Below are 48,860 nucleotides of genomic sequence, written 5' to 3' on the forward strand. Positions count from 1 at the left end.
GCCAACGCATCGACGTATGCGCCATTTTTGTCTAAACCTGCGGCAAGCCCGACACGATTGGGGAAATTTAAACCCATGACAGTGCAGGGATCGGAAATGGGGGCTTTAAATAATAATTTATTTAAACCTAAGCTTTGTCCAATATTTATTCGTGCTATATCTTTTTCATCAACTTCTAATTCCAATTCAAATTGTTTACTTAAACCTATTACAGCAATAGCAGTTTGTGGTGTAATTAATTCGCCTTCGTCTTTTAATATGTCGTATACGGTACCATTCAATACTATAGTCTGATTTTTGTTTTTGTGTGAGTGTGTAGTTATTTGAGGCGCGTTTTGTATCATTTAACAACTGTCTTTTAGTTTGTAAAAATCGACTGTTTGTAATTTCGTAATTTGATTTTGATGTTTTATAGGTAAGTTCTCGTTGTTCAAATTCTATTTCCGTACCTATCTTTTGAGCCCACAAATTTTTCTGCTTAAAGTAAAGACTTGAATCGAGCTGAAGTTTTTGAAAGGCGATGTTTTTATTTAATTCTAGTTCTTGCAACTTGTCTGAATTTACTTTGCTATTCTCTTGGCTTAATTCAAGAGTAAGCATCGCATTATTTTGCGCCAACTCTGAACTAACATCATCTAAAAGAAAAAGTGTTTGACCAGCTTTAACCGTATCACCAGGTTTTACAAGTATTTTTTTTAATATTCCATTTACAGTTGAGTAAACAGCATACTGTTCTTTCGCTTTAGTTTTTCCAGAAGCATAAACCGATTCTGTTACATCTTTAACCTCAGGTTGTATGGATTCCTGTTTTTTTTTTACAAGCAAGTGTCAATGTAAAACAAAGCAAAAAAATAGTTGAATGTAAAAGTGGAATGCACATGATTGATCTATTTTAAAGGTAAATCAAGTTACCCATTTAAAGAGTACGAATCAATTGATAAGAATCACATTTAAAATACAAATGAGTCACATGAATTCAAAAAATGCATTAGGAAGCATTTTTATGATCTTCACTGGAAGGGTCACTATAATGAAAGTGGTTCAATACCATTTCGATTGCAAGCCGCATAGCTTCATTGATGGGGTATTGCTGTTTACTTAAATTATAATCAATATCAGAAAGTTGATTGTAATAGTTTGTTGCTAATGGAACCTGCAGTCCGTCATGGGCTTGTTTATTGACATCCACCTGCAATGTCGGAAAGGTAGATTTAATATCCTTACAGGCTAGTAAAGTTGATTCTCCACTTTTATCACGTGTAAAGGAAGATCCGAACAACCTACATACCAATGCCCGATATGCATAATCCGAACAGCCCCCTTTTTGTGTTTCCGTTTGTAGGGTTTTGTAGAGCGAACAAATCGGCGATTTGTTTGACAACAACGAATCGTAAATCGTCTCTGCTTGATTGTCTTTATATAAGTGGAACGCATAAGGAAGCATTTCCAGAATCGTTGCTTCTATATTTGGCGAGGTGCAGCATTTAGAACAACCCGTTATACATCCATAGTTTGCCTGCTTTTGAAAGGAAGCAAGATCTGAATCCAGCGATAAATAAAATTGAACAACTTGTAAAGAAATATCTTCTAAGTGCGACATTGGTATGAAATTTTTTTGTAATCCCACACCGAAAAAGTATCGGAGATTCTGTGTTCTGAAAAGATAGTTCTAATAGCTGATATTTCAATGTGAAAGATTAAAAAACGATAAAACTACAGATTTGCTACAGAATTGAATGCGCTTATAAATAAATAATTTAGTGGGTGGATATGATTTTTTTCAAGGGGAAATAATAGTGGTTTCCGTGTTCTATCAATAAAATATATAGTTATTGATATCTGTTTTGATGCAATTTATGAGACGTTTTTTATGTATTTAAGCACTTGTATTCAATGTGTTTTCTAGGCAACTGGTATGTGTTAATACGGATGGATTGAAGCCTTAAATAGTGTATATTCGAATACTCAAAAAATAGCTGTGTAGAAGGGGAAATAAATTTCAAATGATATACAAATAGGATATTCAGATACAGAATAGATACATTCACATCAGTACGGATAGAATAGATGGATTTAATTGTATTTTGTTGTATTTGTTATTAAAACAGAATATTATTTTAAAATTAATTGTTAAATTGTTATATTCAGAATAATATTCTTATGTTTGCCTTGACACTATCGTTTGGCTCTTTGTTATATTTACGAATTTATTCGATGCGGTTCGTCTAACAAGCCTTTAAATTTGGGTTTATTTAATCATTAAAAAAATAAGTATTATGTCTTTACAATTTGAAACATTACAGGTGCACGCTGGTCAAGAAGTTGATCCTACAACGCTTTCTCGTGCTGTTCCCATTTATCAAACTACTTCCTACGTTTTTAAGGACTCCAATCATGGTGCAAATTTATTCGCATTGAAAGAGTTTGGTAATATTTATACGCGTATCATGAATCCGACTACGGATGTATTTGAAAAACGTATCGCTGCCCTTGAAGGAGGTGTTGCTGCTGTGGCAACATCGTCTGGACAAGCGGCTCAATTTATAGCATTAACAAATATTCTTCAATCTGGAGAAAACTTTATCACAAGCTCTTTTTTATATGGAGGTACCTACAATCAATTTAAAGTATCTTTTAAACGATTGGGTATTGATGCACGTTTTGCGAATGGAACGGACGTTGATAGTTTTGAAAAACTGATTGATGCGAAAACAAAAGCAATCTTTGTTGAAACGATTGGTAATCCTGAATTTAGTATTCCTGATTTTGAAGCTTTTGCTGCCTTGGCAAAAAAACACGACTTGCCATTAATCGTTGACAATACATTTGGTGCAGGCGGTTATTTATTTAGACCGCTTGAACATGGCGCAAACGTTGTTGTTGAATCTGCAACAAAATGGATTGGCGGACATGGTACTTCTGTAGGTGGGGTTATTGTTGATGGTGGTAATTATAATTGGGGGAATGGTAAATTCCCACAATTCTCTGAGCCATCTGATGGATATCATGGTTTAGTATTCTGGGATGTATTTGGTACGAATGGTCCATTCGGTAATATCGCATTTGCTATTCGTGCACGTGTTGAAGGCTTACGTGATTTTGGTCCGTGTCAAAGTCCGTTTAACTCATTCTTATTACTTCAAGGTATTGAGACCTTGTCTTTACGAATGGAACGTCACGTACAGAATACACAAGCTGTAGCGGAGTGGCTTGAAAAACACGCGCAAGTTGAAAAGGTAAATTACCCAGGTTTAGCATCTAGTAAATACCATACTTTAGCAAAAAAATATTTGAAAAAGGGATACGGTGCTGTATTGTCTTTTGAAGTGAAAGGTGGCAAAGATAAGGCTTCTGAGTTTATCAATAACTTAAAAATGATCAGCAATTTGGCGAACGTAGGGGATGCAAAAACATTGATCATTCATCCAGCATCTACTACGCATCAACAATTAAGTGATGATGCACAAATTGTTGCAGGCGTTACTCCAGGCTTATTGCGTTTATCTATTGGTATTGAACATGTGAGCGATATACTTGCTGATTTAGAAAATGCGTTTAATGCAATTAAATAAATAATGCATTGATATTGTTTGTTTGTAACAATAATCGAAAAATAATTTAATATATTTTAAAGGGCATTGATCGCTTCAATAGTAGTTGAAATTGTCAATGCCCTTTTTTATATTTGGCATGACAGCCAATCTTTTCGTTGTGCCTTTTCGGCCAGCATTTATGAATTGAAAGAATAATGTTTTTTTTGTTCTAAATTTGAATAGCTTTTGTCTTTATGTTTTAACCAAGCAACTCTAAATTAAAAAGGTTATTTTATTTTTTTGTTATTAATTCGTACGCTGAATAGTTTTCCTTTTTCATTGCATACCCGTAATTCATTTTCATTATACAAGCAAATCCCTTCCGTTTGTCCGCCGGTAGAAAATTTAATTACACCAAAAGGTATTAACTCAATTGCTGATTTTTTTTGAGATATTTCAAATAAAAAAATTCTGCCATATAGTAGTACTGCTAGTTCTTTTCTTTTTCTAAGGGTGCTGTAATGAAACGAACAATCTGTAATCATTCCTTTCATGTGTATTTTTTGCACAACGATTGCAGTGTGTACAGCAGTATCTTGCGCTAGTTGATACATCTTGACCGGGCCTTTCTCCCAATTTTTTGAAAGTAAGTAATAGCTGCTGTCTTGAATGAAAAAAGCCTCGCAGTCGTAATTTTTGCTTTCAGCATTATTTATAGTTCGTTGTTGATCTTCGTAAATAAAAGTATGTTGAATTGTGTGATCGGTATGTGTATTGTAATCATACAAACAGAGATCTTTTCTCTGACTAGTATTGTTACCCATATCGCCAATAACCAAATGCGGATGTTGTAAACTGTCTTTATAAAAAACCATTGATTCCCAATCATGGTTGCGACTGTCGGGGATTATTTTGGTATCTAATAGTTTTCCTTTTTCATTGATGGCAAATACTTCTGGTTTGCAGCCACTATCATTTAATGTATAATAAATATCAAAAATAGAGTCGGGTTTTACTAAGGCTGAACTTTCACAAATAACGGAATCCATTTGTGCAATTTTATGTATTCTAGCACGCAATGTTTTTATATGTTTTCCATCAATCTTATTTGCACCAGGCGTCAAGATTGCTTGGATAAAGAAGACAATAGAATAGAATAAGGAAAGGATCATACAAGACAACTATGTATTGAGGTCGTTTAGGAAAGTATGTTTGTCGATATGGTCGTCAACATCTTCTGTATTTAATTGTGTATGGATTTCATCCGCTTCCATATCTTTTAGATAGAATTTTAATTCGCCTTTGATATGGGTAGAAATTAGTTTGAATGTTTTTGGGACATAAAACTCTTCGGAATAATACGTGACCAATTTTGTACCTACAGGAACTTTGTTTAATTCATTAAAAATATGATTTACATAAGTCATATACATATCTACTGAAATTTCACTGTGTCGATCAATAACAGAAGTCGTATCTATTTTTTCTTGAAAGGAATTGAAAAAATAAATTCCATCGTAGCCACTAAAATCCATTTGTAATACATCTTTTTGAAAGAAGGATGTATTCGGAATTGCGTATTTTGTTTTTATTGAATTTGATATGTCAATCAAATTCTGACGAATGTCTACTCCATAAAAATCTGATTTTGGATGGAGTGTAGCCCCAACCAAACAAAATTTACCAACGCCGCTGCCAATATCAAGAACCTTAACATTCTTTTGATTGCATAAATATCCCGCAGACAATTTGGCTACATAGACAGAGGTCCAATGACGATCAGATAATTCACGTATTTCAAATGGGTATATCGCGTCGAATTGTTCGTCGGGTATATTTTTGAGAATACGTAATTGATCAAGAATCATGATAAAATATGGGTTGTAAATATAATTATGTTATAAGCATTTTAATTTATTTTGCCATGGTTGTGTTTTTTCAACCAACCATTCTCAATATTTTCTACAATTCATTTGACTGAGTTTGTTTTCGATTCCTTTTTTATTTTATTGGGATGAAACATGTTTACTGAAAACGGATGTTCTAAGCTCCTCCGAAGATGTTGCGTATAGCGTTCTTGAAAAGAGGTGTTGATATGCCCAGCCTTTTTGTTGTAATAAAAGGGGTTTATTGAAATGCCAGTATTTAGCATATTCAATATTTTTATATCGTTCGTCGTCTGTGTCAATCAGCGAATTGGTATTTTCAGTCTGCAGGGTTAAACTTGCAAATGGATAAACAGGTCTAATGTTTATTGATGCATTTGGTTGCAATAAGTCAACAACTTTTTGTGCAGTTGATGTAGATGAAATAGTCGAAGCATTTTTTGCAAAGAAATTATCTCTATCAAACTGTTGGCAATCCCAAGCGTATTGTAGATACTCTTTTAATACCCGCGGACCTTCGTGTTTCAAGGTATCCGTTCTAAGTTCTTGAGGCATGATACTTGCAACAACAATCACTTGTTCCCGCGCTCTAGATACTGCAACATTCATACGCTTTTCGCCCCCTTGCATATTTAAACTGCCAAACAGCATAGAAAATTTTCCGTTGATATCAGGTGCATAGCCAATAGAGAAAATAATTACATCGCGTTCATCACCTTGAACGTTTTCAATGTTTTTAACAAAAACTTCTTCTGGTATTGAAATGTGTTTTGCAATTGCTTGCTCTTCCAATAAATCTTGAATGTAGGTAGCTTGTTGAAAGTTGAAACAAACAATACCAATAGAATGTTTTTTGTTTTGAATAAGTTCTAAGGTTATCGCAACTACTTTTTCAGCTTCAATCTTATTGAGACTACTCGACCATACACCAGCTACTTTGTAATAACTTATGGGTTTGATATCTGAATGAATGTCTGAATAGCTTGGTATGTAGTTTAATTTATTATTATAAAATTTTTGGTTTGAAAAGGCAATCAGTTCTGGATACTTACTTCGGTAGTGGCCAGTTAGTAAAATGCTTGACAAATATCTTCCACCTAAATCTAATAAAGAGTCGATCTCAATATCGGCTTCGTTTTCTGCTTCATCGTCCCAGCGTACGCGATATAAATCGCTTGGAGGGAGTTGTTGCGAATCACCTGCAATCACTACTTGCTTGGCCCGATACATGGCAGGTAAGCTATGCTCGGTATAACATTGGGATGCTTCGTCAATAATGATTAAATCAAATAATTGTTCAAGCGGAAAAACGCAGGATACCTGTTCGGGTGACATCATCCAACACGGAATTAAGGAAAATACCTCTTGCGCATATTCTTGCATTAATTTGCGCATGGGCCATACGCGTTTCTTTTTAGTTGTTTGATGTTGTAAGTCGCGATACGTAACTCGATTTTGCAATCGATTAAATACCATATCCCGATACGTTTGTTCTCGCAATTTTCCTAGAATCATTTCGAGAGAAAGCGTTTTGCGTTTTTCAGAATGTGTTTCCCAATCTTGTGCAAATTGTTTCCAACGAAGTGTATCTAAACTTTTAAGAATAGGATAAACCAATTCTACGTGCTGAATCCAATGCGCTAAGATTGATTGCTCTACAATGTTACTCCATGTAGAGGCAGGAAACTTTTCAGCCTGTTGTTCGATGCGTTGAATGCAAATTCGATCTGTCGGACTTAAGGATTCTAATAAGCTATCTAGATGTGTAATGTCGTTTATATGTGTTTCAATAAATACCATCCATTCCGTCAATAACGGTGCATGTTCTATAAAAATGTGTTGTTGTACACTGCTGAAATACGTACTATTTTCCGATAGTTGTTCAGCTAATTCTACCTGTGCGTGTTGTGTCTTTGATAGTAGCGAAACAATCGTTGTTGATATATTGCCCAGTATATATTGAGAAAGAGATGGGTTTTTAGATTCCATCTCTTGAATGTCATGATGTAGATGTTGTATAGTCTCTTCAACGTGACGTATCGAGGCTGCATTCTTTAAATCAAATGTATAGGATGTATGCTTGCTTAAATCAGCTACATAGTTTTCTACTAGTAAGATTTGTTGTAGTGTTGCAATCATATTATCCATTGGTGTAGACTTGATTTCAACGCCAATGGATACAGCAAATGATTTTATTTTTTTATAATCCGAAGAAAATAATTTAAAAAAGAACCAAGAAAATGGATTGGCTTGTTTTACTTTCGCTGTAATTAAAAGAGTTTGTAATGTATGCAGTTCCGAAAATGAGTAGGTGTTGAATACCAATCCATACTTTTGTGTTGTAGCCGAAAGTGATTCAATGAGTGGTTGGATGGTATTCAGTTGTACAGGTAAGCTAAAACTGTTCCATATTTTTTGCACTTCTGGCTTGTTCAAGGCATCTACAAATGAACCAACCAGACTCGTATTTTCTAAGAAAAAATTGTATTGATTTAAAACGTTCGTTGCGTTCGTTCCTATAAATTGATGTGCAAAGTGATCGATACTTAATTTTAATGATTGTGCTTTCGTCTTCCAAATATCAAATAGTGTTGTCGTAAGTACAGGCATTTCTATGCGATACTTCCACAGTGATACGTTGGGAAAAGGGATTGCAGAATAAATACTATAGGTTTGAACGGCATACACCAAACGTTCCAACTCTTTGGCAGGATAGTGCGTGTATATGTCGCTTAGATTAATACGCTGATTTGAATCACTCGCTTTTAAATATAATTCGTGCGCGCTAAAGCCACACACATGGGCATCAAATAGTGCATTTCTAAATTCTTCGCTGTGCGTATTTAGTTGTGTCAGTAGTTTTACAGAAGACGAAAATTCTCGTTCCATATGAATAGCATCCAGGCCATTGTTCATGGTTTGATACGTTTCAATATTCTCAATCTGTTTGTCTATTTTAACATACAAAGCACGTTGATCGAATTTAACATCGTGAACCAATGCAAAAAAATCATTCAACGATTTTTGTCCAAGACGTTTTGCAACTACTTCCAAAGCTGCTCGTTTATGCGACACTACCAATATTTTTTTCCCTGCTGCAATCGCAGAGCAAATCATATTACAGATGGTTTCGGATTTTCCAGAACCTGGCGGACCTTGTATGACGATGGATTTTCCTGATAATACTTCGCGCACAGCAAATTCTTGTGATGCATCCATACTGTATGGTGTCATCAAGTCTTCTTTGTAGGGATCGTTTGGTAAGATGATGTTATTACGTTCCGCAAAGAAATTTTCTAAGGATGTTTCAGTAAGTTGCTGCGCCCACACATCGTAGTCTGCAGCAATCGTAGAACCTGCTTGTGGGAAGATGCCTAAGACTGCATTGGTCTGTATGCGCATTTCGCCTAAGGCGTACAGTTCTTCAAACTCTTGTCGTTTGTATGTTTTAAGTGCAGGAACTTCTTGTTGAAAATAGGCTGTACTGAATAAAAATTCGAGTTTGGTTTTCTTTAACCATTCATACAGTTGTGTTCTAAATTCGGTTGGGTCAGAGGAAAACTCTTCGAAGTCTTCTTCCAATACCTCATCGGAAATAATTAAATCATGGTAATGCGCAAAAGCCAACAATAAACTTTTATTGAGATGTATGCTTCGACTCTCTCTCTTTAAGAACCATACATTTCCTTCCATTATTAATTGTACCGGAAAAAATAATAGGGGTGCTCGAAATGGTGTGCCTTCTTTCCATTTTCCTTCTGCAAACAACCAGCCTACATAACATTCATACAAGCCCCGCTCTTCGTATATTTGTCCGAGTTTGCGATATATTTTTTTTAGTGTAGAAGAAACAACTTGCACCTTCTCAACCCGAGGCTCTTGAACGGGAGCAAGTCGAATTGTTTTCTTTTCAGTTAGTAATTCTTCTATATAATGGAATGCCCCATGTTTATCTAAAAAATGCAATTCATTCAAATCTAATTCTTGCGTGGCAGATAAACGCAAAAATAGTAAAGAACGATTCCCTGTTGTGAGATCGTATAAACGCTTGCGGTAGGTCTTTACTATTTTTTCCATTATTGAAAATCTATTCCTTTGATAGACATACGCATGGATCCGGTTGCATAAATAACTGCTTTGATGGATTCCTTCGTTACAAATATTTCTTTCGGTTCAAGTTCTGTGATATTTGCTTTTACAGATACATTTTTTGTGATGGTGTAATTGCTTATATAAGAATTTGCTTGTTTTTTAATCTCGATTAAATCTGCAGCTAAGGAATATCGAAGGGCTTCTTGCATGCGCTTGGTAAGCGTACTTTTCAAAATCCAATTTCCCGTTTTAACCATTGCATTTTTAGTCTCTATGGAATAATCTAAGTTCTTTAAATAGATGGTTTGAGAAACAGAATCGTATGTTGGTTTTCCTCTCAAATAAATAAAACCGGTAATGCTTCCAGACACTTTTGTTTTAACAATTAAATTATCTCCACCACCATAAATATAAATACTATCGATGCGTACTTTTTTCTTTCCGTTTGAAGAGCTGAATGTTTGTCCACCTAAATGTTGCGTAGCAATTTTCCCTGCTTCTTCATACGTCATATCATTTACCAAAGAAATAGTAAAATTACCCGCTGCATTATTAATGTATGTTGCATTGGGTAAATTGGTAAGCTTTGTTTCAGGCTTTTTTCCTACAAACGTTTCTGTGACCCCATCGATACGGATTGAAGCTCGAGCATAGTCTTTGTCACCTGACAAAGGCGTTACAAAAATCGCTGAAGGACGTATGCGCAACCATGCTGTTGGGTTCTCATATACTTGTATGGGCTGGTGCATTGCGTTCCAGCCTTCTTCCACATATTTTCGTAATTCAACTTGGTTTTTTATTTCATTGTCGATAGACTCTGTTATTACTTTTTGTTGCGACTTGATTACGCGATCTGCAATAAATGTTATCGGCATTGAAATACTGCCACCAGTGATAACAGGTTTTTGTATCCAATCGTACTTTTGTAAACTTGTTTGTGGTTCCAATTTCCAAAATACTCCAATTTTCAATTTGGTGTTGAAGGTCATGCGTAAGGAAGCATCGGCTGTAAATTCATCCGAAATATTTAATCCAAACTGATTGATTTCCCATTTTATTTTTGCCCATATTTTAATGGGTACTTCATAGACAATGTCTTCACCTTTCATTGAAAGCAGAATGGGACTCACTTTCCATACTTTCATCAATACGCCATCTTCGTAATCGGTGTCGTCGTAGATGAGGCCGTTTAATTGCGCATTCAATTGCGTTTCAATTTCACGTAGGGATAATTCAATTGGTACTACTACATGTGAAACAGGCGCTTTATACTCAAGTGTCTGGTACGCTTCGGTAGGTGCTTGTGGTTTTACAGAACGGCAAGAGGATGCAATCAAAAAAGAAAGCGCAGCAAAAATATAGGGTGCCAATTTATTCATTCTGTGAAAGATGTTTGAGTGTATTTTACTATATAATATACGAATAAAATATATGATTCGTATGTTTGCTATATAACAAATCAGCCTTCGTTGGAAGGCTGATTTGTTATGTTATTAAAGAAAGTGAATTATAAATGAATTTCAAATTGAACCAAATCCACAAATTCTTGCAAGCGATCGTCCAATTCTTTTTTGCTTAATCCAACTATGCGTTCTGTTCCAAATTTCTCTACACAGAAGGAAGCCATTGCAGAGCCGTATATAATGGCACGTTTCATGTTTTCGAAAGAGGTATCTTTTGTACTTGCAATATAGCCGATAAATCCACCAGCAAACGTGTCTCCAGCGCCGGTCGGATCAAACACATCTTCTAATGGTAATGCAGGAGCAAAGAATACTTGGTCTTTGTTGAATAATAAAGCACCGTGTTCGCCTTTTTTAATGATTAATACTTTTGGTCCCATTGCGATGATTTTGCGAGCTGCTTTAACCAAAGAGTACTCTCCAGAAAGCTGACGTGCTTCTTCATCATTTATTGACAACACATCAACCAAAGCCAATGTTTGTTTTAAATCATCCATTGCAATGTCCATCCAGAAATTCATGGTATCCATAACAATTAACTTCGGACGTTTTGTTAAACGTTCAATAACGGTGCGTTGTACAGCCGGAGCCAAATTACCCAACATTAAATATTCGCAATCTTGATACGTAGCAGGAATGATTGGATCAAATGAACCCAATACATTAAGTTCTGTAACCAAAGTGTCACGCGTGTTCATATCGTTGTGATATTTGCCCGACCAGAAAAACGTTTTTTCATTTTCTTTAATCTGCAAACCATCCGTATTGATGGAATGCGATTGAAGCATAGATATATCAGACGTTGGGAAGTCGCTACCGACAACACCTACCAAGTTGATTTTGGGGTTGAAATACGAAGAAGCTAAACTGATGTAGGTAGCAGCACCACCTAAAATTTTATCTGTTTTACCGAAAGGGGTTTCAATTGCGTCAAAAGCAACCGAACCAACTACTAATAAGCTCATAATACAATTAATTTATCTGCAAATATTGGTGCAATTGTGCTAAATCCCAAGCATATGGAGGAATATAAATCAACAATTGGAGCATTTATTGAAAATTTGTAAGAATATTTTTTTGCTAATGTTCTTGTAGTGTACTGTATATCTTAAATTGAAATAAGAATATGGATGACTGTTTTGTTATTCTATTGTTCAATCGCCTATTTTTTAGTAGTTTAGATGCGTAAATTTTTAAATTAATATGCTAAAGTGTTATTGTTTTTCCAAAAGTTTTTTATTGATAGCCACACTTTTATTTATGTCTGGTTTTGCAAAGGGGCAGGGCTGTAGTGATGCAGGCTTTTGTACAATGGGCGCCATGCGACCCAATCAAAGTTATAGTTCAAAATCGTCCATTAAATTGCGCTCTGTTGAATTCTTGCAATATGTGGGTGTAACAAAATTTAACGATGTCATTCTTACTTCCTTGGTTGATATAAATCTAGCCGTTGGAAAGCGAGGATCTGTTCAATTAAAACTTCCCTATACGTTTGTTTCAGGGCCATTGGCCCATACATCGGGTATGTCAGATATTTCGTATTCCTATACACACGCATTGTTGCGAAAAAAAACATTTCAAATTTTAGGGACAGTTGGGGGTAAATTGCCTACAAATAATTCCAATAAATTAAGCTCAGATGGAAGAGCCTTGCCCATGTATTACCAAACAAGTTTAGGAACGTATGATATTGTTGCAGGTATATCTTTCGTTACAAGAAATTGGTTGGTTGCCGCAGGGTATCAGCAAGCATTAAATAAAAACGACAACCAATTTAGGTGGTCGCAGTGGTCTGGCAGCTCGCTTAATGCACAAGCCTTAGAGTATTCGGTTTCCTGGGATTTGAAACGAGGTAAGGATGTTATGTTTCGTGTAGAAAGAAATTTTCGTTCTACAAAATGGAATGCATATGTTGGACTGTTATCAATTTATCGATTTACAAAGGACGAAGTTTCAAAAGGTACAGAGAATGTTCGTGTATTGGCAACAGGTACAGATGGCGTAGCAATCACTGCATTAACGGGTATTGGATATCGTTTTAATACAGTTGTAGCTATAAAAGGCTTGTTTGGTTATAAAGTTCTTAGTCGATTGCATAATGCGGACGGACTTTCACGAGATTACGTTTCAAGTCTAAGTCTTGAAATTCAATTTTAAAATTAAATCAATCTTTTTTTTAAGAATATGAAAAGCATTTTATCTACAGGGATTTATTTATTTTTCAGTTTAACTCTTTTGGCACAAACGGAGCAAACCTTTATTGATATAGCCGATAGCTTATTTGAATTGGGTGAATATGAAACAAGTAAAACAGCGTATGAAAACGTTGTAATTAAGAAGCAATCAAAAATTTCTCCGCAGTATTTATATTGTCAAACTCAAATTGTGGAATGCGATATTCGTTTAAATAATTTGGAAGAAGCACAGTCGCTTGTCACAAATTGTTTAACTTTTTGTCCTGACAACTTAATAAGCGAACGGGCATTATTAGAAAATAGTCAAGCTAAAATTTTATATCAAAAAGGGCAATTAGAACAAGCTTCGAACCAAATTCAACATGCGATTCAAATCCTTCAAAGAAGCTCAATGAATCAAGGATTAGCTCTTGCCGAATGTTACAATACCCAAGGATTGATTGATTGGATAGCTGGTAACGATGAAAAAAGTTTGGAATACTTTAACCAATCGCTGGAGTTACGCAAGAAAATTTTTGGTGAAAAATCCCATCAAGTAGCAGGGGTATATAATAATTTGGGATTGGTATATTCTGGTTTTGATTTAGATCAATCCTTAGGTTATTATGGAAAGGCATTGGTTATTTATGAAAAAATTTATCCGAGAAATCATCCTGCATTGGCTATTGAATACAGTAATCTCGGACAAATATATAGAAAGCAAAAGGTATACAATACATCCTTGGTGCAATATGAAAAAGCCCTTGCAATTTGGAATGAACGGTATGTAGATGCCCATCCCAATAAGGCGTTCGTCTATTCAAGCATTGCTCAAGTAGTGCAAGACAAAAAGGAGTATACTTCTGCATTAGAATATGCAAACAAAGCATTGGCTATTTATAAAACAGCGTATGGAGAAGTACATCCAAATACAGCTGCGTGTTATACATTGATTGCTGGAATTTATTCAGATCAAGGTGATTACAACAATGCATTGATCGTTATTCAAAAATCGCTCATTTCAAATTGTAGTTCATTTTCTAAATCCGATTACACAGCCAATCCTATAATTAAAGAATATTTTGATGGAAAATTGCTCTTGTCGACCTTAACGTTGAAAGGAGTGGTTTTGTCAAAACGTGAGTCTGAAAAAACATTAAGACTTAAAGATTTGTCCTTGGCGCTATCGACCTATCAATCTTGCGATACCTTATTGGATAAGCTACGACAAACACGAACAAGTAAAAATGATAAAGTTGCATTGGGTATTTATAGCTATGATGTCTATGATAAAAGCATTGAGTTATGTTTGTTGTTGGCACAAAATACCTTTAGAAAGGAATTCTATTTAACGAAGGCGTATTATTTTGTAGAAAGAAGTAAGGCGTCTGTATTGCAAGAGTCTATTGCAGAATCAAAGGCTAAAATGTTTGCAGGTATTCCCAGTGCTGAAATTGAACAAGAAGATACCTACAAAGCTACCATTACATATTTGGAACAAAAGTTAGCGAAGGGTATAACGGATGAATTGATGATGAAAAATGTGGCGGCACAGCTCTTTGAAGTAAAAAGGAAGTACGAATCATTTATACATTCGCTTGAAATAAATTATCCAGCCTATTATAATTTGAAATACAACGTGCAGCCGATACAGTTAGTAGTACTTCAGGCCCTATTAAAACCAACAGATTGTATCGTAGAATATTTTATTTCCGAGCAAACAAATACCATTCAAATATTTAGAATAACTCAAAAGGATTATAAAGTCTATTCCGTACCATTAATGAGTACGTATGATAAGTATATATCCGGAATGCGTAATGCTATAAAATTTAATAATAAATCTTTATTCATTAAAACAGCATCAACACTTTACGATCAGCTTATTCCTTCCTTACCTAGTTCATGTACGCATTTAATTATAATTCCAGATGGTAAAATGGGAGCAATTCCGTTTGAAGCATTGCTAAAATCAAAACCTAAAACCGATACAGTAGATTATGCTCAATTAGATTTTTTAATCAAAAAATTTGCTGTGAGCTATACCTATGCAGGCTCTTTGTATGCCAAAGCAGGAAAGAGAAAAACAGATCAATCTATTTTGTTGTTTGCACCGGTAAACTTTAATTCTTCAAGTGATATAGCTTCATTGCCCGGCACCTTGGTTGAAGTAGATTCATTAAAAGAATTGTTTAATGGAAATAGTACACCAATAGTGTATACCTATGAAGCTGCATCAAGAAATATATTGATAAATGATTCGATTAGTCAGTATTCAATCATCCATTTAGCAACGCACGGATTGGTTGATGAAGACCAACCAGAATTGTCTTGTATTTATACCTACGGAACAACTGAAGAAAATGATCGTGTATATTCAGGAGATTTATATAACATTCATTTAAATGCAAATTTAGTAACACTTTCCGCCTGCCAAACGGGTTTAGGTAAAATAGCAAAAGGTGAAGGATTGATTGGTTTATCGCGCGCCTTGTTTTATGCAGGCGCAGATAATATTAGTGTATCGTTATGGAAGGTTTCGGATCAATCAACACAAGTGTATATGAATTATTTTTATGGAAATTATTTAAAAGAAGCGCATACAACTTTTGTAGAAGCATCTCGCGAAGCAAAATTAAAATTGTTGTATTCAGAGAAATTTAACAGTCCATATTACTGGTCAGCATTTATACTTATTGGGGAGTAGTTTGTAATTATAAATTAGAGTTATTCGCAATATTTTAATTTACAGAGGATTCTTTTTTTTTAATTTAATTATCTGTAAATTAAGTGTTAAGGACTGAATTGAAGTTGATTCACTTTTTGAATTAGCTAAATCTAGAACGGATTAATATATTTGTTTCACTTTAAACTTTTAACTATTTATTTTATGTCAAAATCAATCAAATTTCCATTTATTATTTTTTGTGTACTAATGATATTAATGGTGTCTTCATGTAAGAAAAATAAAGATGAAGCTCCCCAGCCTGCAGCATTTGCATATAGCAACGCTAAGTTAAATCAAAGATGGATGGTAACAAATAGCAACCGTACCAATGGTGCTCCAGTATCTACATTGATTGCTATTGAGTTTGTAAACAATGCTTTTGTATTGTATTTTCCTAATGATAGTATTGTTACTGGCGTATATGCAACAATGGGTTCGGATTTAATTATTTTAGGTTCTTATGGTACGCTAAAAGTGAATACACTATCGGATTCAAACTTTGGATTTGAGTTAATTGTTAATGGTTCAAAATCAATTTTTACTTCAGCAAAAGCTACTCAAGCTATCGCAGATTCTGACATGACAAACAAAATTTGTAAAACTTGGAAACTAGTTGAATATACAATTGCAGGAATGAAAGAATCACCACAAAATAGTGAAGTAACTTTTAATAAATTTGGTACGTATTTAACTAAAGATGTTGAATATGGAATAGCCGACATAGCCTCTAATACTTGGATGTGGTCAAATACGGATGAAAATCTTATCTGTTATGGCGCATGGGATGGCGGAAATATTAGTTCTTGTGATGGATTGGGTCAAGTATCCATTGAAATATCTGCGGATGGTAAAAGCGCAATCATGGAGGAAATGGATGAAGATTTCGGGAGTATAACGTATAAGCTTGAATTGAAATAAAATTACAATCTTATTGACAAAGTCCTTGGGTTATTATAATCCAAGGACTTTTTTTTAATAGTGATTATTTTGAATAAGTTTGCGTTTGTAAAAAATGTATTGAATAATTTAATTAAGCATTACATATTAAATTAAAATTGCATCATTGAAATGGGGCACAGTAGTTATTTTAAATTAAAATTATGAATTGGATTATACTTGTTATCGCAGGCTTATTTGAAGTTCTTTTCGCCTTTTGTTTGGGGAAAGCAAAAGAAACCATTGGAATGACTTCGTATCTGTGGCTTCTTGGGTTTGCAATAATTTCAGCTACAAGCATGTATTTATTATACAGGGCAACTCAATCCTTACCTATTGGTACTGCATATGCCGTATGGACAGGCATTGGAGCAGTAGGGACTGTAATTGTAGGAATGATTTTTTTTAAAGAACCAGCAGATTTTTGGCGATTGGTTTTTTTAACAACCTTAATTGCATCCATTATAGGCTTGAAGTTTGTTACGAACTAAAAATAGATATTATATGTCGGCACTTAAAAAATTCATTAAATAAGTAAGAAAAAAATACGATTACGTGCTACCAAAATTCGCCGTGTTTGTGTTTTTTCGATCAAACACCTGCTGAATTCAACGATTACGTAGTAAGCAGTTTTAATACTACATTTCTGAATTCAACAACATTGAATTGATTTTTTATTTATAGTTCAATCTGTTGTTAAATGGTGATAGTATTCTTTTTAAGTAAATAAATATTCACTATTACTATCTGTTAGAATATTCCTCTAGTGCTCTTTTCTCTTTTTCGCTTAAGCTACTCATACCTTTATTAGATATCTTATCAAGTATGGTGTCAATTTCTTTTTGTTTACTTGCTTTTGCTTGGTTGTACCGATGATCCATTGTAAGGTGTTGATCGTGATTTTTAAAATACAAATTGTCGATTAGCAGTGCTTGTGGCTTGAGTAGTACAAAAGCTATAAATCCAATTGCGGGCAAGAGTATTGCCAGAACTGTGAATGTATTCGTTATGATTGCTGAAGGTTGCAGCATTAGAGCTATAAGTACCCCAATTACCAAGCCTCCTAAATGCGCTTCATGCCCAATATTGTCGCGCTTGGATTTTACTCCATAGATTGTATATACTACATATACGAGCCCGAATAGCCACGCTGGAATATGAATGGGTAAAAATAAAAATCCAATCCCCATGCCTGGGAACAAAACAATAGATGCGAATACGATCCCACTTACAGCGCCAGATGCACCAACTGCTGTATAGTCGCCATGATTGCGGTGTACAAATAGTGAAAACAAGCTGCTTCCAATTAAGCTAGCGAAATAAATCAATATAAAAGGAATGATGCCAAGGTAGTTTTCAATACTACCACTAAATGCATATAAGGTATACATATTCGAAGCAAAGTGCATCCAGCCTACATGTAAAAAGCCAGAAGTGACAATACGCTTATACTCTTTATGTATCAAGATTCGATCAACTTCGAATTTAAATCGATCAAAAAATACCTGACTACGTAATCCTTGATACGTTACTAATAGGTTGATGAGTATTAATATTAGTGCAATGATGCTTGTTTCATTCATTGGTTATAGAGGGTTTTTAATGTATTCGTATATTTCTACTTCAACTAAAATCCCCTTTTCTTCAACATAACGTATCCTTTTATTATGGATTTTGTATTTGTTTTTTTTAGTTTCGTTTTTCGTTTTTGTTCTTGTGACGAAATACGGCTGTGTCGTCTTGCATGTTTTTATTAGTGAATCCTCATATAAATATTGATATGTTTTTATATATGAATAGGGTAAGGGTTTGTTGTAGTATGCTTTTTCGGATATGTTTTCTTGTATGATGTCACTATATAGGTTAAGAACTGAAGTTGTATGGATTATTAGTTTTCTGTAGAAGATAGGTTTATGTCTACTTCTTTGTCTTTTATATGGATAGTCTTTATTTTTTGCAGAATTTCTGTGATAATGTCTTTTGTAATATTTCTCCACTGAATATTTATGAACACTATCGCTAGAATATTTAAAATAACCGATACGTTTTCCATTTGAATATCGTTTTATTATTTCTTCATTTTTTTTATAATGAATATATGAAATGTTTTGTTTTGAAAAAGGCTTTATAATAAATGTCTTTTTATAAATAGTTTTATTTTTCCATGAATAATTTTTTGTTCCTTGTTCCTTGTTTGAAAAGTTAATAACTTTTGCCGTATGTAATTCATTTATTATTCTATCATTCAAATCATAATAATATTTAAATGTGTCATAAGAAATTAAATATAGAACGGAATCAAGGTATGTTTCACTTCGGGTTGTCAATTCATTTGTTCTTCCTTTATCATTTATGATTCTCGTTCCTTGTAGAACTTTTTTTCCAGCACTATCTACCTTATAAGTTAAAATTTCTGAAATATGATATTTTTTTAACGTATCTGGATTTAAGGATTGAGCATGCAGAGACATGCAACTAATTAATAAGTTCGCAGTGATTAAAACATATTTAAGAACCTTACTCATACAGTATTCATACTATTTGTTGGGGACTTTTTAAAACTTATAACTTAATACCTATTACCTTAATTCAATAAAATTAGTGCTACCAATAACATGTAAGAAATACCAAGCCCTGTACTTAATTTTCGTATGTCAATATTTTTAACTTCTTCTTTTTCATAGATGGCATTGATAACGATCACAACCATAAAGTTTAATAATACGACAATAAAGGTGAGCCAGAATAAATAATCTGCTTTTGTAAGATTGTCAGAAGAGGGAGTGGATGCAGAAAATGAAATGGAGAACGCTACAATCGACATAAATACGCCAATACTTACTTCACCCAAATTTTCGAAACTAATGTCTTTAATGAATAATAAACTTATTGATATTAAACCAATTAATACTAAGGGAAGTACAATTTCTAGTAGAGGCGTAGTTTGTTTTCTAGAGACATTTAATCTGAAAAATATATTTTTAAATTCATACAATTTCGATTCTTCCATATCAGGATCACCATACATTCCAATATTTATTTCATTGTCTACGGTTACGTAATATCTTAATTTATTCCATTCGGTGATTTTAAATTTGTCAATTTTATTAGAGTCTAAATCAAAACTTTTTTGGTCGAAGGATACTTTAAGTTTTGTGGATGGACTTAAAATTTCTGCACGTACAAAAATTTCTTGTGCATCAAATGGGTACTTATCCAATTCGTAATTCACATAAAAAATACCTGATACTTTGTATAATTTATAGAGAGTGCTTCCATCTGTTTTTTCAAAAATTAATTCTTTAGAACTTTCATTCTGTTTCATGTTTTGAAAAATGATGTATTTTTCTGCATCCCTGTTGTTGGAATCTAATTTTATCCAATAATAAAAATCTGATGTGAAGGAGTTTTCATCCATATTGATATTGTAGATGTCTGAAATTTCCATGCCAAAAAATAAATTAGGAATGACCTCTCTTTGCTCATTTAGTTGAAGTGGGCATGAATGGAAACGTCCTGATTTATATTGAGTAAAGAAAATTTCTGGTATTAAATTTAAAAGACTATCAAATTGATAAATCTCTTCTTTTTCTTGCACAATCTGATTTGGTAATTTCTGGAAGTACGCAGAAAAATCTTTTTTAGATAAGGTTGATGTGTCTCTAGCGTATTCAAATTTGTTTCGCAGTATTTCAACAGCATCGTAACAACGCTCAACAAATAAAGCATGATTTGGATTTTGGAAATAATCAGAGTGTTTTGATTTTAATTCAACAATATCGTTGAATAGTTTTTTTGTTAAAGCATCTGAAGGATTACTTATTAAAATTAAATCGTTATTGTTATTGTTTCCAAAATTACGCAGATGGCTTGTATTTACTATATATGCATGGCCTAATGCGTGAATTTTTGTAAATCGGTTATTGATATAATTAATGAGTTTGTTTCCGATATCTGCATGTACACTCAAGACTAGCATTGTGTTTTCTTCCGCAGGATATTGTTTAAAATAACTATCGATATTATTATAAAAATTAATAGAGTCTACATCATTAAATGATTTCCCTTTTACATAAAAAGTTTTATTTAACGTAATATTATTCTCTTTAAAGGCTTTTAAATACGTTTCGTGTAGTTCGTAATCCTCTTCACTAATGAAATTTATTTTATTGACATGCAATACCTTCGTTAGATAAGCTACTATGTCATAGGGAACATAATCTTGGCTACCCGTAAAAATAGCCCCATTTCCATAGTCATACCCATTTCTATCTGCATTGATTGCTATGATAGGAATATTATTTTGTTTAATTGTTTGCGCACATTTATTGATGTGCTGTCCCCATGTATTATCTATTACAGCTACAATGTTTGAGTCCTTTGCAATTTCCTTGTAAATGGAGTCACTTATAAGTCCATCTTTACGACAATCAAATGTTTTTAACTGCAAATCCGTATAAGGGAGTTCAAGCTCGTGAAGATATTTCTTCAACGTAACTTCATGCATTAAATCAAATTTATTTAAAGGCTGTCTTGATAACGGCACGGTATCCGCAGCATTGGTATACCGTCCTATATAAGCGATATATTTAACTGTTTTATCTTTTGTATGGAATAATGAATTTCTTTGCAAGAAAATCATTAAGGCACATATAGATATAAAAAAGAACCCGAGTAAAAATTTATAGGTAGAAAAAAATGATTTCATAATCTGAAATACTAAAGTGAAATAAGAGAGAACGGTTATATGAACTTGAGAAATGAATTGGGGTGTTTTAATTTAAGTTGTCGGTATTTTTTGCATAGAGGATATACTATTATCAAAACGACTAACCATACTATATATACAAACCAAAGGCTATATCCGTGTACGTTCGTTATTTCCATTATACCAATAGGGATTGTGCTTAATTCTATGGAATTAAAATTCAATAATACATACAAGCCAATAGCTATAATGTGAATCATAAATATGTGTATGATGTAAAAGAACATCGATACTTTACCAAAAAGAGATAAATACTGTGTTCGTTTATTTGTACTTGTTTCTACTTTTGAAAGTAGATAGAAAATGATGGAAAGTGTTATCAAAATATAGTCTAACGACATTGGGTATTTAGTGACATTGAAAAAGCTGAATAGCGTTCTGATGCTATGCTGATTAAACACCCATGGGTTTGGATCTCCATATGCATTCACTAAACGTATCGTAATAAATGATAGCAACAATAAAAGTGAAAGTCGTTTAAATAATTTACTGCGCTCTTCTTTAGTGTCTTCGGTAAACAGGCTGCCCATGCCATAGCCCAAACAAATCAATCCATACATAGGAAGTATAGGATATAAAACCATTACTCTGAAGTTGTTTGTTAAGGCTACCATCCCTTCTTGATGTAGAATGTGCCATAGTAAAGAATTCATACCTAAATCATCGGCTGTAAATGTGTCCAATAAATTATGTCCAATTATAATTACTATTCCGATAATAAAAATTGTTTGCTGTTTTAGCCAACTGGTTAAACCTAATAAGATCATACTTAAGCCAAGTGCCCAAATAACTAATAATGCTATATTTGAGTAATCTAAATTAAAATACCACGCAAGTTTAATTAGTGTAAACTCTAATACAATTAATATAAAACCTCTGCTTATTAGGAACGCCGAAGATTTTTTCAACCCATTTTTACTAAAATAAATAAATGCTGAAACTCCTGCAAGCCATACAAATCCGGGTGCGCATATGTGCGTTATAAAGCGAGTTATAAATAATGCGCCATATGTTTTTTCGGGATCCGTAGGTGAAAAAGCAAATGCACCTGTTAGAAAATAATCTCGTACATGGTCCAAAGCCATCAATATTATTAATATACCTCTTAGTATATCAATAGATTGGATACGATTGTCGGATGTGAGTGTAAGAGTGTTATTATTCACTTTCAGAAAGTGGGGGAGTATATGCTTTGTTTGGTATGAAAAAAAACAAATGTGAAATCTTTTGTTTGTTTTTTGCTAAATCAAATCGAATCAAACCTGTTTCTGTTTTTGAATCATTCGTTGCTTTTAATCCTTTGAATGCAAGAAATTCCAGTACGTCGTTAACAGAGTTTGCATTGTAACGTAATAGTGCGGTCCCATTGCCACTCAATTTTATAACATTACAAAGTACAATGTAACGTTTTTGATGGAAGTCTTCTAAGGTTGTTAAGCCTAGCTGCGCACAAGCAAATGCTTTTTCAAAATGGGCAACAAGACTTACTGGGTTGAAAAATAAAATACTATCTGCCAATTCGATTACTAACTTGTATTGACCGGATTTGTTTAAAGGCTTAATTAAAGTTTCTTTAAATTCATTCTCTTTAGAGTAATACGTTTTTGTTGTTTGATAGCCGTAGTAAATAAGTTGAAACTCTTCAATTGTGAGCGTAGTGTCTGAATTGTTAAAACGTTCTACAAGTTTTTCATAACCACCACGTTCGTTTATTAATTGCAGCGTACGTATAGTGTCCACTTGACTAAAGCTTGCATAAGAAATGCATACAAATAGTAAACTTACGATACCCTTTAGCATAATAGATTACTTGTTTTTTACAATCTCCACACCAACAGAAGCAATACCAGTTAAGGTATCTTTGCGCATATTTTGTTCAATGCGAATGGTATATTTTCCTGGTTTAGGGAATTTCTGCATACTATCCGACAATATTTTATAATCAAAATAATTTCCAAAACCTGCTCCATATGGTTCGCCCGAAGCAGAATGAAACAAGTCCATACCTTGTAGTTTTTTTGAAATCATATGTCCTTGTTCATCTAACAAACTACGATTGATCCATAAATTATAATACGGGTATTCGTTATCATATCTTATTTGATAAAATAATTGATACGTTGCATTGGCATCTGTAATTTCAATTGGGAAATCCATGGATGATTTTTCAATCCACGAATCATTCGGAGTATCGATTTTTGACTCAAGTAGAACATCTCTATCCGCACATGAAAACAAGAAGCCAATGGAAATTATAAAAACGATATAAATTAGTTTATGCATGGTATTATTTTTCATCGGAAGACGAAGAATCGCCTTGTGGTGACTGAGTACTATTTTGTCTTGGTCTGAAATTACTTGCAGGTAATTTTATTTCAGGTGCTTGATCGCTTGATTCTGTATTCGTTTTTTTCTTAATTTGATGTTTTTCACCATCAGGTTTACGCTCTTGTTTTTTAGGTTGTTCCGGTTGTTGTCTTTGCTGCGGAGCAGAACCTTCAGGAGTATTTGGCTGCGAATTTTGACGACTAGGTCGTTGTTGCCCTTCAGATTTCGGAGCCTGAGACTGATTTGAATTTTGTTGATTTACACGCTGTGGTCTATTCGTAGATTGCGGCTTGTTTTGAGGCGCTTCTTTTTTAGGACTTGAAGTATTAGGCGTATCTGTTTTATTTTCAACGGTAGGATTTGGAGAAACGCGTTGCGGTCTTGCAGGCGGATTGTTGCGTTCAACATTTCTTTGTACAGGTGCTTCAGTAGTACGATTCGTTACAGTGCCTTTTTCAGGAGTATTTCCACCGCGGTTTTGCTGTGGTTTATCCACCGGTACTTGTGGCGTATTGTTTCTATCTGCGCGTGGAGTAATGGTGTGTTTTTTCTCTGTTCTTTCTTCTCGCGCAGGTGGATTGTCGTTGGTATTGATACGAGGATTACTACGAGTTGTATTGATCACAGGGCGTTGCGTGCGATCCGAAGCATCATCGTTCGTAGAACTTTTCTTTTTCTTCTTTTTATTTTTTGATTTGAACTTATCATCAAAACGAGAAAGTTCTTCTTTCTCACGTATCATTACGCGGTCGTCTTTGATTATAACTTCATTGGATTCTAATGTTGCAGGTGTTTTACCTGCTTGATTCATTTCTATTATTTCAATTACACGGTCTACTGTAATTGGCAACCAAGTGGTTTCATCTTGAAAACCAAACCACATGATGCGTTTAAAAATATCTGTTTTTTGTAAGGTTGCATTGCCCATGGATGTTTTTAAAGGAGCTTCCATTTCCGGAATTCCTTTTAATGCATCCAAGTAGGTATCCAACTCATAGTTTAAGCAACATTTTAATCTGCCACACTGTCCAGATAATTTGGAAGGGTTTAAAGAAAGATTTTGATAACGAGCGGCTGAAGTATTTACGTTTTTGAAATCTGTAAGCCAAGTAGAGCAACATAGTTCTCTACCGCAAGATCCAATACCTCCCAAACGTGCTGCTTCGTGACGCAAGCTGATTTGCTTCATCTCAATACGAACTTTGAATTCGCCCGCAAGCATTTTTATCAATTCACGAAAATCTACACGATCTTCTGCAGAATAATAAAAAGTTACTTTTGTATTGTCTGCTTGAAACTCTACATCGGACAATTTCATTCCTAAATTTTGATCTAGGATTATTTCTCGTGTACGATATAAGGAACTTGCTTCGCGGTTTTTAGCTTGCTCAAATTTCTCTAAGTCTTTTTGAGTAGCTTTGCGATAAATACTTTTTATATCATCGTTATTAAGTACATTTTTCTTTTTCATCTGCAAGCGAACAATTTCCCCTTGCATCGAAACAGTACCAATATGATGGCCAGATTGCACCTCAATTACGATTGGATCACCCGCAAATAATTCTAAGGATTTAGAATTTCTAAAAAATTCTTTACGGCCATTTTTAAAACGTACTTCAATAATATCGAAGGTTGGCAAAGCAGTAAGCTCCATATTTCCCAACCAATCAAATGAATTTAATTTATTACAACCACCAGATGAGCAGCCACCAGAACTGCACCCTCCTGTTGTTTTTGTGCTACAACCACCACCGGTTCCGCAACTACCTGAACTACAAGACATATATATGTTGTTATTCCGAATTCTCTATATAAAACACTGAGTCCGTCCCATTCGGGTGGGATACGACTATACAACCTAAAGATACGTAAACAATGGGAAAATCGGGAATAATATCAGCAAAAATTGAAAAAGTACTATTGTAGAAATACGCTGTTTTGAAATGGTTGTATTTGAGGTTTTTAAGATAATTGATCTACATTAAATGAGTTCAATATTCAGTTCATTTGTAAAAAAGTCGATCAATTCCGAGGTATTTGTTGTAGATAATCTTTCAAGAGTAAAATAAGGTTTCTCTGTTGTCGTGTAAAAATACATATTCGTTTCTTTAACTGAGTATGTATTTTGAGCCGTGGCCAACATTCCTCCACCCGCTGAGTAATTGGCTTTAAACTGTTTTATTTTTATTTTTTTGATATCAGAAAGATTGTACGTTTCAATACTAGGGAAAACTAAACAGTATTGTGTAGTAATCATTATTTTGTGTGTGAGTAGGTTTACTTTTATTGTGTTAAAGGACAATGACATCGACCCAATGATTAATGGGAATGTGATAAATATGATTTGAACAATGATTTGAGTTGCTGCATATTTTGTTGCATGTAATAACAAATCAAAGATGCCGTAACCTGTAATTCCTAAAAATAAAATTCCGAAAATCAATGCATTCGGATATTTCAAACCAATGTAGAACGTTTTTATTGAATCCATCCTTTTTTAAATTTTTACCATGCTCATGATTTAGAATTCAAATTATGAGCATGGTAAGATTTATTTCATTAAATCCAAGCCAATGTCTCTTCGGTAGTTTTTACCTTCCCATTGAATGGTTGCTGCGGCTTTATTCGATTTTTTTAAGGCTTCGGGTATGGAATTTCCAAAACCTGTAACTGCAATCACACGACCGCCATTTGTAACAATCTTGCCTGCTTTGTTTTTTGTGCCTGCATGAAAAATAAGTACATCCTGTACGTCTTCCAATTTCGTTATTTCTTGACCTTTTGAATAATCACCTGGGTAACCACCCGCTACAAGCATTACTGTTGTTGCCGTTCTTGGGTCTATGGACAAAGTGATTTTGTTTAATTTTTTCTCTGCAGTTGCTACAAACAAATCAACTATGTCGTTTTGAATACGCGGGAATACAACTTCCGTTTCAGGATCGCCCATACGTGCGTTGTATTCAATAACAAATGGCTCGCCGTTATCACTCATTAATCCGATAAAAATAAATCCAACGTAATCGATGCCTTCTTTTTTTAATCCATTAATCGTTGGAATAATGACGCGGTCTTCTACTTTTTTAATGAACGTTGCATCAGCAAACGGTACAGGAGAAACGGCACCCATACCACCTGTATTTGGGCCTGTATCCCCATCGCCTATACGTTTGTAATCTTTTGCTTCAGGCAAAATAACATAATGTGCGCCATCCGTTAACACAAAAACAGATGCTTCAATTCCTTTTAAAAATTGCTCAATAACAACTTTCGCACTTGCTTCACCAAATAATTTATCAGCTAACATTTCTTTTAACGTACGTTTTGCTGTTGCTAAATCTTCAGCAATAATTACGCCTTTACCAGCAGCCAATCCATCTGCTTTTAAAACAATAGGTAACGATTGTGTTTCTAAATATGTTAAACCTTCCTCAAGTTGTGCTTCGTTGAATGTGCGTGAAGCAGCCGTTGGGATGCCATATTTATGCATGAAGTTTTTTGAAAAATCTTTGCTTCCTTCTAATTGTGCTCCAACTTTATCTGGGCCAATTACAGGTATATGTTTGATCGCATTCGTAGCTTGAAAGTAATTTACAATACCTGCAACCAATGGTGCTTCCGGACCGACAATTACTAAGTGGATGTTATGTTCGATACATGCTTTTTCAATGCCAGTAAAATCAGTTACTTCGATAGCAAGATTTGTAGCAAGCTGTTCTGTTCCTGCATTTCCTGGTGCTACAAAAAGATTGCCGCACTTAGGTGATTGCTTTAATTTCCAAGCGAACGTATGTTCTCTTCCGCCTGAGCCTATAATTAAAATATTCATTTGCTAGAATGTATTTTTATGTCGAGTGCAAATATAGGTATTTATGCTCAGAAGAAATAAGGTCTGTGCGTTCTGCTTACCGTTTCTTTAAGTAGTAGAGTGCTTTAATTTAGATCGTTTTAAGGCTGAAAGCCATATATATTAAAACCAGCGGAATCGGCCACAGAAAATGAATCCATAAAAAAGCCTCAAAGAATATAAATCCGTGAGGCTTTGTATATAAATGGATAAATTCTTTAAATAGCAATTTCAGAGAAAAATTTCAGACGCATCAAACGAACTTCTTCTTCAGAATAATCTCCACCTAAGATATTTAGTGCAGTATGGACATTGTCATTTTCAGCTTGCATGAAGTAATCATATATTTCATCCTGTTTATCTTCATCAATGCATTCTTCAATGTAATAATCAAGATTTAATCGGGTGCCAGAAAAACAGATATGTTCCATCTCTTGAATGAGCTCCGTCATTGTGATTTTTTTGACGTGGGCTATCTCTTCGAGTTCAACTTTACGATCAACTTGTTGGATGATGTAAATTTTAATTTTTGATTTATCTACGGATGATTTTACGACAACGTCTTTATTTACTACGATATCATTTTCATCTACATATTTGATGATTTGATCAATAAATGCTTTTCCGAATTTTACAGCTTTCCCTTTCCCAACGCCAATTACATTGCTTAACTCATCCATATCTACAGGATACACCGTAGCCATTTCTTGAAGCGATGGATCTTGGAATACTACATACGGTGGGATGCCTTTTTCTTTGGCTACTTTTTTTCGTAAGCCTTTTAATATATTGAATAGCTCTTCATCAAAAGCGAGCTTTGCAGAAGACGTTTGTACTTCTTCTGCTTCTTCCTCTTCATCAAAATTATGATCTTTAGAGAAGGTAAAAGCAGTAGGTTTTTTTAAATATGAGTAACCTTTTTCAGAAATTGAAACGATGCTATAATTGTCAATGTCTTTTGTAAGTAATTCAATTAGCAAAGACTGTCTAAAAACAGAATTCCAAAAGGACAAACTTTCATAACTTCCTTTTCCAAATACGGGAAGTTCTGTATGATTATAGCTTAGTGAATAATCATTTTCGATCCCACATAAAATGGTACACAGATGGGAAATATTAAATCTGCCTTGTGTTTGTTCAACGGCTTGTAAAGCTAAGATAATATGCTCTTGTGCATCAAACGTTGCTTTTTTATTTTTGCAGTTGTCGCAGAAACCACAATCTTTTTCTAGGTATTCCCCAAAATAAAAAAGCAATTGTTTTCTTCTACAAACGGAAGACTCTGCATATGAAGACATTTCACCTAATAATTGTTTCCCATTATCTCGTTCGGTGACGGTTTTATCTTTATTAAATTTTTCGAGTTTAATGATGTCATTGATGCTATAAAACATCAAACAATGTCCATCTTGTCCATCGCGACCCGCTCTACCTGTTTCTTGATAATACCCTTCAAGTGATTTTGGTGTATCGTAATGTACTACAAAACGTACATCTGGCTTATCAATGCCCATACCAAAAGCAATGGTTGCAACAATCACGTCCGCATTTTCATTTAAAAATGCATCTTGATTGCCCATACGTGTGGAAGGTTCTAAACCTGCATGGTAGGGAAGGGCCCGTACATCATTTACTCGAAGTAATTCGGCAATTTCTTCAACTTTTTTGCGGCTTAAACAATATATAATTCCAGATTGACCTTTACGTGCCTTAATAAACTTTATTAATTTTTTCTTAGTATCGCCTTTAGGCTTTACTTCGTAAAATAGGTTTTCTCTATTAAAAGAAGATTTAAAAAGGACTGCATCGTCCATTTGTAAATTCTTCTGTATGTCAATTTGTACTTTAGGAGTTGCTGTTGCTGTTAACGCAATTATTGGAATATTTGGATTGATGCTATCTATAATGCTGTGAATACGTCTATATTCTGGTCTGAAATCATGGCCCCATTCAGAAATACAGTGTGCTTCATCAATAGCTACAAAGGAAATTTGTGCTTTCTTTAAAAATAATATGTTATCTTCTTTTGTTAAAGATTCAGGAGCTACGTAAAGAAGTTTAATGTCACCATTTAATGTTTCCTTTTTTACGCGATTAATCTCTGCCTTACTTAGGGTGGAATTTAAAAATTGCGCATTTACTCCAAATGCATTTAATTGATCTACTTGATTTTTCATCAAGGCAATTAAAGGGGAAATTACAATTGCGACACCTGGTAAGCTAATTGCTGGTAATTGATAGCATAATGATTTACCCGCACCAGTTGGCATAATAACAAATGTGTCCTTGCCTGCTAACACATTATTTATTATTTCCTCTTGTTCACCTCTAAATCGGTCGTAGCCAAATACCGATTTTAGCTTGTTAATAACCCCAAGATCTGTTTCTAATAACATAATAATTGTAGAATATTTATGTTACAATGAGAAATCCGTATATTTGACTTTCAACATGAGCGAAGTACTCGCATAAAATATTCATTAAATTGAAGTTAGCAAAAAATATCGTATCTATTGTAACAGATGTAATAATAAATGAGTCTGAGGCAATAAAAAATCTGGTGAATCTTATTACAGATGATTTTCAGCATATTATTGAAACTATTTTGTCTTGTAAGGGAAGAGTCGTAATCACAGGAATTGGTAAAAGTGCGATTGTAGCAAATAAAATTGTAGCAACGCTTAATTCTACTGGAACTCCAGCCTTATTCATGCATGCAGCTGATGCCATTCATGGTGACTTAGGGATGATTCAAAGTGATGATGTAGTTATTTGTATTTCTAAAAGTGGAAATACCCCTGAAATCAAAGTTCTCGTGCCATTAATTAAAAGCAGAGGCACTGTTCTAGTTGGAATGGTTGGGAAATTAGATTCGTATTTAGCACAACAATCCGATTATGTATTGGATGTAACTGTAGAGCGCGAAGCATGTCCTAATAATTTAGCACCTACCACAAGTACAACTGCAACAATGGTAATGGGAGATGCATTAGCAGTAGCCTTATTAGAATGCAGAGATTTTAGTAGTGCAGATTTTGCTAAACTGCACCCAGGTGGTGCATTGGGCAAACAACTTTATTTAAAAATAAATGATGTGTATGGTGGGAATGAAAAGCCAATTGTTTTGCCTTCTGCATCGGTTAAAGAAGTTATTTTAGAAATCTCTTCTAAACGGCTCGGTGCTGCTGCTGTAATAGATAATGCAGGTGTTTTAGTAGGAATTATTACGGACGGTGATTTGAGAAGAATGTTAAACAGTCATGATTCTTTTTCAAATCTAACTGCGGTAGAAATTATGACTCTCGCCCCCCAAACAATTGATGCAGATACCTATGCAACTGCTGCGATGGCTTTGATGCAGTCGAAAAATATTACCCAATTAATTGTTACAAAAGAAAATGCCTTTGTTGGTTTTATTCATATTCACGATTTATTACGTGAAGGGATTGTTTAAACTTAATATTTTAACCATTTTTAATATATGAAAACTATTATTACAGCATTATACTGTCTTTTTGCATTTACAAATTATGCTCAACTTTCAGATGCGCAACTAAACAAATTTCGCTATCAAGTAGATAGCGCAAGTTCACTTTTACATCAATCCTTATTGGCAAAAGGCCAAACTGTATTTACTACTGTATTTACGGTTGATACATTCAAAGTGGAACGGATGTTGAAATTAAAATTAAAAAGTGATACAACTAAAGACGAGCAAATATTATCCATATATGATGCAGAAATTGAATATGACTTCTTAATAGGCAAATACAATAAAATATTATTAAACTTGTATAATGAGCAAGATCAAAAGACGGTTATAGCAGATCAGAAGAAATGGATCAAATACCGAGATGAGCAAATAGCAATCTCTGAAAAAAAATACAGCGAAAAAGTGGAAGGTAATCAGAAGGATAAGACGATTGCAAAATCAATGGATCATTTGGTGTTGTCAAAACTGCGGGTAATTGATTTGTACAATCAGATTTTGACTTCTCCGTTGTTTGAAAACGAGTAAATATATTAAATAGATTATAGTAGAGGAATAATAAAATGGATATAAATAATTATGCCGTAATAATGGCAGGGGGCATCGGTAGTAGATTTTGGCCATTTAGTAGAACAAAGTATCCAAAACAATTTCATGATGTATTGGGTACCGGCAAAACACTTATTCAACAAACTGTTGAGCGTTTTAAAGATATTTGTCCAAATGAAAACATTATCATTGTTACCAATAAGGATTATGTTGGCTTAGTTAAAGAGCAATTGCCTTTTTTAAAGGATCACCAAATTTTAGCAGAGCCTATTGGTAGAAATACAGCACCTTGTTTAGCATATGCTTCGTATAAAATTTTGCAGAAAGATAAAAATGCCAATATTGTTGTTGCACCTTCAGATCACATAATATTACAAGAGAAAGAATTTGAAAATGTTATTGTAGAAGCCTTACAAGCAACTGAGCAATCTGATATTCTAATAACATTGGGAATGAAGCCCACAAGACCGGATACAGGTTATGGTTACATTCAATATATCGACGAGAAAAAATTACGTATAAAAAAGGTTAAAACGTTTACTGAAAAACCAGCGCTTGATTTAGCAATCAAATTTATTGAAAGTGGAGAGTTTGTTTGGAATGCAGGGATTTTTATTTTCAATGCACAAACAATCGTTGAAGCAATCAAAAAGCATTTACCAGAAATGGATGAAGTGTTTGCTGAAGGCAATGGACTTTATTGGACAGATAATGAAAATGAGTTTATTCAAAGAGCATATTCGCGTTGTCAAAATGTTTCCATCGATTACGGCATCATGGAAAAATCCGACAAGGTATATGTGATGCTTGCCGATTTTGGCTGGTCTGATTTGGGTACATGGAAATCCTTGTTTGAAAACATGCCCAAAAATGCAGACGAAAATGTATTGGATGGAAATATTCTCACCTACGACTGTAAAGACACAATCATTAAAACACCTAAAGATAAATTGGTGGTTGTGGAAGGCTTAGAAGGCTTTATTGTGGCTGAATTTGACGGCGTATTGATGATTTGTCGTAAAGAAAACGAGCAACGTGTTAAAGATTTTGTTTCAGATGTGAAGGCAACAAAAGATAAAAAGTTTGTATAAAATTATTTAATTAAAGTGTAAAGTCCCGCTTCATCCAAGATGAAGCGGGACTTTTTTTATGAAATGATTTTTATTTTTCGATTAGAAAATAAAATCAGTAGATAAGAACTTAGAAGAACGGTCTTTAATAATGTCTGTCAACATTTCTTTATTTACGTCAATATCTTTTGCTGCAACCATTGCACGAATACTGAATGTTCTCAATGCATCTGCAACAGATAAGGTACCTTCACCAGAATCTTTTCTTCCTGTAAACGGAAATACATCTGGTCCGCGTTGGCACTGGCTGTTGATGTTTACTCTACAAACTTGATTTATTAAATTATCTGTTAAGCTCGCAACATCATCATTGTCTGTACCGAAGATACTCGCTTGTTGACCATAATTTGATTCAACCATATATTGAATAACTTCTTCAATTTTGTCGTAGGCAACAATAGGAACTACAGGTCCAAATTGTTCTTCGTAATACAATTTCATTTTACTGTTTACTGGGTAAACAATTGCAGGCGCATAAAATGTATGTTCAATAGTACCACCACCTGTATTGATTACTTGAGCACCGTGTGCTTCAGCATCTTCAATTAATGCTTTTAACAAACCTGGTTTTTCTGGCTCTGGTAGAGGTGTGATTTGCACACCATCTTCCCAAGGCATACCCCATTTAAGAGCTTCAACTTCTTTAACAAATTTGTTTATGAACGTATCTACTACATTTTTTTGTACGAAGATGATTTTTAAAGCTGTACAACGTTGGCCGTTGTAAGACAATGAACCCAACGCACATTCTTTAACTGCTAAATCTAAATCAGCATGGTTTAAAACAATCGCAGGGTTTTTTGCTTCCAATGCAAGTACCGAACGCAAACGGTTGGGTCTTGGATGTTGCATCTTCATGATGTTGGCAGATTTACTTGTGCCAATAAATGCAAGTACATCAATTTTACCTGTAGTCATCAATGGTCCAACAGTAGCTCTACCACGACCAAACACTACGTTGATTACACCTTTAGGGAATGAATCTCTGAACGCTTCTAACAACGGGCGATGTAAGAGAACACCAATTTTAGCAGGCTTAAATACTACCGTATTTCCCATGATGAGTGCGGGAATTAATGTAGTGAAGGTTTCATTCAATGGGTAATTGTATGGGCCCATACATAATACCACACCTAGTGGGCTACGACGAATTTTGCCAATGATACCTTGCTCAAATTGGAAGTTATTTGAAGAACGATCTAATTTTTTATACGCTTCAATTGTATCTAAAATGTATTCAACTGTACGGTCAAATTCTTTTTCAGAGTCTTTAATTGTTTTGCCAATTTCCCACATCAATGTTTTAACAACCTCCGTACGTTTTGATTTCATCGCTTTTACAAACGCTTCCATCGCACGTATACGGCCTTCAACAGTCATTGTAGGCCATTCGCCTGTGCCGTTTTTGTATGCGCCAATAGCAGCATTCAATGCATCCGTAGCCTCAACTTCTGTAAGTAGAGGAGTTGTACCTAAAAACTTTTGTTCCGTTCCGTTTGCTGTTTGAATGCAAACGGGTGAGAATATATCTTGAACGGCACCATTCCAAATTTTTATTTCACCATTTACCAAATATTCTTTTTGATGCACAGGCTCGCCATATGCATATTCTGAAGGAATTTCCGATTCATTTGGAAATATATTTGCTAATTTATCAGTTACAGATTCTATCGTATTCATAATTTATAAGATTGAATTAAGAAAGTTCTTTTAAGGTGTTGAAATAATGTACAAATATTTTTTTAGCTTTTTCCCAATTTTCGACATTAATACAGTAACAAGTTCTAGGACCTTCCACTTTGCCATAGATCAAACCTGCATCTTTCAATGCTTTGATGTGTTGGGAAATGGTAGATTGAGATAAACCAATCTCTTCGGTTAATTCACCGCAAAAGCAGGTGTTTTTGTCAAGCATTAATTTCAATATCGAAATGCGTGCAGGGTGGGAGAGTGCTTTGGAGATGTTTACCAATTGCTCTTCTTCTGAAGTTAAATTTTGCTCTTTCGTGATGGGCATTTAATCTTTGAATTAACTAATCGTAAAGATACGATTGGATTGTTAAAAGGCAATTAAATGAAAATAAAAGTATCGAAATTGTATGTTAATATTAGAAAAATACTATTTGATATTTAAAATAGAATACATTGGATAAAAAAGAATGTGTTCTATTTTAAATATCAAAGGATTATTACACCGTTCCTAAATCGTAAATCTCACGAATAGAATCAAGGATTTTTACGAAGTCAATTTTCAAGTCGATCAATTTGCCTGTTTTCATATCGAATACCCAACCGTGCACTTCTGGGTAGCCTGTAGATAAATAATGCTTTTGCCAAACAGCCATTTTGATAATGTTGACACATTGTTCTTCTACATTCAATTCTACCAACCGATCGTAGCGCGCATCTTCATCTGTTATAGCATTTAGTTCAGCCTTATGAAAACGATACACATCTCTTATTGTTCGCAACCATGGATTTAATATTCCTAGATCTTTACTTTGCATCGCTGCTTTAACACCACCACATAAATAATGGCCGCAAACAACAATGTGTTTTACTTTTAAATGTTCTATTCCATAAACAACAACGCTTGCAGAGTTGATATCGTTGTTTGGAACAAGGTTCGCAATGTTTCTATGTACAAAAACATCTCCTGGTGTAGCACCCATTATTTCTTCCGCAGTAACACGACTGTCGCTGCAACCAATAAATAAATATTCTGGATTTTGACCTTCAGCCAGATGTTTGAAAAAGTCTTTATCTTCTGCGTTTTTATCTGCAACCCATTTCTTATTATTTTCGAATATTGCGTCGTAATTCATAATGTGATTTTTAAGAAAGTTTCAGCCAAAGTATTTTTTTATCTCAGACTGATATATAAGTTACTGATTTTATCAATTAAATCAATGTTACATTCTACTGTATAGAGATAGTAGCCAAATTAATACAGAAGCGTAATAAAATAGCATATTATTCCAGAAGGCAAACAATAGACAGGAGGCAATTGCCAATAATCTATGTAGGGATACAGGCTCGTTGTAATTAAATTGAGGTATGAAATGTAAGGCCATAAAAATGGCCATTAAAATGAAAATAGGTTTTCTATTTTCATTAAAAAAGATTTTCTTATCTTCTTTGTCGTCTGTGTTGGTTAAGATATTTACCAATATTAAAAATACCAATGGAGGCAATAAATATAGCCAATAGGTAAAATAGGTTATGTTGGTAAACTGATGTGATAATTTAAAGAAGTTAAATACATTATTGACTCCTATATCTGTAGTGGCTATGATAATTATTATGTGAGGCAAATACAATGACTTTGGATTTAGGAATTTTTTCCATTGTCCAAATAAGTCACTTAAGGCTATACCATAAATTAATAAGGGTACAAACAATAAGTATTCTACAATATCCATTTAAATTATTTTGTTGCAGTAGATTACTTAGTCTTTAATCTTTGTCTTGTAACCTCAGATAAAATCATTCCGGTTGCCACAGATACATTTAATGAATTTATATGTCCACTCATTGGTATTGTGACATGTGCATCAGCGTAGCGCAACAAATCCATACTAATGCCGTCTTCTTCGCTACCCATAAGAATAACACAAGGGTCTGTTAAATCTTCATCATATACATTTACACTACCTTTTTCGGAACAGGCAATGATTTTCAATCCGCATTGTTTTAAATATTTTACGGTATCAATCAAATGATCTACTCTACAAACAGGTATGTGATACAATGCACCTGCAGATGTTTTTACTGCATCGCTATTTAATTGAGCTGCACCTCTTGAAGGAACAACCATAGCATCTACACCCAAACATTCCGCACTTCTAGCTACCGCCCCAAAGTTACGTACATCTGTTACACGATCTAACATTACTAATAATGGATTCTTACCTGTTTCAAAACAGTTGCTGACGATGTTATCTAAAGAAGCAAAGTTGATGGCAGATAAATAACAAATAACACCTTGGTGGTTTTTGCGCGTTACACGATCTAGTTTTTCAATCGGAACTTTTATAACCGGAACTTTAACTCTGTTTGCAAGTTCAAATAATTCTTGAACGACACTTTGTTCAATGTTCCGTTGTATTAATATTTTATCAATTTCTTTTCCAGCTTCTAATGCTTCTATTACCGGACGGATACCGAAAATGACATCTTTATCATTTGCTGGTTTGTTCTCTTCGTAAGAAGCAGAATTTCTTCTTGGATAGTTTTTTTCCATGTCTCTTGTGCTTCATGTAGTAGCACCTTATGTTAATTGTGTTGTTCATTGAATCGAATGAGAGTCATTCTATTCAATTCGTTATTAGAGTAAAAAGTCTCCCGATCCCAATCCCGATAGCTATCAGGATTGGGATCGGGAGACTTTTTAATTATCTAAGTTCTTTTGTTAGACCCGAATCAACTAAGAAGGTTTCAATTTCCTTCGCTTCTTTTTCGTACCCGTTTTCTTCTAAAACTGAAGATAAAACTTGAAGTGTAATTGCTGATGTACGTTTTTTATTCGTCTCTTTTATTTTATCTGCTTTGATATAATTCACTACACCTTCTGTGTAACGTTTTATGTCCATTGCATATTTATAACCTAATTCTTTTTCTCCCAATTTAAATAATTGACCTACCATATAAGCGTTTAAGTAATCGTATGGTATTGCTGGGCTTTGGATTTTTTTGAAACAGAATAGTAAGACTTCTTTCGCTTCTGCATTTTTGCCTTCTAACATCAATTGACCAGCCAGCGTGTAAAACTGACTTTTTGTATTCATGGTAAATCGTTGGTAGTTCTCATCGTAGAAAATAGTTGAATCATCCAAATTTGTAAATTCGAATTTCATCATATTTGATTTCATCAAACCTGTGTTGATCCAGCCATCTCTTACCATCGGCATTTCTGCAGGTAATAATCTATATGCCATACCTTCTAATTGCATATAATGTTGCAATCCAATATAGTCTGAAGGTGAAAGCGTAGAAGAGAAATAAATTGGTCGTTTCCAATTGTTGTTTGCAATCATGTTAAGAATCACAAACGTGCGTTTATCCATACCACTGCCATCCACTACAAAGTCCATTCTAGGTACAACTTTTACATTCAATATATTAGGAACAATACCTAATGAATTAACATGTGCCGTATCAATTGGAAGGGAGAAATTTTGAGTTGGATATAAAACGATTTCGCTGCCATCATAAACACGCGTAACCATTTTATCTTTTCTCTTCACTAAATCTAAGAAAATAGGCAAATTGATTACTGCATTTTTATTTTTTTCAAATGTTTCTGAATCCAAATACAAGTAATCATTGGTTCCTTGTCTATATAATTCTGGTTTAAGATCAATAGGTAAGGAGTCTGACAAATATGCTTTGTTTTGCATTTGTTTAATGTACCAATCTGTATTCAGTAAACTTAAATTACATACACGCACATCTGTACGGAAGCCTTCTACTTCTTGAGCATACCATAATGGATACGTGTCATTATCACCACCCGTAAATAGAATTGCATTTTCAGCACAGCTGTTTAATAAATTTTTCGCAGACTCTACTTGATAAAAACGTTTGCTTCTATCGTGATCGTCCCATCCTTCTGAAGCCATGATTGCAGGTACAGAAATTAATAATAGAGATGCAACCGTTGCTGCAACTGTTTTGTTTTTTAAGATATATTTTTCAAAGAAATCGGTTAAGAACATCACCGATAAACCGATCCAAATTGAGAAGGCATAGAACGATGCAGCAAACGTATAATCTCGTTCACGCGGCTCTGTAGGTGGTTGATTCAAATAAAGAATGATTGCTAAACCTGTAAAGAAAAACAACATACCTACTATCGTACCATTTTTCCAATCGCGTTTTGCTTGGAAACTTAATCCCAACAAACCTGCTATCAAAGGCAACATGAAGAAATTGTTACGAGCCTTGCTAGCAAATAAAGATGTAGTTGCATCTAAGCTAAACCAATTGTTTGGTCCCATCCAAGCTGAATCTTGCTCATCACCCATACGCCCAGCAAAATTCCAAAGGAAGTATCTCCAATACATGTGACCCATTTGGTAGGTAAACATGAATGAAATGTTTTCGCCAAATGTTGGTACGTGACTTTTGCTAAAGCCCATCCAACTTCTGTATTGTTCTGGATGACCAGGTTGTTGGCTGTACATACGTGGAAAAAGCGTTTTATCTTTTTCTTTATATTCTGCTTCAACTTTATAATCTGATATAATATACTTGTCCTTTCCTTTAGCGTCTTTTACGGGTGTATAAACAGGACTTGTTTTTACGTAATTAGGTCGATCAGCTGTAAACTTTGGCCCTTTCAATAGTGGACGATCGCCATATTGCTCGCGTTTCAAATACGAAGTGAAGGTCATTACATTTTCAGGATCGTTCATGTCAATCGGAGGATTGAACTGAGAACGGATAACAATGATTCCGTATGAAAAATATCCAATCAAAATAAAACCTAAAGCGAGTAATGAGGTGTTTAATAAACGTTTTCCTGTTTTGTGAGAATAATACACAGCGTAAGAAAGTCCACCGATTAAAACCAACATAAATACCAATACACCTGTGCCAAAGCCAAAGCCCATGGTGTTAACAAAGAATAATTCGAATTGAGAAGCAATGGATGGTAAACCAGGGATAATACCGACCATTACCACACCCAACAGAATTACGCTTATGATAAGCGTAATGAAAGACCCCTTTAAATCAATTTTATCGTATTTTTTAAAATAGTATACAAATGCCAATGCAGGAATGGCTGTTAAGTTTAATAAATGGACACCAATCGATAAACCAACTAAGTATGCAATAAAAATCAACCAACGCTCTGAAGCGTCTTCGTCTGAATGCGCTTCCCATTTAAGGATTGCCCAAAATACAATTGCTGTGAAGAAAGAAGACATAGCATACACTTCTGCTTCAACAGCTGAAAACCAAGCTGAATCGGAGAATGTATAGGCTAAACTACCTACTACACCTGCACCCATTACAGAAATGATTTGTCCGGCTGTAAAGAATCCATCCTGATTCATCGCAAGTTTTTTTCCAATCATGGTGATAGACCAGAATAAGAATAAGACTGTAAATGCACTAGATAATGCGGAAACTAAGTTTACACAATAGGCAACATGCATTGGATCGCTTGCAAATAAGGAGAAGAATCTACCTACTAATAAGAAAATGGGCGCTCCTGGTGGATGTGGTACCATTAGTTTATATGATGTAGAAATAAATTCACCGCAGTCCCAAAAACTAGCAGTAGGTTCCATGGTGGATACGTAAACAAAAGCGGCTATTATAAATACCAGCCACCCAACAAGATTGTTTATTCTATTATAAGTCATCACTTCAATTTTAATAAAAAACGATAAGGTGCGAAATTACTAAAAAAAACCTTTAAAGCAGGCTTTTTGATCTTCTAAATTAGATGTACGACCATCTAAATTATATGTAAAGGAATTAATCTTAAATTTTAGAGTAAATCCGACCAAGAAACGAATGGATAAATATATTTTACGTTACATAGTCGCTTCTTGCATTCCCTTTGTACATTTGAATTATAGGAATAAGTGAAAGCCTAAGAGAGGCCATAAAACAACGTTTGGTTTCTTGAAATAGTATATGAATCTCATTTCCCGCTCTTCATAAAAAAAAATGGCTCTTGAAATAAAACAAGAATACGAAACATCGGTTGCGTATTTTTCAATGGAATTTGCTATACACCAACCTTTTAAAGGTTATTCTGGCGGTTTAGGTTTTTTGTCTGGTTCGCATATGCGAAGTGCATATAGCTTGGGACAAAACATAATTGGTGTTGGAATGCTTTGGAAGTTTGGCTATTACGACCAAGCACGCAACGAAGATTTAACAATGCGTGTCGATTACACAACGAAGTATTACTCATTTTTCGAAGATGTTGATATTAAAGTACGTGTAGTTGTATTTGGTAAAGAAGTATTTGTTAAAGCCTTTTTATTGAAATCAGAAGTTTTTGATACGGCTCCCATTTATTTTTTAACTACAGATATTCCTGAAAATGATTATTTGTCTCGTACCATTTCTCATCATTTATATGATCCCAATGAAGAAACAAGAATTGCCCAAAGTATTATTTTAGGTATTGGTGGGGGTAAAGTATTGGATGCATCAAATAAAAAAATTGATGTATACCATATTAATGAAGGTCATGCATTACCAATTGCGTTTCATTTATATGAAAAAAATCAAAATTGGGATACGGTAAAAACGCAATTTGTATTTACCACCCACACTCCAGAAAAAGCAGGTAATGAAACCCATAATATTGATTTATTGAAACGAGCGAGTTTTTTTGGTTCTGTGCCAATAGAAGCTGTGGAGCAATTGAATGCTGTTGACAACGGACAGTTTAATTATACTTTGGCTGCATTAAAAATGGCTAAGAAAGCCAATGGTGTATCAGCATTGCATGGGGAAGTCGCTCGAAAAATGTGGTCGAAATATGAAGGTATCTGTTACATTGATCATATAACAAATGCGCAAAATGTAACCTATTGGGCGGATAAAACATTGTTGCAAGCGTATCGCGAGCATAACGACGAATGGATTATGTACCGAAAGAAACAATTAAAAAAGGAATTGTTTGAAGTGATTGCAGATCAAACAGGAGATATTCTTGATCCGGATGTGTTAACAATTGTATGGAGTAGAAGATTTGCGGGTTATAAACGTCCAGATTTGATCATGAGAGATTATGATCGTTTTTTAAAATTGATTCAACATGTGGATCAGCCCATACAAATCATTTGGGCAGGTAAACCATACCCTCTGGATTCAGATGCGATCACTATTTTTAATAAGATACTTCAAACTACCTTGCAATCTAATAGAGCAGTTATTTTGGTTGGGTATGAATTGGGCCTTTCTGCATTATTAAAAAAAGGGGCTGATGTCTGGCTAAATAACCCACGCTATACGCGCGAAGCTTCGGGGACAAGTGGGATGACAGCTGCTATGAATGCGACAATTAATTTGTCAAATAGGGATGGCTGGATGATGGAATTCGGTAAACACTTGGATAATAGTTTTATCATGGAGCATTCCGCACAACAAGATAATGTTTACGAACAAGACAATGAGGATGCGTGTTTTTTATATGAAACCTTGGAACAATGTGTAATACCGATGTATTATAATGAACCTCATAAATGGGCGCAATTGATACGAAAAAGCATGGATGATATTTTTCCGTTTTTTAATTCAGACCGCATGGCAGATGAATATTATAAGAAGTTGTATAATGCTTAAAAAAGGCTGTAGTTTATTGAATATGTAAAATTATTTCATGTAATATATTGATAAAGAATGGAATATGTTTTAATTAGAAAAAGTTCCAAATATTTTTAATTTCTTATTTGTATTTAATCTAAATAAACATAAATTGCGACATATTTAAAAATAACCTTCAACAGTATAATTTATATAACATTAATAATATGAATATGTTAACTATGAAAAACCGATTCTTACTTGTTTTAGCTCTTATTATTGGCTTAACAACCGCTTGTAAAAAGAAAGATGATGATCCACAACCACAAGTGCAATTACCTGCATTTAGAACAAATACGATTGATTATAACACATTAACACCAACAACATCTTATAGAACTTCTTTCCTTGATAAGAATGGCGATTCTACAGTAGATCGTACAGAAGGTAGAGAGCGTTTGAGAATGTTTAAAGGTTTGTTTGCGTATATCGGTACAGCAACAAAAGACGGTGATGTAATTGATTCTGCAACTATCAGTAATTTATTTGCAAATGAAAATACTGCATTTACGGGTGCGTATGCTGATTTAAACGGAAATACGTTTAGCATTAAATCTGCTACAGCAGCTTCATTAACGAATAAACAAGACGTAGATAATTTTCTTGAACATGCATTTGGTAGAATGGCGTATATCAGTCAATTTTCTGGTGATGTAGCTTCGAAAGGTGTTCCTGGAAAATTGGGTACATATTTAGTGGATGAAAACGGTGTTGAATGGGCTCAAATTATTCAGAAGTCATTAATTGGTGGTTATCACTTAGATTACATCGCAAATGTTATGTTGGTAGCGGGTTTGAATGCAGATAACAGCAAATTAGTTGCGGGTAAAAACTATACAGCCCTAGAGCATAATTGGGATGTTGCGTATGGTTTTTTATCAATCAATGATATTTATGGACTTAATGGTACTGCTGATGGAGTTACACCAGCTACAAATGGTGGTGAGAGTTATTTAGGCGCTTATACATGGGAATACAATAGAAAGAATTTTGGTAAAGTACACAGTGCATTCCTAAAAGGACGAGCTGCTATCCACAACAATGATATGGCTGAAGTACAAAATCAAGCAAAAATTATTAGAAATATATTGGAATTTGCTGTTGGTGCAGCTGCAAATGGCTATATGGTTAAAGCATCTAATCCTGCAACTGTTGAAGCTTCTAGAGCACATGCTTTTGGAGAAGGATATGGGTTTGTATACGCTACCCGTTTTTGTAAACTTACAGGTTGTACGGATGCATTTTCGAATGGCTTAATGAATGATTTATTTACATCTTCCGTAACTAATTTCTATGATATTATTGCTTCTCAATTTACCGGGGTTAGTAATAAATTAAAAAATAAATTCAACATACAATAATACAATTGTAATAAAGCAATAAAGGAAACCTGTTAGATATTTTAACAGGTTTCCTTTATTTATTAATATAAAAAAAATGTCGCGATTGAAAAGAATATTACTATTGGTTTGCATTGCAATAATTGGATGTATTGTTTCATGTAAGCCTCGTACATCGGATAATACAATACCTGCAAAGGGGAATGATTCGGATCGTTCTCTGATGCTAGTAAATATTGCAGACAATATTATTTTACCTACGTATGCAAATTTTGATTTGAAATTAACGGACATGATTTCAAAATCAGATGCGTTTAGAAATGCTCCAACTGAAGTGACTTTAACAGAATTTAGAACTGCTTGGGCGGATGCTTACATTGAATGGCAAAAAGCAGCTTTGTTTGATTTTGGTCCAGCTACAGATTATACGCTAAATTCTTTTTTGAATTTATATCCAACCAATGTGAGTGCTATTCAAGCAAACATCACAGCTGGAAATGCAAATTTGGAAAACTTTTCATTCTATTCAGCGCAAGGCTTTCCTGCATTGGATTATTTAATAAATGGAATAGCAACATCAGATGCAGATATTGTTTCCTTGTATGATACAGACATAGATGCGGCTAAACGTAACGCGTATCTTCTAAAATTAACGAATCAGATGCGTCTAAAATTTGACGGAGTAAACAATGCTTGGAAAAACAACTATCGCAATACCTTTATTGCAAGCACAGGTAATGGAGTAAATGCTTCAACATCTGTAATGGTAAATGGAATTGTATATTATTACGAACGTTTTTTACGTTCTGGCAAATTTGGAATCCCTTCTGGAGCAATGGTTAACGGAACCTTACTACCAGGTAATGTTGAAGCATACTATAGTAAAGCACTTGCGAAAACACTTGCAGAAACAGCCCACCAATCTTTTGTTGATTTCTTTAACGGAAAAGGTGTCAATACTGGAATTACTGGTCCATCATTATTTAGCTACTTAAACGCTCTTGATGCAAAAGATGCAACCACAAGTGTATTGATTTCAAAAGAAATCACTACGCAATTTGATGTTGTAAAAACAAAATTGGATGCATTAACTGGAGAGGATTTAAGCAATGAAGTTTCAACACAAAATGCAAATATGATAGCTGTTTACAATCAAATGCAAATTGCTACACGTATGTTAAAAGTAGATATGTGTTCAGCTTTAAGTATTACAATTACATATACCGATAACGACGGAGATTAAAATATAATGGCTCGCTCGCTGTGCTTGTTCATATTCGGCCAACTACAGTGAGCGAGCCATTGGTTTTAAAAGTGAACTTAATACACACAATTGGCCGCGTTTGTGTCTTTTAGACCGACTATTAAATAATTAGCAATGAGTAATTATTTCAACAGAACAACATCTGTTGCGCCCTTAGTTGTTTTCAGAATAGGATTAGGCTTTATGCTTTTTCTTGGAACGATTCGGTTTTGGCTGAATGGTTGGATAGAAGGATTATACATAAGCCCCAAATATTTTTTTCCCTATTATGGTTTTGATTTCGTAGTTCCTTTAGGAAACTACACCTACGCGCTTTTTTTTATTTGTGGACTATCCGCACTTTTTGTTGCACTTGGGTTTTTGTATCGACTATCTAGTATTACACTCTTTTTGAGTTTTACATATATCGAACTCATAGACAAAACAACATATTTAAATCATTACTATTTTATCACTCTAATTTGTTTCTTAATGATGTTCTTGCCTGCGCATGTCTATTTTTCAGTAGATGCCTATCGCAAAGAACATATTCGTGCAAACACGGTACCCCAGTGGTGCATCGATTCTATTAAATTATTTGTAAGTACTTTATATATCTGTGCAGGTATTGCCAAAATAAACCCCGATTGGTTATTACATGCCTTGCCTTTAAAAATATGGCTACCAGCTCGTAATGATATGCCAATCATTGGTTTTTTATTTAATTACACGTGGGTATTCTATTTATTTAGTTGGTTTGGCTGCATCTATGATTTATGCATTCCATTTTTTTTGTGGAACAAACGAACACGTATTGTTGCATACTTTTTTGTAGTCGTATTTCATGTACTCACATCCATGCTTTTCCCTATTGGCATGTTTCCATATATCATGATTATTACGGCTTTAATTTTCTTTTCGCCTACATTTCATGAACGTATTATTAGTTTTATCATAGATTTATTACCAACACTTTCAAAATCAGTTGCATCCAATAAAACGTATATATATAGTAATTTTAAAAAGCGCTTTGTGTTGGGCGTTTTTTTTGCGTTTTTTGCAATCCAGTTTGTAATGCCCTTTAGATATTTATTATATCCTGGACAATTATTTTGGACAGAAGAAGGGTATCGATTTTCTTGGAGAGTAATGTTGATGGAGAAAGCAGGATATACGCAGTTTACGGTGAAAGACGGAAACGGAAAATACATCATTGTAAATAATGAGGAATTCTTAACAAGGCAACAAGAGAAAATGATGTCTACACAACCCGATATGATGTTGCAATATGCCCACATACTAGCCGATTATTATGAACTACAGGGTTTTGTCAATCCATCTGTATATGTAGATGCATATGTTGCATTAAACGGGAGGATTGGTAAAAGTATGGTTGATACACAGGTTGATTTAGCTAAGGAAAAAGAATCACTTGGTCACAAATATTGGATTATTAATTACAATGAATAAATTTTCGCTCTTACTATTATTTAGTTGTTTTCTAACAATTAAATCGTTTGCACAACATACCTTAACAGGTAAGGTGATTTCTTCGGATGCATCTGTATATATGGATTTTTGTACGGTTGCTCTTAATGATGGTGTCTACACGACCAATACCGACTCAACTGGTTTTTTTAGGTTTGAAAATTTACCCGAAGCGTCCTACACTATTTCAACACATACGTTTGGTTTTGTAACAACAAAAGTAACTATTCAATTAGGGAAAAATAAATATATAACCATCGTGGTTAATCCGGAAAAAGATGCGATAGATACAATTGAGATTGTTAGTAAAGCTTCACAAGATCATCACTTGGGTGATGTAGAAGATATGGCTATTTATGCTGGGAAAAAATCGGAAGTGATTGTGATGGATAGCTTGGTTGTAAATACTGCTACCAATAATGCTCGGCAAGTATATGCACGTGTGCCTGGTTTAAATATTTGGGAAAATGATGGCGCAGGTATTCAATTAAGTATTGGGGGGCGTGGCTTAGATCCAAATCGTACATCTAATTTTAATGTTCGACAAAATGGATATGATATTAGTGCAGATGCGCTCGGCTATCCAGAAAGTTATTATACCCCACCCACAGAAGGGATTGAGCGTATTCAAGTTGTACGTGGAGCTGCATCTTTGCAATATGGAACGCAATTTGGTGGGATGCTTAATTTTGTGATGCGCAAGCCTGTTGCAGATAAGAAAATACAATTGGTGGCAAGGCAATCTATTGGTTCATTCGGGTTTTACAATACGTTCACAAGCTTAGGTGGTACTGTTGGTAAGGTGAGTTACTATACCTATTTTCAATATAAAACGGGTAATGGATGGAGACCAAATTCTGATTTTAATAATTATAATTATTATGGGAATGTAAATTATCAAATCAGTAAACGTACAAGTATTGGCGTTGATATTACGATTATGAATTACTTGGCACACCAACCAGGTGGTTTGTCAGATGCGATGTTTAAAGAAAATGCGCGCCAATCAAACCGTGATCGAAATTGGTTTCAAGTAAATTGGAAAATGGCGGCAGTGCATTTCAATCATAAATTCAATGAAACAAATGAGATGAATGTGCGGGTCTTTGGTTTGCTTGCGAATAGATATAGCGTTGGGTTTAGGCCCAATCGGGTTTCAACGATTGACGATGGAAGTACGCAACGAGATTTAATAAAAGGAGAGTTTAAAAATATAGGTGCAGAAGTTCGATACATGAAACGGTACTATATTGGTAAGAAATATTCTGTTTTATTAGTTGGTGCAAGAGGGTATTATGGAAATAATTTAAGTACACAAGGACAAGGCTCTAAAACGAGCAATGCGGATTTTAACTATGCAAGTAACAATTTCATGACCTATGATTATAAATTTTTAAATAGGAATGTGGCATTATTTGCTGAGAATGTTTTTTATATTGGAAACAAACTATCTATTACACCTGGACTTCGGTATGAATTTATTAGAACTTCTGCCGATGGCTATTATGGAAGTGTAGCGTACGATTTGGCAGGTAATATTATCAATAAGGATACAACGAATGAGTTTAGACAAAATTCACGTCAATTTTTATTAGGGGGGATTGGTATTAGTTACAAACCGATTCCTAAAATGAATATATATGGAAATATTTCTCAAAATTACAGATCGATAACGTATAGTGATATGCGTATTTCAAATCCATCTTCGGTTATTGATCCGAACTTAAAAGACGAAAAAGGCTTTACAACAGATATCGGATTGAGAAGTGAAGGTTCTACACGTTTTATTTACGATGCGAGTTTTTTTATTCTAAATTATAACAACCGCATTGGTGAGTACTTAACTTCAGATGCAAACAATCGGGTTGTTAGAGAGCGCACCAATATCGGCCGAGCCTTGATGGTTGGTGTTGAATGTTATTTGGAATACGATGTAATGAAATTATTTTTACCTAAAACAAAAAAATGGTCGGGTAGTTTATTTACTAACTCTGCATACATTCATTCTGAATATGTATCTAGTGGTATAACAGCGGTGCAAGGAAACCAAGTAGAATTTGTACCGATGTTTAATTTAAAAGGAGGTGTGCGTGCAGGATATAAAAAGTTTAAAATGTCCTTTCAATACACACATTTAACGCAACAATTTTCGGATGCGACGAATGCATTGGATGGCGGCGTATCTGGTGTAGTTGGTATTATACCTTCCTACAGTATTATGGATTTAAGTATGTCTTATGAATATAAAATATTCAAACTAGAAGGAAGTATTAACAACCTAACGAATCAGTATTACTTTACACGCAGAGCAACGGGGTATCCTGGCCCGGGTATTTTACCATCAGATGGCCGAGCATTTTATCTGACACTGCAAGTGAAAATTTAGCGAAAAAAGTACTTAGTACTTAGTACTAAGTATAAAGTATAAAGTTAATTTTGATTTTTTAAATTATTCTTTAAGGGTAAATCTGTACTCTGTACTCTGTACTCTGTACTCTGTACTCTGTACTCTGTACTCTGTACTCTGTA

The 48,860-nt window shown here is 34.3% G+C and carries 36 protein-coding genes and 1 pseudogene; 13 read left to right on the top strand and 24 right to left on the bottom strand.

Annotation, left to right across the window (positions count from 1 at the left end; translation table 11 throughout):
* From Q0543_RS15945 to Q0543_RS15955, 3 genes and pseudogenes are all read right to left on the bottom strand, one after another.
* Window positions 1-185 (bottom strand): annotated as a pseudogene (locus tag Q0543_RS15945) (hypothetical protein); the annotation flags it as partial.
* Window positions 186-195: 10 nt separating this feature from the next.
* A complete protein-coding gene (locus Q0543_RS15950) occupies window positions 196-825 on the bottom strand; it encodes a biotin/lipoyl-binding protein (protein WP_299255416.1) in 630 nt (209 codons plus the stop codon).
* A 163-nt stretch (window positions 826-988) separates the two neighbouring features.
* Window positions 989-1,600 (bottom strand): YkgJ family cysteine cluster protein, encoded by a 612-nt coding sequence (locus Q0543_RS15955; RefSeq protein ID WP_299255418.1) that lies wholly within the window; start codon window positions 1,598-1,600, stop codon window positions 989-991.
* Between the two features lie 676 nt (window positions 1,601-2,276).
* On the opposite strand from Q0543_RS15955, the gene Q0543_RS15960 reads away from it, so the two are divergent.
* On the top strand, window positions 2,277-3,572 hold the full coding sequence (locus tag Q0543_RS15960; RefSeq protein ID WP_299255420.1) for an O-acetylhomoserine aminocarboxypropyltransferase/cysteine synthase family protein: 1,296 nt from the start codon (window positions 2,277-2,279) through the stop codon (window positions 3,570-3,572).
* A gap of 248 nt (window positions 3,573-3,820) precedes the next feature.
* On the opposite strand, the gene Q0543_RS15965 is transcribed toward Q0543_RS15960, so the two are convergent.
* The 5 genes from Q0543_RS15965 to Q0543_RS15985 form a co-directional block, all read right to left on the bottom strand.
* Window positions 3,821-4,705: a hypothetical protein gene (locus Q0543_RS15965; RefSeq protein ID WP_299255422.1), complete on the bottom strand. Its 885-nt coding sequence runs from the start codon at window positions 4,703-4,705 to the stop codon at window positions 3,821-3,823.
* Between the two features lie 9 nt (window positions 4,706-4,714).
* The gene (locus Q0543_RS15970; protein WP_299255424.1) at window positions 4,715-5,401 is read right to left on the bottom strand and encodes a class I SAM-dependent methyltransferase; all 687 of its coding nucleotides are present in this window, start codon (window positions 5,399-5,401) and stop codon (window positions 4,715-4,717) included.
* A 138-nt stretch (window positions 5,402-5,539) separates the two neighbouring features.
* The gene (locus Q0543_RS15975; RefSeq protein ID WP_299255426.1) at window positions 5,540-9,496 is read right to left on the bottom strand and encodes an AAA domain-containing protein; all 3,957 of its coding nucleotides are present in this window, start codon (window positions 9,494-9,496) and stop codon (window positions 5,540-5,542) included.
* Window positions 9,496-10,890: a DUF4403 family protein gene (locus tag Q0543_RS15980; protein WP_299255428.1), complete on the bottom strand. Its 1,395-nt coding sequence runs from the start codon at window positions 10,888-10,890 to the stop codon at window positions 9,496-9,498. The genes Q0543_RS15975 and Q0543_RS15980 overlap by 1 nt, the downstream gene beginning before the upstream one ends.
* 128 nt (window positions 10,891-11,018) lie before the next feature.
* Entirely contained in the window at window positions 11,019-11,939 is a 921-nt protein-coding gene (locus tag Q0543_RS15985) for a PfkB family carbohydrate kinase (RefSeq protein ID WP_299255430.1), read from the bottom strand.
* 295 nt (window positions 11,940-12,234) lie between these two features.
* Between Q0543_RS15985 and Q0543_RS15990 the strand changes: the two genes are divergently transcribed.
* From Q0543_RS15990 to Q0543_RS16005, 4 genes are all read left to right on the top strand, one after another.
* A complete protein-coding gene (locus Q0543_RS15990; RefSeq protein ID WP_299255432.1) occupies window positions 12,235-13,131 on the top strand; it encodes a hypothetical protein in 897 nt (298 codons plus the stop codon).
* Window positions 13,132-13,158: 27 nt separating this feature from the next.
* Window positions 13,159-15,855: a CHAT domain-containing tetratricopeptide repeat protein gene (locus Q0543_RS15995; protein WP_299255434.1), complete on the top strand. Its 2,697-nt coding sequence runs from the start codon at window positions 13,159-13,161 to the stop codon at window positions 15,853-15,855.
* A 183-nt stretch (window positions 15,856-16,038) separates the two neighbouring features.
* Window positions 16,039-16,794, top strand: a complete 756-nt coding sequence (locus Q0543_RS16000) for a hypothetical protein (RefSeq protein WP_299255436.1) — start codon at window positions 16,039-16,041, stop codon at window positions 16,792-16,794.
* A gap of 182 nt (window positions 16,795-16,976) precedes the next feature.
* On the top strand, window positions 16,977-17,303 hold the full coding sequence (locus tag Q0543_RS16005) for a multidrug efflux SMR transporter (protein WP_299255438.1): 327 nt from the start codon (window positions 16,977-16,979) through the stop codon (window positions 17,301-17,303).
* 252 nt (window positions 17,304-17,555) lie between these two features.
* On the opposite strand, the gene Q0543_RS16010 is transcribed toward Q0543_RS16005, so the two are convergent.
* The 10 genes from Q0543_RS16010 to recQ all read right to left on the bottom strand — a co-directional run bounded on the left by Q0543_RS16010 (window position 17,556) and on the right by recQ (window position 30,151).
* The gene (locus tag Q0543_RS16010; RefSeq protein ID WP_299255440.1) at window positions 17,556-18,395 is read right to left on the bottom strand and encodes a rhomboid family intramembrane serine protease; all 840 of its coding nucleotides are present in this window, start codon (window positions 18,393-18,395) and stop codon (window positions 17,556-17,558) included.
* A gap of 3 nt (window positions 18,396-18,398) precedes the next feature.
* On the bottom strand, window positions 18,399-19,337 hold the full coding sequence (locus Q0543_RS16015; protein ID WP_299255442.1) for a hypothetical protein: 939 nt from the start codon (window positions 19,335-19,337) through the stop codon (window positions 18,399-18,401).
* Window positions 19,338-19,396: 59 nt separating this feature from the next.
* Window positions 19,397-21,520 carry a hypothetical protein gene (locus Q0543_RS16020; protein WP_299255444.1) on the bottom strand — a complete coding sequence of 708 codons (2,124 nt, stop codon included), beginning with the start codon at window positions 21,518-21,520 and terminating at the stop codon, window positions 19,397-19,399.
* A gap of 35 nt (window positions 21,521-21,555) precedes the next feature.
* Window positions 21,556-22,746 (bottom strand): heparan-alpha-glucosaminide N-acetyltransferase domain-containing protein, encoded by a 1,191-nt coding sequence (locus Q0543_RS16025; RefSeq protein WP_299255446.1) that lies wholly within the window; start codon window positions 22,744-22,746, stop codon window positions 21,556-21,558.
* Complete coding sequence (locus Q0543_RS16030; RefSeq protein ID WP_299255448.1) at window positions 22,739-23,380, bottom strand: DUF4919 domain-containing protein; 642 nt, start codon at window positions 23,378-23,380, stop codon at window positions 22,739-22,741. Before Q0543_RS16030 ends, Q0543_RS16025 begins: the two co-directional genes overlap by 8 nt.
* Window positions 23,381-23,386: 6 nt before the next feature.
* Window positions 23,387-23,863 (bottom strand): gliding motility lipoprotein GldH, encoded by a 477-nt coding sequence (gldH, locus tag Q0543_RS16035; RefSeq protein ID WP_299255450.1) that lies wholly within the window; start codon window positions 23,861-23,863, stop codon window positions 23,387-23,389.
* Between the two features lie 4 nt (window positions 23,864-23,867).
* Window positions 23,868-25,691 (bottom strand): regulatory iron-sulfur-containing complex subunit RicT, encoded by a 1,824-nt coding sequence (gene ricT / locus Q0543_RS16040; RefSeq protein WP_299255452.1) that lies wholly within the window; start codon window positions 25,689-25,691, stop codon window positions 23,868-23,870.
* Window positions 25,692-25,889: 198 nt separating this feature from the next.
* Entirely contained in the window at window positions 25,890-26,399 is a 510-nt protein-coding gene (locus tag Q0543_RS16045; RefSeq protein WP_299255454.1) for a hypothetical protein, read from the bottom strand.
* A 60-nt stretch (window positions 26,400-26,459) separates the two neighbouring features.
* Window positions 26,460-27,737, bottom strand: a complete 1,278-nt coding sequence (gene purD / locus Q0543_RS16050; RefSeq protein WP_299255456.1) for a phosphoribosylamine--glycine ligase — start codon at window positions 27,735-27,737, stop codon at window positions 26,460-26,462.
* Between the two features lie 236 nt (window positions 27,738-27,973).
* Window positions 27,974-30,151, bottom strand: coding sequence for a DNA helicase RecQ (gene recQ / locus Q0543_RS16055; protein WP_299255458.1), 2,178 nt, complete (start codon window positions 30,149-30,151; stop codon window positions 27,974-27,976).
* Window positions 30,152-30,240: 89 nt separating this feature from the next.
* On the opposite strand from recQ, the gene Q0543_RS16060 reads away from it, so the two are divergent.
* The 3 genes from Q0543_RS16060 to Q0543_RS16070 are packed head-to-tail and all read left to right on the top strand — an operon-like array spanning window position 30,241 to window position 32,885.
* A complete protein-coding gene (locus tag Q0543_RS16060) occupies window positions 30,241-31,209 on the top strand; it encodes a KpsF/GutQ family sugar-phosphate isomerase (protein ID WP_299255460.1) in 969 nt (322 codons plus the stop codon).
* A 27-nt stretch (window positions 31,210-31,236) separates the two neighbouring features.
* A complete protein-coding gene (locus Q0543_RS16065) occupies window positions 31,237-31,773 on the top strand; it encodes a lysozyme inhibitor LprI family protein (RefSeq protein WP_299255462.1) in 537 nt (178 codons plus the stop codon).
* Window positions 31,774-31,808: 35 nt separating this feature from the next.
* Window positions 31,809-32,885, top strand: a complete 1,077-nt coding sequence (locus Q0543_RS16070; protein WP_299255464.1) for a mannose-1-phosphate guanylyltransferase — start codon at window positions 31,809-31,811, stop codon at window positions 32,883-32,885.
* Between the two features lie 81 nt (window positions 32,886-32,966).
* Here the strand turns inward: Q0543_RS16070 and Q0543_RS16075 are convergent, their stop codons facing one another.
* From Q0543_RS16075 to Q0543_RS16100, 6 genes are all read right to left on the bottom strand, one after another.
* Window positions 32,967-34,604, bottom strand: a complete 1,638-nt coding sequence (locus Q0543_RS16075; RefSeq protein ID WP_299255466.1) for an NADP-dependent glyceraldehyde-3-phosphate dehydrogenase — start codon at window positions 34,602-34,604, stop codon at window positions 32,967-32,969.
* Between the two features lie 16 nt (window positions 34,605-34,620).
* Complete coding sequence (locus Q0543_RS16080; RefSeq protein ID WP_299255468.1) at window positions 34,621-34,941, bottom strand: winged helix-turn-helix domain-containing protein; 321 nt, start codon at window positions 34,939-34,941, stop codon at window positions 34,621-34,623.
* A 172-nt stretch (window positions 34,942-35,113) separates the two neighbouring features.
* Complete coding sequence (locus tag Q0543_RS16085) at window positions 35,114-35,749, bottom strand: carbonic anhydrase (RefSeq protein WP_299255470.1); 636 nt, start codon at window positions 35,747-35,749, stop codon at window positions 35,114-35,116.
* A gap of 87 nt (window positions 35,750-35,836) precedes the next feature.
* Window positions 35,837-36,346: a hypothetical protein gene (locus tag Q0543_RS16090; RefSeq protein ID WP_299255472.1), complete on the bottom strand. Its 510-nt coding sequence runs from the start codon at window positions 36,344-36,346 to the stop codon at window positions 35,837-35,839.
* A 23-nt stretch (window positions 36,347-36,369) separates the two neighbouring features.
* Window positions 36,370-37,167: a 23S rRNA (guanosine(2251)-2'-O)-methyltransferase RlmB gene (rlmB, locus tag Q0543_RS16095; protein WP_299255474.1), complete on the bottom strand. Its 798-nt coding sequence runs from the start codon at window positions 37,165-37,167 to the stop codon at window positions 36,370-36,372.
* Window positions 37,168-37,318: 151 nt separating this feature from the next.
* Window positions 37,319-40,297 carry a DUF2723 domain-containing protein gene (locus Q0543_RS16100; RefSeq protein WP_299255476.1) on the bottom strand — a complete coding sequence of 993 codons (2,979 nt, stop codon included), beginning with the start codon at window positions 40,295-40,297 and terminating at the stop codon, window positions 37,319-37,321.
* A 310-nt stretch (window positions 40,298-40,607) separates the two neighbouring features.
* Between Q0543_RS16100 and glgP the strand changes: the two genes are divergently transcribed.
* The 5 genes from glgP (at window position 40,608) to Q0543_RS16125 (ending at window position 48,717) form a co-directional block, all read left to right on the top strand.
* Window positions 40,608-42,239 (top strand): alpha-glucan family phosphorylase, encoded by a 1,632-nt coding sequence (gene glgP, locus Q0543_RS16105; protein WP_299255478.1) that lies wholly within the window; start codon window positions 40,608-40,610, stop codon window positions 42,237-42,239.
* A gap of 203 nt (window positions 42,240-42,442) precedes the next feature.
* Window positions 42,443-43,621, top strand: coding sequence for a DUF4856 domain-containing protein (locus Q0543_RS16110; protein ID WP_299255480.1), 1,179 nt, complete (start codon window positions 42,443-42,445; stop codon window positions 43,619-43,621).
* Between the two features lie 76 nt (window positions 43,622-43,697).
* Window positions 43,698-44,843, top strand: a complete 1,146-nt coding sequence (locus Q0543_RS16115; RefSeq protein WP_299255482.1) for an imelysin family protein — start codon at window positions 43,698-43,700, stop codon at window positions 44,841-44,843.
* A gap of 135 nt (window positions 44,844-44,978) precedes the next feature.
* A complete protein-coding gene (locus Q0543_RS16120; RefSeq protein WP_299255484.1) occupies window positions 44,979-46,313 on the top strand; it encodes an HTTM domain-containing protein in 1,335 nt (444 codons plus the stop codon).
* Entirely contained in the window at window positions 46,306-48,717 is a 2,412-nt protein-coding gene (locus tag Q0543_RS16125) for a TonB-dependent receptor (protein WP_299255486.1), read from the top strand. Before Q0543_RS16120 ends, Q0543_RS16125 begins: the two co-directional genes overlap by 8 nt.
* Window positions 48,718-48,860 lie beyond the last annotated feature (143 nt).

The sequence above is a fragment of the uncultured Cytophaga sp. genome, assembly GCF_937863595.1.
In the GTDB taxonomy this organism is placed as follows: domain Bacteria; phylum Bacteroidota; class Bacteroidia; order Cytophagales; family Cytophagaceae; genus Cytophaga.

Excerpts from the sequence above, each read along its gene's own strand:
- Q0543_RS15955 (WP_299255418.1), bottom strand. The coding sequence starts at position 1,600 with ATGTCGCACTTAGAAGATATTTCTTTACAAGTTGTTCAATTTTATTTA.
- Q0543_RS15960 (WP_299255420.1), top strand. The coding sequence starts at position 2,277 with ATGTCTTTACAATTTGAAACATTACAGGTGCACGCTGGTCAAGAAGTT.
- Q0543_RS15965 (WP_299255422.1), bottom strand. The coding sequence starts at position 4,705 with ATGATCCTTTCCTTATTCTATTCTATTGTCTTCTTTATCCAAGCAATC.
- Q0543_RS15970 (WP_299255424.1), bottom strand. The coding sequence starts at position 5,401 with ATGATTCTTGATCAATTACGTATTCTCAAAAATATACCCGACGAACAA.
- Q0543_RS15975 (WP_299255426.1), bottom strand. The coding sequence starts at position 9,496 with ATGGAAAAAATAGTAAAGACCTACCGCAAGCGTTTATACGATCTCACA.
- Q0543_RS15980 (WP_299255428.1), bottom strand. The coding sequence starts at position 10,890 with ATGAATAAATTGGCACCCTATATTTTTGCTGCGCTTTCTTTTTTGATT.
- Q0543_RS15985 (WP_299255430.1), bottom strand. The coding sequence starts at position 11,939 with ATGAGCTTATTAGTAGTTGGTTCGGTTGCTTTTGACGCAATTGAAACC.
- Q0543_RS15990 (WP_299255432.1), top strand. The coding sequence starts at position 12,235 with ATGTCTGGTTTTGCAAAGGGGCAGGGCTGTAGTGATGCAGGCTTTTGT.
- Q0543_RS15995 (WP_299255434.1), top strand. The coding sequence starts at position 13,159 with ATGAAAAGCATTTTATCTACAGGGATTTATTTATTTTTCAGTTTAACT.
- Q0543_RS16000 (WP_299255436.1), top strand. The coding sequence starts at position 16,039 with ATGTCAAAATCAATCAAATTTCCATTTATTATTTTTTGTGTACTAATG.
- Q0543_RS16005 (WP_299255438.1), top strand. The coding sequence starts at position 16,977 with ATGAATTGGATTATACTTGTTATCGCAGGCTTATTTGAAGTTCTTTTC.
- Q0543_RS16010 (WP_299255440.1), bottom strand. The coding sequence starts at position 18,395 with ATGAATGAAACAAGCATCATTGCACTAATATTAATACTCATCAACCTA.
- Q0543_RS16015 (WP_299255442.1), bottom strand. The coding sequence starts at position 19,337 with ATGAGTAAGGTTCTTAAATATGTTTTAATCACTGCGAACTTATTAATT.
- Q0543_RS16020 (WP_299255444.1), bottom strand. The coding sequence starts at position 21,520 with ATGAAATCATTTTTTTCTACCTATAAATTTTTACTCGGGTTCTTTTTT.
- Q0543_RS16030 (WP_299255448.1), bottom strand. The coding sequence starts at position 23,380 with ATGCTAAAGGGTATCGTAAGTTTACTATTTGTATGCATTTCTTATGCA.
- gldH (WP_299255450.1), bottom strand. The coding sequence starts at position 23,863 with ATGCATAAACTAATTTATATCGTTTTTATAATTTCCATTGGCTTCTTG.
- ricT (WP_299255452.1), bottom strand. The coding sequence starts at position 25,691 with ATGTCTTGTAGTTCAGGTAGTTGCGGAACCGGTGGTGGTTGTAGCACA.
- Q0543_RS16045 (WP_299255454.1), bottom strand. The coding sequence starts at position 26,399 with ATGGATTCAATAAAAACGTTCTACATTGGTTTGAAATATCCGAATGCA.
- purD (WP_299255456.1), bottom strand. The coding sequence starts at position 27,737 with ATGAATATTTTAATTATAGGCTCAGGCGGAAGAGAACATACGTTCGCT.
- recQ (WP_299255458.1), bottom strand. The coding sequence starts at position 30,151 with ATGTTATTAGAAACAGATCTTGGGGTTATTAACAAGCTAAAATCGGTA.
- Q0543_RS16065 (WP_299255462.1), top strand. The coding sequence starts at position 31,237 with ATGAAAACTATTATTACAGCATTATACTGTCTTTTTGCATTTACAAAT.
- Q0543_RS16070 (WP_299255464.1), top strand. The coding sequence starts at position 31,809 with ATGGATATAAATAATTATGCCGTAATAATGGCAGGGGGCATCGGTAGT.
- Q0543_RS16075 (WP_299255466.1), bottom strand. The coding sequence starts at position 34,604 with ATGAATACGATAGAATCTGTAACTGATAAATTAGCAAATATATTTCCA.
- Q0543_RS16080 (WP_299255468.1), bottom strand. The coding sequence starts at position 34,941 with ATGCCCATCACGAAAGAGCAAAATTTAACTTCAGAAGAAGAGCAATTG.
- Q0543_RS16085 (WP_299255470.1), bottom strand. The coding sequence starts at position 35,749 with ATGAATTACGACGCAATATTCGAAAATAATAAGAAATGGGTTGCAGAT.
- Q0543_RS16090 (WP_299255472.1), bottom strand. The coding sequence starts at position 36,346 with ATGGATATTGTAGAATACTTATTGTTTGTACCCTTATTAATTTATGGT.
- rlmB (WP_299255474.1), bottom strand. The coding sequence starts at position 37,167 with ATGGAAAAAAACTATCCAAGAAGAAATTCTGCTTCTTACGAAGAGAAC.
- Q0543_RS16100 (WP_299255476.1), bottom strand. The coding sequence starts at position 40,297 with ATGACTTATAATAGAATAAACAATCTTGTTGGGTGGCTGGTATTTATA.
- glgP (WP_299255478.1), top strand. The coding sequence starts at position 40,608 with ATGGCTCTTGAAATAAAACAAGAATACGAAACATCGGTTGCGTATTTT.
- Q0543_RS16110 (WP_299255480.1), top strand. The coding sequence starts at position 42,443 with ATGAAAAACCGATTCTTACTTGTTTTAGCTCTTATTATTGGCTTAACA.
- Q0543_RS16115 (WP_299255482.1), top strand. The coding sequence starts at position 43,698 with ATGTCGCGATTGAAAAGAATATTACTATTGGTTTGCATTGCAATAATT.
- Q0543_RS16120 (WP_299255484.1), top strand. The coding sequence starts at position 44,979 with ATGAGTAATTATTTCAACAGAACAACATCTGTTGCGCCCTTAGTTGTT.
- Q0543_RS16125 (WP_299255486.1), top strand. The coding sequence starts at position 46,306 with ATGAATAAATTTTCGCTCTTACTATTATTTAGTTGTTTTCTAACAATT.